Origin of the sequence: Pseudomonas sp. RIT778, assembly GCF_019718735.1 — a bacterium.
GTDB lineage: Bacteria > Pseudomonadota > Gammaproteobacteria > Pseudomonadales > Pseudomonadaceae > Aquipseudomonas > Aquipseudomonas aphyarum.
Window position 1 is genome coordinate 103,807 of the sequence record NZ_JAIHBA010000007.1, and the last position, 57,072, is coordinate 160,878.

The window sequence follows — 57,072 nt, forward strand, 5'->3', positions numbered from 1 at the left end:
ACACCAGGTTCGCGGTGCTGGTATCGCCGTCTGCATCGGTGATGGTGTAGGTGAAGGTTTCAGTGCCGTTGCCGCCGCCGTGCAGGTTTTTGAAGTCTGCATCGTTGGTGTTGAGGGTGTAGGTGTATGTGCCGTTGGCGTTCAATACCAAGGTGCCGTAAGTCCCGGTGAAGGTGCCTGCGGTGATTGGGCCGGCATTCGGCCCGGTCGGTACGCGGTCGGCGCCTTGCACGTCGTTGGTCAGGACGTTGCCGCTCAATGTGAGGTTGGTTTCCGAAGCGGTGCCGGCGTTGCTGTCGTCCACGCCTTTTGGCAGGTCGTCGACGATGTTCACGTCCAGCGTGGCGTTGGCGGTGGTGCCGTTGTCATCGACCACGGTGACGGCGAACTGCTCGTTGAGCACGTTGGCGCCGTTGGCGGTTGGATGCGCTTCGTTGTCGACCAAGGTGTAGCTGTAGCTGACGACGCCGGTTGCCGCGTTGAAGCCGGTGATGGTCAGCGTGCTGCCCAGTGGCGTGGTCACCGATTGCGGGAAGCCTGCCGCCACGCCATTGGTGACCACGGCAATGCCGCCGATGGTCAGGGTGGTGACACCATCGAGAGCAGTGATGGTGAAGGTGCCGCTTTGGGTCAGCGCTGGGGCATCGGGGCTGCTGCCGTCACCGAGGTTTTTTTCGTAAACGGTGAGCTCGCCGCCGTTCACGTCGAGGCCATTGATGATCACCGGATCGTCGTTGTTGTGGATCTGCAGGACGAGGTTGGCGGTGCTGGTATCGCCGTCGGCATCGGTGATGGTGTAGGTGAAGGTCTCGGTGCCGTTGCCGCCGCCGTGCAGCGCTTTGAAATCGGCGTCGCTGGTGTTGAGGGTGTAGGTGTAAGTGCCGTTGGCGTTCAGCACCAATGTCCCGTAAGTCCCGGTGAAAGTGCCGGCGGTGATCGGGCCAGCGTTTTCGCCGACAGGTACGCGGTCGGCGCCTTGCACGTCGTTGGTCAGGACGTTGCCGCTCAATGTGAGGTTGGTTTCCGAAGCGGTGCCGGCGTTGCTGTCGTCCACGCCTTTTGGCAGGTCGTCGACGATGTTCACGTCCAGCGTGGCGTTGGCGGTGGTGCCGTTGTCATCGACCACGGTGACGGCGAACTGCTCGTTGAGCACGTTGGCGCCGTTGGCGGTTGGATGCGCTTCGTTGTCGACCAGGGTGTAGCTGTAGCTGACGACGCCGGTTGCCGCGTTGAAGCCGGTGATGGTCAGCGTGCTGCCCAGTGGCGTGGTCACCGATTGCGGGAAGCCGGCAGCCACACCGTTGGTGACCACGGCGATGCCGCCGATGGTCAGCGTAGTAACGCCATCCAGCGCGGTGATGGTGAAAGTGCCGCTTTGGGTCAGGGCTGGCGCATCGGGGCTGCTGCCGTCACCGAGGTTTTTTTCGTAAACGGTGAGCTCGCCGCCGTTCACGTCGAGGCCATTGATGATCACCGGATCGTCGTTGTTGTGGATCTGCAGCACGAGGTTCGCGGTGCTGGTGTCGCCGTCGGCATCGGTGATGGTGTAGGTGAAGGTCTCGGTGCCATTGCCACCGCCGTGCAGCGCTTTGAAATCGGCGTCGCTGGTGTTGAGGGTGTAGGTGTAAGTGCCATTGGCATTCAGCACCAATGTCCCGTAAGTCCCGGTGAAAGTACCGGCAGTGATCGGGCCGGCGTTTTCGCCGACAGGCACGCGGTCAGCGCCTTGCACGTCGTTGGTCAGGACGTTGCCACTCAAGGTGAGGTTGGATTCCGAGGCAGTCCCGGCGTTGCTGTCGTCCACGCCTTTTGGCAGGTCGTCGACGATGTTCACGTCCAGCGTGGCGTTGGCGGTGGTGCCGTTGTCATCGACCACGGTCACGGCGAATTGCTCGCTCAGCACGTTGGCGCCGTTGGCGGTTGGATGCGCTTCGTTGTCGACCAGGGTGTAGCTATAGCTGACGACGCCGGTGGCGGCGTTGAAGCCGGTGATGGTCAGCGTGCTGCCCAGTGGTGTAGTCACCGATTGTGGGAAGCCTGCGGCTACACCGTTGGTGACGACGGCGATGCCGCCGATGGTCAGCGTGGTGACGCCATCAAGAGCTGTGATGGTGAAGGTGCCGCTCTGGGTCAGGGCTCCCGAATCCGGCGCGCTGCCGTCGCCGAGGTTTTTCTCGTAGACGGTGAGTTCACCGCCCTCGACGTTCAACCCGTTGATGACCACAGGATCGTCGTTGTTGTGGATCTGCAAAACGAGGTTCGCGGTGCTGGTGTCGCCGTCGGCATCGCGCAGGGTGTAGGTGAAGGTCTCGGTGCCGCTGCCACCACCGTGCAAGGCTTTGAAGTCGGCATCGCTGGTGTTCAGCGTGTAGGTGTAAGTGCCGTTGGCATTCAGCACCAGGGTGCCGTAAGTGCCGGTGAAGGTGCCACCGACCACCGGGCCACTGTTGGGGCCGACGGGGATCCGGTCGGCGCCCTGGGTGTCGTTCGGCAGCACGTTGCCGGTCAGGGTCAGCAGGGTTTCCGAGGCGGTGTTCGGATTGGTGTCATCGACAGCCTTGGGCACGTCGTCGGTGATGTTGACGTCCAGCGTGCCGGTGGCGGTGTCGCCATTGCTGTCGCCGGCGATCACGGTGAATTGTTCGCTGAGGTTATTGGCACCGTCGCCCGCCGCGTGGGTTTCGTTGCCGTTGAGGGTGTAGCTGTAGCTGACCGTGCCGGTGGCCGGGTTATAGCCAGTGATGGTCAGGGTGTTGCCCAGTTGCGTGGTGATCGATTGCGGGAAACCGATCGGCACGCCGCCGACAATCACGTTAATGCCGCCGATGCTCAGGCTGCTCAGGCCGTCCGGCGCCGACACCGTGAAGCTGCCGGTCTGGGTCAGCGCGCCAGGGTTGGCGGCGGAACCGTCGGGCAGATTGGCTTCGTTGAGGGTCAGTTCGCCGCCAGGTACGGACAGGCCGCCGAGGGTCACCGGGTTATTGACCGGCGGTGGTGGCGGAACAATCGGGGCGGCCTGGCCGTCACCGTTGTCGATTACAGCGTTATGCCGTTCTTCGGGAAACTCGGGGATGCCGTTGAAACCGGCTGTCGGGAAACCGATGACCGGATCGACCCGGCCCGCCACTTCGGTCAGCAACACAAAACTGTGGCCGCCGCCCAGGCCACCTGGCGCGCCACCGGTTGCTCCGGGGCCGGCCGCTGTCGCTTCGGCGGTTTTGGTCGGGTCATCGCCGGCGGCAATGGCTTTCTGGATCTGTTCGACGTCGGTCAGTTGCGACTCGCTCGGGGTCACCGCTTCCGGAGCATTGACGTGGGCGGCCTGATCGGCGAGCAACTGGCCGGTCATGGTCAGGCTGCTGTCCCGACCGAGGGTCAGCTCCTGGCCATTTTGCAGATGGACGGCAACCGCGCCCTCCGCCCCGGTGATCAATTGATCCCCTGCAAACAGCCGATCGCCTTCGACCAATGGGCGGCGAATGCCGTCTGCCGATTGAGCGAAAACCTGACCAATGACTTTAGTGACGATCCCGATGAGCGTTGCCATGTGCATTCCTCCGCTGCCGACCACCGTCGGCGCTGGTTCGCGAAGCAGCCCATGGCTCAAGCGGGTTGTCGGGGCGACGCTCGCACCTCGACAGTTCGTTTCGCAGGTTGCGCAAATCCAGAAACGCCAGCGCCATCAAGCACTTGGAATCTCTGTTCGATGCAGCAGGCCCACTAACGCTACGTAACGGTGGTGAATCACCCGAGTGACAAAAAAATGTCGCTCATCAGCCGCTACGCGTCCCTCCCCTTTAGCAGTACTTCGCCGTATGTCGCAAAGTGAGTGGAACTTTCCTCAAGCCTTTCTGTGCTCCCTAAAGCTCATAAAACAAAGGCTTTCGAGTGGAACAATGTGCTGGATTTGGCGAACCGCATAAGTTTTTTTTGGCATAACCCATATGAAAATTTTTTCTTAGCTACGCTTCAGGATGTTCTTAGCTCTGTTGTTACAGGCATGAAACGCTTTCTACTAAAAATATCGTCAATAAATTGGCGACAGCGGAACACCATCAGGACTCAGGGAGATGCACCCATGCGCGTACTAACCCCCCTCTGCAGCGCGGTTTTGCTGGCCATGGCTTGCACTTCCCAAGCCCAGGCCATGAACCTCACCGAAGCGATCCAGAGCACCATCGCCACCCACCCGGAACTTGCCTCGCGCGTGGACGCGCGCCTGTCAGCTGATGAACAGGTGAAAGTCGCCAAGGGCGGCTTCTATCCGTCGGTGGATCTGAACGCTGCTTACGGGCGCGGTTACAGCGACAACACCAACACCCGGGCCTTCGGTAATCACCACACCGAAATCCTCAATTACACCCAGTCCGAGTTGCGTCTGCGGCAGATGCTGTTCGACGGTTTCAACACTGCCAACGAAGTCGAGCGCACCAAGGGCGTTTCCAACTCGCGCGCCTATTACGCGCAAGGCACCGCCCAGGACCTGGCCCTGCGCACCATCGAGGTCTACCTCGAAGTGCTCAAGCGCCGTGAACTGGTGACCCTGGCCAGGAACAACCTGCAGGCACACTTGCGCGTCAACGATCAGATCGGCCTGCGCACCGAGCGCGGCGTGGGCAGCACCGCCGACTCCGATCAGTCGGTCGCCCGTAAGGCGCTGGCACAGAACAACCTCGACACCGCCGAAGTCGATCTGGCCGACGCCGAGTCGAACTTCTACAGCGTGGTCGGGCGTATGCCGGATGAACTGGAACCCCCCGCATCGACCCGTGGCGAGTTGCCCGCCACCCTGCCCGAAGCCCAGCAGAGCATGGTCGAGAACAACCCGTACCTGAAATCCGCCCAGGCTGACGTGCAATCGGCCGAGAGCCAGTACGAAGTCGCCAAGTCGCCGTTCTACCCACGCTTCGATGCGGAGGCGGCAGTCGGCGCCAACAACAACGTGCAGGGCGACGAGGGCCACGACAACGAATGGCGGGTCGGTGTGGTGATGAACTACAACCTGTTCCGTGGCGGCAGCGACAAGGCACGACTGGCCTCCGACGCGCACCAGATCAACCAGGCGATGGACATCCGCAACAACGCCCTGCGCCAGCTCAACGAGAACATTCACCTGGCCTGGAACGCCATGGTCAACGCCAAGAAACAGACCCCGACCGCCCGCGAATACGCCGAAACCACCAAGCGTGTGCGCGCCGCGTATCAGGATCAGTTCGGCCTCGGCCAGCGCACCCTGCTCGACCTGCTCGACAGTGAAAACGAGCTGTACAACGCCAACCGTCGCTACACCGAAATCCGCTACACCGAGGAATACTCGATGTACCGCGTGCTGGCGAACATGGGCCAGTTGTTGAACAAGCAGCGGATCGTGCTGCCGGCCGATGCGATTGCCGCGACCGAGGTGAAGAACGAAGCACGCTTGCCCGAGCTGAAATAACCACGCTGCCGGAGCTGTCGAAAGCTGTGATCTGATCGTTCCCACGCTCTGCGTGGGAATGCAGCCCGTGACGCTCCGCGTCACTGGACGCAGAGCGTCCCTAGAGGCATTCCCACGCGGACGGTTCGACGCCTCGACGTGGGAACGATCAACTGAAGTAGTGCCAGGGGAGCGATCAATATGACCAGCATGCAACCCGGTAACACCGGGATCGATCCGCGGCTGAGCTTCGATGACCCGTTGCTCGACGGTCTGTTGATCCTCTGCAAACTACACGGCGCGACAGTCAGTCGCGCCAGCCTGAGCGCCGGGCTGCCCCTGGACAAACAACGCCTGAGCCTGGACCTGCTGCCCCGCGCCGCAGCCCGGGCCGGGTTGCAGGCGCGCTTGCTGCGCCGGGAACTCAAAGACATTTCTCCGCTGAACCTGCCGGTGCTCTTGCTGTTGGGCAACGGGCGTACGGCGGTGCTGCGGCGTTTTGCCGAAGACGGCAAGGCGCTGATCCTGCCCAGTGAAGCCGACGGCGGTGAGCAATGGGTCAGCCGTGAAGAACTCACCGAACACTACAGCGGCCAAGCCTTGTTCGCCCGGCCACGGCATGAACTGGAAGACCTGCGCTCGCCGCTGGTGCCACGGGTGCAGGCGTGGTTTCGCGACACCCTGAAGCTGTCGAAATGGCTGTACAGCGACGCGATCCTCGCCAGTTTCCTGATCAACCTGCTGGGCCTGATGGTGCCGCTGTTCGTCATGCAGACCTACGACCGCGTGGTGCCGAACCAGGCCACCTCAACATTGTGGGTGCTGTCGATCGGGTTGCTGATCGGCACCGGTTTCGAACTGGTGCTGCGAGTGGTGCGTGCGCACCTGCTGGACACTGCCGGCAAGAAGACCGACGTGATCCTTTCCGCGACTTTATTCGAGCGCATCACCGGCATGTCGATGAAGGCCCGGCCGGCGACCATCGGCGGATTCGCCCAGAGCATTCACGACTTTCAGGGCCTGCGGGAATTTCTCACCGCCGTGACCCTGACCAGCCTGATCGACCTGCCTTTCGTGGTGTTGATGCTGGTGGTGATCGGCCTGCTCGGTGGCTGGCTGGTGGTGATTCCGCTGCTGGCGTTTCCGATCACGATCGTGTTCGCGATGATCATTCAGGCCCGCCTGCGCGACACCGTGCAGAAAAGCCTGAGCCTCGGCGCCGAGCGCCAGGCGTTGCTGATCGAAACCCTCGGCGGCCTGGAAACCCTCAAGGCGTGCAGCGCCGAAAGCGAGCGCCAGCACAAATGGGAAAGCACCCATGGCGCCCTCACCCGCCTCGACAGCCACGCCCGTAATCTCTCGGCGCTGGCCACCAACGGCACGCTGTTCATCCAGCAGTTTTCGGGGATGGCGACGATTGTGGCCGGGGTCTACAGCATCATCGCCGGCAACCTAAGTGTCGGCGCGCTGGTGGCCAGTTACATGCTCGGCAGCCGCGTGCTCGCGCCACTGGGCCAGATCGCCGGGCTGATCACCCGCTACCAGCAAGCGCAACTGACCATGAAAAGCACCGACGCGCTGATGTCCCTGCCTCAGGAGCGCGACGGCAAACAACGGCCGCTGGAACGCACGCAACTGCAAGGCGCGCTGGATGCCAACGCGGTGACTTTCCACTACAACGGCCAGAACGCGCCGGCCCTGAGCAACGTCAGCTTCAGCGTCAAACCCGGCGAGCGGATCGGCATCATCGGCCGCAGCGGCTCGGGCAAAAGTACGTTGGCGCGACTGGTGATGGGCTTCTACGAACCGGAAGAAGGCCAGTTGCTGCTCGACGGCCTCGACCTGCGGCAACTGGATGTCGCCGACCTGCGCCAGCAGATCGGTTACGTCGCCCATGACCTGCCGCTGCTGGCCGGCAGCCTGCGTGACAACCTGACCCTCGGCGCCCGCTATATCAGCGATTCACGGATGCTTGAAGTGGCCGAACTGACCGGCGTCACCGAGCTCGCCCGCCAGCACCCGCAAGGCTTCGACCGGCCGGTGGGCGAGCGCGGGCAACTGCTCTCCGGTGGCCAGCGCCAAGCCGTGTTGCTGGCACGGGCGCTGTTGCTCGACCCGCCGATCATGCTGCTCGACGAACCCACCAGCGCCATGGACAACAGCAGCGAAGACGTCCTGCGCCAGAAGCTGCACGGCTGGGTGCAGGGCAAAACCTTGCTGCTGGTCACCCACCGCACCTCGATGCTGAGCCTGGTGGACAGGTTGCTGGTACTGGACAACGGCCGGATCGTCGCCGACGGTCCGAAAGAAGCGGTCATCGATGCACTGCGCAAGGGCCGGGTCGGCTCGGCAGCGGTCTAGGAGTTGCCCCATGTCTGCTTCCTCCTCTTCAAAACCGCGCGGCTACTTCGACAGTTTCGGTAAAAGCGCCGAAGCCGAATTCATGCCGGAAACCGCCGGCGCCTCGTTGCAGGATTCGCCGCGCTGGTCGCGCATCACCGTGTGGCTGGCGGCGGCGCTGCTGATCAGCGCGCTGGTCTGGGCCAAGTTCGCCGTGCTTCAGGAAGTGACCATGGGCGAAGGCAAGGCGATTCCGTCGAGCAAGGTTCAGGTGATCCAGAACCTCGAAGGCGGGATCGTCACCGAGATCTTCGTGCGTGAAGGGCAAATGGTCAGCAAGGGCGACACCTTGCTGCGTCTGGATGACACGCGGTTTCTGTCGAACAAGGGTGAGAGCGAGGCTGATCGTTATGCGCTGACCGCGCAGGTCGAACGCTTGTCCGCCGAAGCCGAAGGCCGGCCGTTCAAGCTCTCGGACGAGGTGATCGCCAAGGCCCCGCAAGTCGCCGAGGACGAGCGCTCGCTGTACGAGCAGCGGCAACGGCGACTGGCCAGCGAGCAACGCACCCTCAGCGAACAGCTGCGGCAGAAGGCACAGGAGCTGGCGGAGTTTCGGTCGAAACAGGGGCAATACAGTTCGAGCCTGGCGCTGCTGCAACAGGAAATGAACATGTCGGAACCGCTGGTGAAAACCGGCGCGGTATCGCCTGTGGAGATCCTCCGTCTACGCCGTAGCGCAGTGGAAATTCGTGGCTCGTTGAATGCCACGACGCTCGCCATTCCCCGGGCCGAATCGGCGATCAACGAGATCAAGAGCAAGATCGACGAATCGGAACAGACCTTCCGCTCCGAAGCGGCCAAAGAGCTGAACGAGAAACGCACCGACCTGTCGAAAATCACCGCGTCGAGCATCGCCATCGACGACCGCGTCAGCCGCACCACTGTGACTTCGCCGGTGCGCGGGGTGATCAAGCAGATGAAGGTCAACACCATCGGCGGCGTGGTGCAGCCGGGCAGCGACATGGTGGAAATCGTGCCGCTGGAAGACAACCTGTTGATCGAAGCCAAGGTCCGGCCGCAGGACGTGGCGTTCCTGCATCCGGGTCAGAAAGCCATGGTCAAGTTCAGCGCCTACGACTACACGATCTACGGCGGACTCAGCGCCAAGCTTGAGCTGATCGGCGCCGACACCATCACCGACGACAAGGGCAACAGCTTCTACCTGATCCAGGTGCGTACCGACAAAAATCATCTGGGCGGGGATGTGAAACCGTTGCTGATCATTCCGGGGATGGTGGCGACGGTGGACATCATTACCGGGGAGAAAAGCGTGCTGGATTACCTGCTCAAACCGGTGCTGAAGGCCCGGACCGAGGCGATGCGCGAGCGCTAGTGATTGATCGCTCTCACGTTGATCGTTCCCACGCTCTGCGTGGGAATGCATCCAGTGACGCTCTGCGTCACCGTCGCGAAGGGACGCGGAGCGTCCCGGGCGGCATTCCCACGCGGAGCGTGGGAACGATCAGGCGATCAGTATCAGTCCGATCAGCCTCCGTGATTCTTCTGGAAAGTCTCTTCCCCCATCGCCGCAATCTGCCCTTCAATCAACGCCTCGAACGGCTTGAGCAACGGCTCGAAAGAGACCGGCGCTTCCAGCGTCTGCAACGCCTGAACAATCGCCTCGATCGTCGACAACGCCCCCGGCCCCGGTGCCTTGCGCAGCCGATACCGGGAAACCCCACCCTCGGCCAAAGTCACTCGTGGCAACGCCGCCAGCAGCGGATTGAGGTGCAGCATCTTGCGCGCCTTGCGCCACGTGCCATCCGGCACCACCAGCAACAGCGGCTCATCCGATGCGGCGTAAGCCTGCATCGGCTGCGCATCCTCCGCCGGAAACAGCAAACGCGCCCGATACCCCGGTCGGTTCAGCAGCGCGGGCAGATCCTCGAACACTTCACCGACGATCAGCTCGGCATTGTTCAAACCGAGCGCCGCCAGCCGTGCCGTGTTGAGCGCATGATTGACCTCGCTCGGGTGCTGCAACAGCAACACCCGGGTGCGGCTGTCGAGGCTGGGGATCAGCGGGCAAAGGCAGTGGGTTTGTGGGCGCAGGCAGCGCGGGCATTGGGGTCTGGACATTGTCTTATGCCTGATTGAGCTGCGCTTTGAGCAGGTCGCGGAAAGTCTGGATCAGCGGCTCGCGGCTGCGGCCACGGCGCATGATCATGGAAAACGGCGCCTGATAACCGAAGGTCGCCGGCAGCAGCACCCGCAAATCGCCCTTGTCGGCCCAGGCCTGGGCGTAGTGCTCCGGCAGGTAACCGATGTAGGCGCCGGACAGCACCAGAATCAGCTGCGCCTCCATACTTTCCACGGTCGCGGCGCTGTGCTTGAAACCGTGGCGTGCGAGTTCGGCCTGGCTCCAGTAACCGCGACCGACCATGCGTTGCTGGGTGATGACCTGCTCGGGAATCCGCCGTTCGTTGAACAACGGGTGACGGCTGCTGCAATAAAGCCAGTGCTGCTCGCGGTACAGCGGCATGTACACCAGACCGCTCATGCGTGTGGAGAACGCACCGATGGCCAGGTCGAGGCGGTTGTCCTGCACGCCGAGTTGCAATTCGTAAGGGCTCATCACCGACAGATGCAAATGCACCGCCGGGTGTTCCTGGCTGTAGGCGCCGATGGCTTCGGCGAACGGCAGGGCCTTGTCGCTGACTGTGGAGTCGATCACCCCAAGGTTGAGCGTGCCACGCAGTTCACCCTTGAGTGCTGCGGCGTATTGCTCGAAGCCTTCGAGCTCGGCCAGCAGGCGCAGGGTTTCCTGATGGAACAGCTCGCCCTTGCTGGTCAGGCTGAAACCACCGCGCCCGCGATGGCACAGCACCAGACCCAGCGCGGCTTCGAGCTGGCTCATGTAGGTGCTGATCGCCGAGGTCGACAGGTTGAGTTCCTGCTGCGCGTTGGCAAACCCCTGATGGCGCACGACGCTGACGAAGATGCGCAAAAGTTTCAGGTCGGGTAAAGCGTTGGCCATGTCTACTCCAAGGATCGTTCCCCATAGATCGTTCCCACGCTCTGCGTGGGAATGCCGCCTTGGACGCTCTGCGTCCGCTTCACGGCTGTGACGCGGAGCGTCACGGGATGCATTCCCACGCGGACGGTTCGACGCCTCGACGTGGGAACGATCAGCGAGAAGTCTATCCATCTCCCTCTCATTAGTTTAGAAATTTCTGAACTAAGTATTTGCCCGTAGCGATTCTTCCGCCGCACTACATTTCGCAGAATCGGCCCACAGCGGTGCCCGTGACCTTGCGAATACGGTGCGCCGACATAAATAAAACAAAGACGATGAGGCCCTACCCGTGGACAAGATTCTTCACCAACCACTGGGCGGCAACGAAATGCCGCGCTTCGGCGGCATCGCCACCATGCTCCGACTCCCCCATGTTCCGACCGCTGCCGGCCTGGACGCTGCCTTTGTTGGCGTGCCACTGGACATCGGTACTTCGCTGCGCCCCGGCACCCGCTTCGGGCCGCGCGACATCCGCACCGAATCGGTGATGATCCGCCCGTACAACATGGCCACCGGCGCTGCGCCGTTCGACTCGCTGTCGGTTGCCGACATCGGTGACGTGGCGATCAACACCTTCAACCTGCTCGACGCCGTGCGCATCATCGAAGAAGCCTACGACAACATCCTCGAGCACAACGTGATCCCGATGACCCTGGGTGGCGACCACACCATCACCCTGCCGATCCTGCGTGCCATCCACAAAAAGCACGGCAAGGTCGGTCTGGTGCACATCGACGCCCACGCTGACGTCAACGATCACATGTTCGGCGAGAAGATCGCCCACGGTACGACCTTCCGCCGCGCCGTCGAAGAAGGTCTTCTGGACTGTGACCGTGTGGTGCAGATTGGTCTGCGTGCGCAGGGTTACACCGCTGACGACTTCAACTGGAGCCGCGATCAGGGCTTCCGCGTTGTTCAAGCCGAAGAGTGCTGGCACAAGTCGCTGGCACCGCTGATGGCCGAAGTGCGCGAGAAAGTCGGTGGCGGCCCGGTGTACCTGAGCTTCGACATCGACGGCATCGACCCGGCCTGGGCGCCTGGCACCGGCACCCCGGAAATCGGTGGTCTGACGACCATTCAGGCGATTGAAATCGTTCGCGGCTGCCAGGGCCTCGACCTGATCGGCTGCGATCTGGTAGAAGTCTCGCCCGCTTATGACACCACCGGCAACACCTCGCTGCTGGCCGCCAATCTGCTGTACGAAATGCTCTGCGTACTGCCAGGCGTGGTCCACCGCTGAGGGTCGGGTCATGAACGAACGTGATGAGGTTCTGAAAGCGGCCGCCGATCTGGTGTCCGCCTTCGCCCGCAACGATCGCGAAGCCTACTTCGGTGCATTCAGCAGCGACGCGAGCTTCGTGTTCTACACCCTCGAACAGCCCCTGCTGTCGCGCGATGCCTATCAGGCGTTGTGGGACAGCTGGCGCGCCGAGGATGGCTTCGAGGTGCTGTCCTGCACCTCGAGCAACGCCTTCGTCAGCCTGCAGGGTGACGTGGCGATTTTCATCCATGACGTGGCCACCGAGCTGCGCATGCAAGGGGAGCAACACTTCAGCCAGGAGCGCGAGACGATTGTTTTCAGAAAACAAGCGTCGAGCCTAGAACAACAAGGCCATTGGCTGGCCTGCCACGAACATTTGTCCGCAATGCCGGAAGGGCTGCCATCCCCTTAGCCAAGACAGGTGACGCTCACGCACGATGAGCGCGCCTTTATGATCGGAGCAGATCATGAATAACAACAACAAAGACCAAAGCCTTACGCAGATTGAAACCCACGGGGTCGAACAGATCCCGGACAACGAACGCACCGCCGGTCCCGTGGATTTGTTCCGCATGATCTTTGGCGGCGCGAACACCTTTGCCACCGCCGTACTCGGCAGTTTCCCGGTGCTGTTCGGCCTGTCCTTTCAGGCGGGCGTCTGGGCGATTGTCTCGGGCGTGCTGCTTGGCTCGCTGATCCTTGCACCGATGGGCCTGTTCGGCCCGCTCAACGGCACCAACAATGCCGTGTCGTCCGGTGCACACTTCGGCGTGCACGGGCGGATCGTCGGTTCGTTCCTGTCGCTGCTGACCGCCATCGCCTTCTTCTCGCTCTCGGTGTGGAGTTCGGGAGATGCGTTGATCGGTGGTGCGAAACGCCTGATCGGCCTGCCGGAAACCGACCTGACCCTGGGCCTGGCCTACGGTCTGTTCGCAATTCTGGTGCTGACCGTGTGCATCTACGGCTTCCGCTTCCTGCTGTGGGTGAACAAGGTCGCGGTGTGGAGCGCAAGCCTGCTGTTCCTGCTGGGCATCTTCGCTTTCGCCGGTCCTTTCGATTCGCACTACGCCGGTACTGTCAGCCTCGGCCAGCCGGGCTTCTGGGCCGCGTTCATCGGCGCCGCGCTGGTGGCCATGAGCAACCCTATTTCCTTCGGCGCGTTCCTCGGCGACTGGGCCCGCTATATCCCGCGTGAAACCTCGCGTCAGCGGATCATGGCGGCGGTGGTGCTCTCGCAGATCGCCACCTTCATCCCGTTCCTGTTCGGCCTGACCACCGCGACCATCGTGGCGATCCAGGCACCGGACTACATCGCAGCCAACAACTACGTCGGCGGTCTGCTGGCGGTGTCGCCGAGCTGGTTCTTCCTGCCGGTGTGCCTGATTGCAGTGATTGGCGGCATGTCCACCGGCACCACCTCGCTGTATGGCACCGGGCTGGACATGTCGAGCGTGTTCCCTCGCCTGCTGTCGCGAGTGAAGGCGACGCTGCTGATCGGCGTGCTGTCGATTGCCTTCATCTTCATCGGGCGCTTCGCGGCGAACCTGGTACAGAGCGTGTCGACCTTCGCCGTGCTGATCATCACCTGCACCACTCCGTGGATGGTGATCATGATCATCGGCCTGGTGGTGCGTCGCGGCTTCTACTGCCCGGACGACCTGCAAGTGTTCACTCGCGGCGAACAAGGCGGACGCTACTGGTTCAGCCACGGCTGGAACTGGCGCGGCCTGGGCGCGTGGATCCCGAGCGCAGCGGTCGGCCTGTGCTTCGTCAACCTGCCGGGGCAGTTCGTTGGTCCACTCGGTGAGTTGGCCGGCGGCATCGACATCAGCCTGCTGGTGACCCTCGGTCTGGCCTCGGTGATGTACCTGATGCTGCTGAGCCTGTTCCCGGAACCGGCGCTGGTCTACGGCCCGAAGGATCCCCGGAGCAAAGGCGCGCATGCGCCGGCTGAAGCGGCGCTGCGTCAGGCCGCCTGATTAACCCTGTGGGAGCGGGCTTGCCCGCGAATGCGATCTGTCAGTCACATCACTTTTGAATGTGCCGACGCCTTCGCGAGCAAGCCCGCTCCCACAAGGGCAGCCTCATAGAACCAATTTTGTTTCACCATAAAAAAGACAATCGGAGACACGCCATCATGGCTTTGGATTTATTCGTCGTCCTCATCTACGCCGCCGGCATGCTCTTGCTCGGCTACTTTGGCATGCGCAAGGCCAAGACCAACGAGGACTTCCTGGTCGCCGGGCGTAACCTCGGCCCGAGCCTGTACATGGGCACCATGGCCGCGACCGTTCTCGGTGGCGCGTCCACCGTCGGCACCGTCCGCCTCGGCTACGTGCACGGCATTTCCGGTTTCTGGCTGTGCGCGGCACTGGGTTGCGGCATCGTCGCGCTGAACCTGTTCCTGGCCAAGCCGCTGCTGAAACTGAAGATCTACACCGTTACCCAGGTCCTGGAAAAACGCTACAACCCGATGGCCCGCTCGGCGAGCGCGGCGATCATGCTGGCCTACGCACTGATGATCGGCGTGACCTCGATCCTCGCCATCGGCACCGTGCTGCAAGTGCTGTTCGGCCTGCCGTTCTGGATCTCGGTACTGCTCGGCGGTGGCGTGGTCGTGGTGTACTCGGCCATCGGCGGCATGTGGTCGCTGACCCTGACCGACATCGTCCAGTTCATCATCAAGACCGTCGGCCTGATGTTCATCCTGTTGCCAATCTGCCTGTACCGCGTTGGCGGCTGGGACGAGCTGGTGCTGAAACTGCCGGCCACCGCCTTCAGCTTCACCACCATCGGCTGGGACACGATCATCACCTACTTCATGATCTACTTCTTCGGCATCCTGATCGGTCAGGACATCTGGCAACGGGTGTTCACCGTCAAGAACGAAAAAGTCGCTCAGTACGCCGGTAGCTTCGCGGGCATCTACTGCATCCTCTACGGCCTGGCCTGCGCCCTGATCGGCATGGCGGCGCACGTACTGATCCCGGATCTGGACAACGTCAACAATGCCTTCGCCGCGATCGTCAAACTGTCGCTGCCGGACGGTATCCGTGGTCTGGTGATCGCCGCTGCCTTGGCCGCGATGATGTCCACCGCCAGCGCCGGCCTGCTCGCCGCCGCCACCACCCTGACCGAAGACCTCCTGCCGAAACTGCGTGGCGGCAAACAGTCGAGCCTGGGTGTGAACCGTCTGTTCACCCTGCTGACCGGCATCGTGGTGCTGGGCATCGCGCTGGTGGTCAACGACGTGATCAGCGCCCTGACCCTCGCTTACAACCTGTTGGTGGGCGGCATGCTGATCCCGCTGATCGGTGCGATCTTCTGGAAACGCGCGACCACTGCCGGCGCCATCGCCAGCATGGGCCTGGGTTTCGCCACCGCCCTGCTGTTCATGTTCAAGGATGGTCTGGATGCCAACACGCCGATCTACTACAGCCTGGCTGTGGGTCTGGTGAGCTTTGTGGTGGTCAGCCTGATTTCCCGTCGCCCAAACGTGGTGGCCAGCGCGATCTAAGCTGAACACAACGACTTGATGCTTTCTTCGGCGGGTGTGGCGTCGGTTGCCACACCCGTTTTTTTCGTCTCAAGGAAAGTGCTTATGAAGATTGTTTCTCGCGATCAGTGGTTCGAAGTGCAAACCCTGAGCGACGGCATTCGGCTGATTCACGAGCCGTTCATCCGCCCGTTCTACCGCTGCAACCTGTGGCACGTTCAGGGGCGGGACAAGGATCTGCTGCTCGACAGCGGTTCCGGGCTGGTGAGTCTGCGCGAGCAACTGCCGTGGCTGACCGAACGGCCGCTGGTGGCGGTGGCCAGTCATTGCCATTTCGACCACATCGCCGGGCATCACGAATTTGCCGAACGGCTGGTCCATCCCGCCGAGGCGGACATTCTGGCAGCGCCGGATGGCGAGAACGATCTGAGCCGGGCCTTCGTCGGCGACGACATGTTCGAAGCGCACCCGGATTGCCCGTTGTGCTACGCCGAATACCGGGTCAAGGCGGCGCCGGCCACCGGGTTTGTCGAGGATGGCGATGTGCTGGACCTGGGCAATCGCACGTTGCAGGTGCTGCACACGCCGGGGCATTCACCGGGCGGGATCAGCCTCTACGAAGCGGCCACGGAGACACTGTTCAGCGGCGACATCATTTACGACGGGCCGTTGATCGAAGACGCCTACCATTCCAACCTCGATGATTACGCCGCCAGCCTGCGCCGTTTGCAGGGGTTGAAGATCCGCACGGTGCATGGCGGGCACTTCGGCAGTTTTTCCGGAGAGCATCTGCGCGGGATGATTGACGAATGGTTGCGCCGGCACGCCTGAGGCCTGCTGTACTTCAGTCAGACTAACAACACAAAGATCTGCCATGAGAAGAGCTGCCGTGCGTGCTGCCGTGCACCGGTTCATCCTGCGCCTGCTGGAAAATCGTGAATTCGACGACAACACCAGCCTCGCGCAACTGGGGCTGGAAAAAGCGGATATCGAGGATCTGATCTTCCATCTGGAAGATGAATTCGGACTGACGGCCTTCACCGCCGAAGAGGACCGGATGCTCAAGACCGCGAAAACCGCGAATGACCTGAGCCGGTTTCTGATGGAAATCGGGCGTCACTGAAAACAAAAGATCGCACCCGGCCGCCACTCCAATGGAGTGACGGCCGGGTGCGATCTTTTGTCGTTTAAATCCTTTGATCCTTCAAAGCGGGGCATTACCGCCGACGTGGCTGACGCCGACGCTGTTCGTCATCGGTGCGAATCGGGACCGGTTGCAGAGGCGGTTCGATCAAGCCGAGGGCAACACCCAAATCGTGCAGCCAGTTTTGAATTTTCTCTTTCATCGTCATGCCCCCTTCAGGGTGGTGCTGAGCGTCCGGAATTCTGAGGCCGCTTCGCACTGATAATAGTCCGAAGTCCTACGCAATGCTCGGCCAAATCCGCAATGATCTGTTACTGAATTGATCCAAATCCCTGACCGTTCGTTCAAGCCGTTTCCCGCACGTCTTCGCCAGCCACGGGATAGAGCGCCTGCTGCTGTTCGATCCACGCATTGAGGTTGGCGCCGACCATGCCCCGGCGCCACATGAGCCATGTTGTCGCACTGGCAAAAGGCTCGGCCAGCGGGTGCACCGCCACGCTTTCGCGCCCCGGCAGGCTGGCGAGCATCGACTCCGACATCAGCGCCACGCCGCTGCCGGCAATCACGCAGGCGAGCATGCCCTGATAGGACTCGATCTCCATCGCCCGACCCATCGCCGCCTGATAATGCGCGAACCACGCTTCCAGCCGCGCGCGATAGGCGCAGCCATGGCGAAAGGTGAATACCGCCCGCCCTTCGACATCCCTGGCGCTGCGTATCGGCGGGTGATCGGCCTCGCTGATCAGCACCAGCCGTTCGTTGCACAGCGGCACACCATCGATCCCGGCCAGTTGCGGCGGGCCGTCCACCAGCGCGGCGTCGAGGCGACCGGTGAGCAGGCCTTCGAGCAATTCACCGCTGGGCCCGGACTGCACCTGAAGATTCACCGCCGGATATTGCTTGTGATAGCGCGCCAGCAGCGCCGGCAAATGGATCGCCGCCGTGCTGTACAGCGTACCGAGCACGAAATCCCCCGCCGGTTGCCCGCCCATCACCGCTGCACTGGCCTGATCGCGCAGGGCGAACAGTTTGCCGGTGTAGTCCAGCAGGACTTTTCCCGCAGGCGACAACTGCAAACGCTGACGCTCACGGACGAACAGTTCGACACCCAGTTGCTCCTCCAGCTGTTTGAGCCGGGTCGACAGGTTCGACGGCACGCGGTGCAAACGTTCGGCGGCGCGGGTAATCGAGCCCTCCTCCGCCACGGCCTGGAAGATCCGCAATTGGCTGAACTCCACAACCTTTCTCCTGAACTGAACAAGTTACTCACTATTATTCAATTTTAAAGAAAGTCAATCAGTCCTAGCCTGACGGTCACTGAACCTCCAACGGAATCCAGACCATGTCGCCGCTGATTCGCTTATCCGCCTGTTTCATTGCCCTGATGATGGCCATGGGCATCGGGCGTTTCGCCCTCACCCCGCAACTGCCGCACCTGCTCAGCGAAGGGCAGATCGACCTGACGGCCGCCGGTCTGATTGCGGCAGCCAACTACCTCGGTTACCTGCTCGGCGCGGTGGATGCGATGTTTTCCCGTCGGCCCAATCAGGTGCAGCGGCGCCTGCATGGCGGTCTGTGGTTGTGTGTGTTGCTGACGCTGGCGTCGTTCTGGGCCAACGGGTTCTGGTCGCACCTGTTGCTGCGTTTCGGCACCGGTGTGGCGAGTGCCTGGGTGCTGGTGATGATTACTGCGCTGAGTCAGCCGCTGGCTGCGGCGGCGGGTCGTCCACGTCTGGGAGCGCTGGTGTTTGCCGGGCCGGGGCTGGGGATTTTTCTGACTGGGCTGTTGGCGCTGTTCTCACATCTGGCGCAGCAGACTTCCGCCACCCTGTGGCTGATTTACGCCGCCGTGGCGCTGGTGATGTTGCTGGGAATCGTGCGGATCCTGCCGCAACCGGGCGTCGGTGTGCCGGCCGCACCGACTGCGGCAAGTTCATCGAATCGTGGCATTGGGCGTTTGGCGGTGGTGTATGCCTTGTATGGCGTGGGCTACATCATCCCGGCCACGTTCCTGTCGCAGATGGCCAACGCGCAGTTTCACGGGCAATGGCAGGCCGATCTGTTCTGGCCGTGCTTCGGCCTCGGCGCAGCGATTGGCGTGTTGCTGGTGAGTTTGCGACGGCACGATCCGGAAACCACCCGGCACTGGTTGATGGCGACGCTATGGTTGCAGGCTGCCGGGGTGTTCGCTTGCCTGTTGGGCAGCGGCCTCGGCCTGGCATTGGGCGTGATCCTGTGCGGCACGCCGTTCCTGGCCTGCATGCAATTGGTGATGCAACGCTCCCGGGAACTGGCGCCCCACGCCACCCAGCGCAACGCCGGCCTGCTCACCGCATGCTTCGCCGTCGGTCAGCTCAGCGGGCCGTTGCTGGCGGCGGTCAGCAGCCACTTCAGCGGCGGCCTGCAACCGGCGCTGGTGATCGCCGGCAGCGGCCTGCTGATTGCCGGCGGTCTGGCGTGCAAATCGGTTACGGCTGGCCGAGGGCTTTGCGCAGGCGCCGACGCACCCACTGTTCCGCGCTGACGAAAGTGATGCCGAGCAACACCAGCACCGCGCCGATGATGAAGTTCAGGCTCAGTTCTTCGCCGAGCAGCACCACGCCGAACGTGACGCCGAACAACGGCGTCATGAAGGAAAACACCGCGAGGTTGGCCGCCAGATAACGACGCAGCAGCCAGAACCAGGTCAGGTAACTGAAGAACGACACCACCAGCCCCTGGAACAACACGCTGCCCACGGCCACGACGGTCAGACTGACGTGGGTGATCTGGCCGCTGAGCAGCGCGATCAGCAACAGGCCGATGAAACCGACGATCAGCTGATAGAACAGGGTCAGGGTCACCGGCGCTTCCGACAGACGCGAGGCGCGCACCACCACGGTGGTCGCGCCCCAACTGGCACCGGCCAGCACGCCGAGGGCATCGCCCATCAACATCCGGCGGTCGAGGTTGTCCCACGACACGCCGCCGGCAAACGCCACGGCAATCCCGACGAACGCGAGGAAAATCCCCAGCCATTGCACCGGCCGCAGACGCTCGCTCGGCAACAGAAAATGCACGCCCAGCGCGGTGAAGATCGGCGCGGTGTAGAGGAACACCGACATGTGCGCCGCCGTGGTCAACTGCAAGCCTTCGGAGATGAACAGGAACTCGAGCCCGAACAAGGCACCGGCCAGCAAGCCGCCGCGCCAAGTGTTGCCGACCTGATCCCAGCCGCCCTTCCAGCAGATCAGCAGTCCTACCAGCAACGCGGAAATCCCCGACCGCCCCGCCGCCTGCATAACCGGCGCAATGTCGGTCGCCGCCCACTTGATCATCACCTGCTGCACGCCCCAGATCAGGCACAGGCCGATCATCACTTGCAGGGCAAACCCGTCGGCACTGCGCCGACTGACGCTCACCTCGACACCTCTAACACACACAACATGGCAGTTTTTCCAATGGTCAAACAAAGCCCCGGCTCTTTGTCCGGGGCGAAAAAGGATGGCAGGGATTATCAACCAGTCGGACAGAAATTGCCGCCCGGCAAAGACATGCAATTGCCCTGTTGCGTCATGCCTGCCGTCAGCTTCGGCGAGCGGCCCAAAACCCGACCGTACAGGCCAGCGCCGTGGCAAATGTCCCCCAGGCCCAATCCATCAGCGACACCTGCGCCGACCAGCCACGCAATGTCGCCCAATTGGTCAGGTCATAAGTGCCATAAGCGACCAGCCCGAGCAGTGCGCCCATGCGGGCGGCGCGTTGCCAGGTCAGCGACGGCAGCACCACAAACACCACGCAGCCGAAAACGTACAGGCAATAAAAAACCGCTGCTGGCACCAGCAACGGTTTTTCGAGCATCAGCGAACCGAGCAGTTCGCGATAGGTCGGCGCCATCAGCACGCCGAGCCAGAGCCCGTCGAGCAGAAGAAACGTCAGCAGCGTAGCGACGTAGGCAATCAGTGCTTTTTTCATCTGCCCGACCTCGAGTGAGCCCATGCAACATGGGCCACGTCAGGCTCAGGTTAGTTCAATGCGATCGGCGTGAATGACGATCTTGCCTTCCTTGTACAACGAACCGATGGCCTTCTTGAAGTTGCCCTTGCTGACACCGAACAGGCTGCTGATCAGTGCCGGATCGCTCTTGTCGCTGACCGCCAGAGTGCCATCGTTTTCGCGCAACTTGGCGAGGATCTTCGAGTTCAGGCTGCTGGCCGCTTCCTGCCCCACCGGTTGCAGGCTCAGGCTGATCTTGCCGTCGGCGCGCACTTCCTTGATGAAGCCTTTCTCGCGCATGCCGGAACGCATGAACTTGAAGATTTCATTCTTGTGAATCAGACCCCAGTGCTTGTTGTTGATGACGGCCTTGAAACCCATGTCGGTGGATTCGGCCACCAGCAGATCAACTTCCTGGCCCACGCTGTAGTTGGCCGGGGTCTTGTCCAGATAACGATCCAGGCGCGCGGTCGCGGTGATGCGGCGGGTGTGCTTGTCGAGGTAGACGTGCACCACGCAGTACTCGCCGGCGGTCATCTGGCGCTTTTCTTCGGAGTAAGGCAGCAGCAGATCCTTCGGCAGGCCCCAGTCGAGGAACACGCCGATGCTGTTGACTTCAACAACTTTCAAACTGGCAAATTCACCGACCTGAACTTTTGGTTTTTCAGTGGTGGCAATAAGTTTGTCGTCACTGTCCAGATAAATGAAAACATTGAGCCAGTCTTCATCTTCGCTGGGAATATCTTTAGGGATATAACGGTTGGGCAAAAGAATTTCGCCGTCGGCACCGCCGTCCAGATATAAACCGAAGTTAGTGTGTTTAACCACTTGCAAACTGTTGTAACGCCCGACTAAAGCCATTTCCAATACCCTCATTGCGTGGGCGGCATTCTACCCGGTTTTGCCGGATTCGTCGGTCGCCAGATCGGACGGCTGACCGAAAATCTGCGGGAGGCCTTGATTTTCCTGGATTTCGCGCCGCACGCGCGCCACTCGTCAGGCCAGCGTGACGGCTTTCGTCTGATCCCGACGCCGGCTGGCAGCCTCAAATCCAATAAATGTTGTTATTTAAAACAGCAGGTTAGCGGGATATTTCGAATAATTAATCGAGAATAATCCACCAGCGCGCTGGGTTATTCCGGGGGATATTTACCAAGCAATTGTCAAGTTATTCCTGTACGATGCCTGGCCGAGTTACTTTTCTACAGGTTAATGGCCGCCATGCGTGTAAAAGCATCCACCAGCAAAGCAAAGCCAGCTCCAGCCGTTGAAACCAGCGAATCGATCAACGATCAAATCGCGGCATTCCTCAAGTCCGGCGGCGAGATCCAGCAAATTGCCAAGGGCGTCAGCGGCCAGACGTTCGGCCCGTCCAAGCAGATCAGCCTGGGCAAGAAGTAACACCCCCGCAGCACACCTGTCCAAAGGCGCTTTGAGCTTCGAAGCGTCTGGACCGGATCCCTCGCAAGTCCTCTCTTACGTTTAATCAAACATTCAAAACAGCAGAAATCGACGAACGGCCCTCAATGCCGATCATTCGCCGGTATCCTTGCACGCGTCTGGATCAAGCGTTTCAGCAGGTTTGTCGCACCTGCGCTCGCTGCTCAAGGAGTGACGCATGCTCAAATCTTCCTGTTTATTGCTTGTAGGCCTGCTGGCGAGCCCGGCGGCGCACGCGCAGATTTTTCAGCGTGAACTCGGCGACTTCGACCTCAAGCTCGGCACCACGCCCAGCCGCAGCATGGCCCAGGGGCTGGTCAAACCTTCGGCGGTCGGCTCGTTCCACGGCGGGCTGGACCTGAGTCACGACAGCGGCCTCTATGTCGGTCAGTACGCACCGAGCATGGGCCTCACGCCGGGGAAGAATCTCGAAATCGATTCCTACGTCGGCTTTAAACAACCTTTCGATCAAACCCTCGGCTACGAAGTCGGGATGATCCATTACAGCTATCCCAAGGTCGACACCCTCGACAGCCAGGAACTGTTTGGTGGCCTGACCCTGCTCGGCAGCCGGATCGGCATCGCCCTGAGCAACGATCCGGATAAACAGAACAACACCCTGTTTGCCGACCTGGGCGGCAATCAGCCGTTCGGCATCGGGATCAGCATGAAATACACCACCCATCAGCTCAACACGCCGGTCTCGGTGGACGGGGGTTATGTCAGCAGTTTTACCGATTGGTCGGTGAAATTTTCCCGGCCGTTCATGGGCATCGACCTCGACCTGATCTACAGCAATTCAAGCCTCAGCGGCAGCGATTGCTCGGCCTATTCCGGGCATAACAGTCAGTGCGACGGGCTGGTCACGCTCAAGGCCGAACGCGCGTTCTATTGATTGGCTGAACTGCCGGGGCCATCCTGCGTTCACATGAGCATCAGACCCTCAAGGCTGGCTTTCGCAAGGACTCGCCCATGTCTAGCTGGTTCAAACGCCTCGCCGTTCTACTGATCCTGACCCTCGCCCTCGGCGCCTGCAGCCGTGTCGGCTTGGCCTATCGCAATCTCGACGTGATCATTCCGTGGACGCTCAGCGACTACCTGGACATGAACGGCGAGCAGAAAGGCTGGTTCAACGAACGCCTCAGGGAACACCTGAGCTGGCACTGCACCACGCAACTGCCGGGTTATCTCGACTGGCTGGATCGCCTGCAAACCATGGTCGAGACCAATCAGGTCACCGACGCCGCGCTCCAGGCCCGCACCGAAGAAGCCAAGCAGGCGATCGCCGAAACCGCGCGGGAAATCACTCCGTCCGCGATTGAGTTGCTGCAAGGGCTGGACGACAAACAGGTCGCCGAAATGAACGACGCCTTTGCCAAAGACCTGCAAAAGCGCCAGCAGGAATACCTTAAGCCACCGCTGTCGCAGCAGATTGCCGAACGTGGCGCGCGCATGGACAAGCGTCTCAACGACTGGCTCGGCCCGTTGAGCGCCAAGCAGGAACAGCGGGTGATGGCCTGGTCGACCGCCCTGGGCGATCAGAACACCCAGTGGATCGCCAACCGCGCCCACTGGCAGAAGCAATTCAGCGCGGCGGTGGCGCAACGCAACAGTCCTGAATTCCCACAACGGATCGAGACGCTTCTGGTCAATCGCGAGCGGTTATGGACAGCGGATTACCAAAAGGCCTACGCCAATACCGAGGCGCAGGCCCGTTCGCTGTTCGTCGATCTGATGGCCGACAGTACGCCGCAGCAGCGCCAGCGCCTGTTGAAAAAGATCGAGGGAGTGCGCAAGGACTTCAATGATTTGAAGTGCCTGAAGGCCGCACAAAAAAGCTGAGATCACTGCAAAACCCATGTGGGAGCGAGCACGTTCGCTCCCACATTTTGTGCAAAGCCTCAGGCGATCTGCGCCTTGGAGGCCACCTCATCGAACGTCAGCTCATCCAGCGCGTCTTCCTGATCATCCAGCACTTCGCGCGGATGATCATTGCCGGGAATGCTGCTGTCGATCAGGCTCAACAGGCTGGATCCGCGCGGGGTCAGGCTGAAGTTGTTGCCGGTGCTGCCCTCGTCTTCGCCACGGGGCTGGATGTAACCGCGCAACAGCAGCAGTTGCTCATAGTCGCAGGCAAGCGTTTTCAGGTGATCCAGATTCTCGATCGGCTGGCCCGCCGCCGCTTTTTCCGCCGCATAGTCTTCGGCGAAAGACCGTGGCGCAAAGCTGTGGCCCGCGCCGTTCTGCACTTCATGCAGCAGGCGTTCAATCAAATCCCAGTTATAAGTCGTCATCCTGATTCAACCTCCGGTGCGCGTGATTTTTTGGCGCGTTCACAGGTTGTGACCGGAGCGCTGCGCTACCGTTCAGGATTATTCGGCGCCCCGACCGACCGGCGGTCTGTCGATTTCCCGGGTGGTTGAACGACTAGTCTGAGACAGACGGTTTCAACCCCCGCAGGAGAAATCATCATGAACGTTGAGAATCATCCGGTGGTGTCGCGCGAAGAATGGCTCACCGCCCGTAAGCAGCATCTGGCCGATGAAAAGGCCTTCACCAAGGAACGCGACCGCCTCAGCGCCAAACGCCGCGCCCTGCCCTGGGTGAAGGTCGACAAGGATTACCGCTTCATGGGGCCGAACGGCGAGTTGAAACTTGCCGATCTTTTCGGCAAACACAGCCAACTCGTCGTTTACCACTTCATGTTCGCCAAGGGCTGGGAAGAGGGCTGCCCGGGCTGTTCATTCCTCAGCGATCACATTGATGGTGCTAACCAGCATCTGGCCCATCACGACATTGCGCTGGTGGCGGTGTCCCACGCACCGTTCGCCGAATTCCAGGCGTTCAAGCGGCGGATGGGCTGGACATTCGACTGGGTATCGTCGGACGGCTGCGATTTCAACTACGACTTCGGCGTGTGCGCCCGTGCAGAGGATGTCGAAGCAGGCAAGGCTACGTACAACTACGAAAAGACCGACAGCGGCGAGGAAGAAATGCCCGGGCTCAGCGTGTTTTATCGCGCCGACAACGGCGACATTTTCCACACCTACTCAACCTATGCTCGCGGCCTCGACCTGCTGGTCGGCGCCTACAACTACCTCGACCTCACGCCCAAGGGCCGGAACGAGGATGAGATCATGGAATGGGTGCGGCACCATGACCGCTACGAAGGCGCCGCAAAATCCAGTTGCTGCCATGATGGGTAGCCCGTCAGCGTGAACGGGTTCAATGGTGCCGCAGGATGTGCGATGCTAGGTCGAACGAGCCGTCACGGCTTCGTTCGACTATAATTGGCACATTCCCGCATCAAGAGGCCGATATGGAAAAGCTGAGTCTGCAAACCAAGAAAGCCTGGTTCGCGAAGCAACGCAGAGCCAATTTCGCGGCCAGCCTGCGCCTGGAAGGCTTTGTTCCATCTCCGACTGATGGCGATATCAAACTTCCCACCAGGGCCGCTGCCTTGAGAGCGGTCCAGCTCTTGAAAGCTTGAGCAACGATAAATACGGTTCTGACCAAGCCCCGGATTGTTATCCGGGCACTGACGTTCTTGTCAATTTGCTCGACTTGCGCAATGCCGAAGACCTGGATGAGGCAGAACGCTACATCAACGAAGTCGCCTCTGCGCGTTTGGAATTCATTCCTCCTCCCTACAGTCTTGCAACTTTAAAACGGGTGCACCGCACCTTGTTTGAAGCGATCTATCCATGGGCCGGCGAAATCCGGACACTGGCGATCAGTAAAGGCAGTACGCGATTTTGCAGCCCGGAATACATTGAGCGTGAAGTCGCTAGAGAACTTTCGAAAATGGCGGACGCTGGGTGGTTTGAAGGGTTTTCCCGTCAACAGCTGGTTTCAGCAGTCGCCGCTTCGTATGGCACCCTCAATGTGGCTCATCCGTTCAGGGAGGGAAATGGCCGAACCCAGCGCATCCTGTTCGAATACATCATTTTCAACGCCGGCTATCTCATCGACTGGGGGATGGTCGATCAAGTGGAATGGATCAAGGCATGTATTCACTCCTACCACGGTGATGACGATCCTCTTGTCGATGTATTCAACCGATGCATAGGCATTTCAATTGCCGAGGTCGACTTTTGAACAAGGCATCCCCCTAACGCCAGTCGCAGTGAACTTTTCGCTAGCCAGAACCCTCAACCGGTTAACCCGCCTTAACCGGAACTGAGGCCTGCCCCCATGAAAACCCTGCTCAAGCTCACCCTCGCCGCCACGCTCGCCTGCGCCCTGCCCGTTTGGGCCTGTACGCCGGAGGAAGCCACCGCCAAACGTGAGCAACTGGCCAAGGAAGTCGCGAAGCTCACCGAGCAAAACCCGACCAAGGCCAAAGAGATCAACGCCGAGTTGCAGAAAATGGACCTGGGCACTGCCTCCGCCGATCTGCCGGACAAATGTCAGTTGATCGATCAGCGCTTGAAAGAGCTGGGGTCGGCGGAGAAAAAAACCGAGGGATAGCACCCGCTCAGACAACGGCAGGCTTTGGCATCGATCAGGCTGGATCGATACCAAAGCCTGCTTCCTTTTATCCGGAAATTTGCATTAGTGCATTTTGTTATTTGCACAAATGCATATTCACACCTAGGGTTACCCCGAGCCTGATCGGAACCGGCCATCGGAGATGGCAACCCTTGAACACCGATCGCTCGGTAATACCGTTATCCCGCAAACGCGGAACGTTTGTTTTCATTCATGGAGGATTGAAAAATGTTAACCACTGAAACAACGGCATTCACCGGCAACACCCTGCCCGAATGTCTGATCGGACATCTGCTCGACCCGCAACTGGTCGAGGTCGAGGCAGCTGTTCAACAGCGCGCCCTGGCTGCTGCCAGCCTGAACTTCACGATGCAGCAACAGACCCAGACCAACTGGTGCTGGGCCGCCGCTTCCGCCTCGGTCGGCAATTATTACGGCACCGGGTCCTGGACCCAATGCGCCGTTGCCAGCGCCGCGCTGGATCGCAACTGCTGCAATCAACCGGGGCCGTGCAACGTGTACGGCTATCTGGACGTTGCGCTGAAGATCACCCGCAGTTTCAACGGCATGAATTCGGGCTCGCTGCAGATGTCGGCCATCCAGAACCAGATCAACATGGGCCGCCCGATCGGCCTGCGTTGCGCCTGGTACGGCGGCGGTGCGCACTTTCTGGCGATCTACGGCACCAACGGCAATTACGTGCTGGTTGCGGACTCGATTTACGGCTATTCGACCCGCGCGCTGAGTTCCTTCCCCGGTTCCTACAACGGCGGCGGCAACTGGACCCACACTTACTTCACGGCGAAAAACCAGGGGGCGACATCATGCAACTGACTTATCCAAAGGCGCCTTCCAACGGCGTACAGACTTTGCGTCCGGCCCTGCAGGCCGCGTTGCAAACCCAGGGTTTTGGCGTCAATCGCCAGTTCGCCAGTGCTGCGCCCGCCGGGATCAGCCTCAGCGAAGCCTATCGTGGCTACTCGCTCAGTCTGGACGACCTGAGCCAGGGCAAAGGCCTGAAAAACGCCCGAGTGGGCGATTGGCATTACCTGGTGTTCTCAGGCGGGGTGTCGATTGCCGATGCGCAATTGGCCGAAGTACGCGGTCACGTCGAGTTCGCCTCGTTGAACCATGGCAATCTGGCGGCCGCCACGGTCGATGCGCTGAGGCTGGCGGAGCAATCGCCGCAACTGAAGGGTAAAACCGTTGAGCTGCGGATGCTGTTTGTGTCGGCGCTGCACCTTGTAGCGATCTGGCTGCATGCGGCCGGCGAAGACGTACTGATCCCGATCGAGCCAACCCCAAAAGAACTGGCGCTGACCGGGCTGTACAGCGAGGCCGCCCTGCTCGCACAGCTCAAACCGGCAGCCGATCAGGCCAAGCGGCGCTTTGATGCCGACACCACTGGCCTGCTGGGCAGTTGATAAACCCTGGCGATAAAAAAACCCGGACCATGTCCGGGTTTTTCTTTGCCTGCCTGAAACGACTTATTCAGCCGCTGGTGCTGCCGGCTTGCGGCGTTTCAGCGGGGCCATGCCATCGCTGCTCACCAGAGCGTCCGGCTTCGGACGGTTGGCGCTCTTGCGCTTGGTCGGGGTCTTGGCGGCGGTTTTCTTCTTGTCGCCCTTGGCGTCGGTCTTTTTCTTCTTCACGCCGACGGCTTTGCCCGAGGCCTTGACCTTTTTCGGTCCGCCGTAGGTGCCTTTGACTTCCTTGATGGTGCGGCGCTCGAAGCTCTGCTTCAGATAACGCTCGATGCTCGACATCAGGTTCCAGTCGCCGTGGCAGATCAGCGAGATCGCCAGACCGTCGTTGCCGGCACGGCCGGTACGACCGATGCGGTGTACGTATTCGTCGCCGCTGCGTGGCATGTCGAAGTTGATCACCAGATCCAGGCCGTCAACGTCCAGACCACGGGCCGCCACATCGGTGGCCACCAGGATCTTCACGCCGCCCTGCTTCAGACGGTCGATCGCCAGTTTGCGATCCTTCTGGTCTTTTTCGCCGTGCAGCACGAACGCCTTGTATTCCTGGGCAACGAGGCGACCGTAGATGCGGTCGGCCATGGCCCGGGTGTTGGTGAAGACGATGGCCTTCTGGTAGGTCTCGTTGGCCAGCAGCCAGTTCACGATCTGTTCTTTGTGCTGGTTGTGGTCGGCGGTGATGATCTGCTGACGGGTGGTGTCGTTCAGCTGGCTGACCGCGTTGAGCTGCAAGTGCTCAGGGTTGTTCAGCACCTTGGCGATCATCTCGCGCAGGCCGGAACCGCCGGTGGTGGCGGAGAACAGCATGGTCTGCTGACGGTTCGGGCATTCGTCGACCAGACGCTGCACGTCTTCGGCAAAACCCATGTCGAGCATGCGGTCGGCTTCGTCGAGCACCAGCACTTCGACTTCTTTCAAATCGAGGTTGCCGGCGTTCAGTTGCTCGATCATCCGGCCCGGAGTACCGATCAGGATGTCCGGCACCTTGCGCAACATGGCGGCCTGGACCTTGAAGTCTTCACCGCCGGTGATAAGGCCAGACTTGATGAAAGTGAACTGCGAAAAGCGCTCGACTTCCTTCAGGGTCTGCTGGGCCAGCTCGCGGGTCGGCAGCAGGATCAGGGTCTTGATGCTGACGCGGATCTTGGCCGGGCCGATCAGGCGGTTGAGGATCGGCAGGACGAAAGCGGCGGTCTTGCCGCTACCGGTTTGCGCCGTCACCCGCAGGTCACGCCCCTGAAGCGCCAGCGGAATGGCCGCGGCTTGCACAGGCGTTGGCTCGACAAATTTCAGCTCGGCCACGGCTTTGAGCAGGCGTTCGTGCAGGGCGAATTGGGAAAACACGGGTGCTACCTCGAAGATATGCAAAAAATCAGCTGCATAGGTTACCGGTTTCGAGCGCTCAGGCCGAGTTTCTTTATGAAATACGCCGTAATCAGTGGCTTTTTTGTTGCTCGATTTGTCTTCAACGGTAATACACAGCGTCTTAAATGCTCTAATCGCCCGTCGCGTCTTACAGAAGAATCGTCTCTCTTATGGATTTCAAACAGCTCTGGCTCAACGCCCAAGACCTCTGGGGTGCCCTCGAACAGCACCCGCTCCTGCACGCCGGCCTGGCTTTGGTGCTGCTGCTGGTGATCGCGCTGGTCCTCGGACGAGTGGCACGCTACCTGATCCTGCATGCCAGCCGCATGCTCGGTCGCCAGCCCGCGCTGCACTGGATCAACGACTTTCGCCATAACAAGGTGTTTCAGCGTCTGGCGCAGATGACGCCTTCGCTGGTGATCCAGTTCGGCCTGCATCTGGTGCCGGAGCTGAGCAAGACCGCCACGGTGTTCCTCGGCAACGTCGCACTGGCATTCACCATTCTGTTCCTGCTGCTGTCGGTCAGCGCCCTGCTCAATGCGCTTCTGGACATCTACGCCCGCACCGAACACGCCCGCACCCGCTCGATCAAGGGTTATGTGCAGCTGGCGAAAATGGTTCTGTACGTGTTCGGCGCGATCATCATCGTCGCCACCCTGATCGACCGTTCGCCGCTGTTGCTGCTGTCCGGTCTGGGTGCGATGTCGGCGGTGATCCTGTTGGTCTACAAGGACACCCTGCTGTCGTTCGTCGCCAGCGTGCAACTGACCAGCAACGACATGCTGCGGGTCGGCGACTGGATCGAAATGCCACAAGTCGGCGCCGATGGCGACGTGGTCGACATCACCCTGCACACGGTCAAGGTGCAGAACTTCGACAAGACCATCGTCTCGATCCCGACCTGGCGCCTGATGTCCGAGTCGTTCAGAAACTGGCGCGGTATGCAGCAATCCGGCGGGCGACGGATCAAGCGCAGCCTGTTCATCGACGCCAGCGGTGTGCGGTTCATCCGCGACGATGAAGAAGAAAAACTCTCCCAGGTGCACCTGCTGACCGCCTACATGGGCCGCAAGAAAGCCGAGCTCAAGGCCTGGAACGAGGCGCAAGGCAATGTCGCGGCGATGTCGGCCAACCGCCGGCGCATGACCAACATCGGTACGTTCCGCGCTTATGCCTTGGCTTACTTGAAGAGTCACCCGGAGATCCAGCCGAACATGACCTGCATGGTCCGCCAGATGCAGACCACCGCCCAAGGCATTCCGCTGGAAATCTACTGCTTTACCACGACCACGGTGTGGGCCGATTACGAGCGGATCCAGGGGGATATTTTCGATTACCTGCTGGCGGTACTGCCGGAGTTTGGCCTGAGCCTGTATCAGCAGCCGAGTGGTGGGGATTTGCGCTCCGGGATATTGCCGGCAGTCCTTGGCGCGAGCCATATTCCGGCAGCCGAAAAACATCTGATGTAACGCTTTCTTCAAACGCAAAAAAAAGACGCAACCCCGGTTGCGTCTTTTTTTGTCCGGCCGATTTATCAGGCCTGCCGCTGCGGTGCCTTGTGCACCATGGTGTAGGCGTAATCGACGCCCATGCCATACGCGCCGCTGTGTTCCAGCACTAGGTCCATTACCGCCTGATACGTGTTTTTGTGCGCCCAGTCACGCTGGTATTCGAGCAGCACTTGCTGCCAGGTCACCGGCACTGCGCCGGCCTGAATCATCCGCTGCACCGACATGTCGTGGGCTTCCTTGGTAGTGCCGCCGGACGCGTCGGTAACGATGTACACCTCGTAGCCTTCAGCCAGGGCTTCCAGCGCCGGGAAGGTCAGGCAGACCTCGGTCCAGAGCGCGGCGATGATCAGTTTCTTGCGGCCGGTGGCCTTCACGGCGTCAACCAGCGCCTTGTCTTCCCAGGAGTTCATCGAGGTGCGCTCGATCGGCTTCTGCTCCGGGTGCACCGCCAGCAGCTCCGGCCAGATGTAGCCGCTGAAGCTTTCGGTTTCGACCGAGGTGTAGATGGTCGGTACGTTGAAGATCTTGGCAGCCTTGGCCAGGCCGACGGTGTTGTTCTTCAGGGTCTGACGGTCGATCGACTGCACGCCGAAAGCCATTTGCGGCTGGTGGTCGATCAGGATCAGGGCGGAGTTGGTTGGGTTCAGCAGTTCACGGATAGACATGGCGCGTTCCTTTTGATGTCGTTTCAGAGTTTCGATTGGGTAATGGGTGAGTCGAGTGGCGTGCCGTCTGCGGCGTTGTTGTCTCGGCTTGGATGTCACTTTAGGGGCTAGCCGATAAAGGGACAATTCCCTAAAATCGAGAATCATTGATTCTAAAAAAGGGACAATCATGGATCGCATCGAATGCATGCGCGCCTTCGTGGTGACGGTCGGCGAAAACGGCTTCGCAGCTGCTGCCCGGGCGATGGACGTGCCCCGCTCGAAAGTCAGCAAACAGATTCAGGCGCTGGAAGAAGCCATCGGCGTACAGCTGCTGCAACGCACCACCCGCAGCCTGCACCTGACCGAGGCCGGTGCCGAGTATTTCGAAGCGGCGCGGGAAGTGATTGCGGCACTGGACGAGGCCGAGCAGCGAGCGCGGGACGGGGTGGGCGAATTGCGCGGAGTGTTGCGGGTCAACGCACCGATGTCGTTCGGCCTGCGGCGCTTGGGCAAGCTGATCCCGCTGTTCCACGAGCAGCACCCGAACATCGAGCTGCAACTGGTGCTCAGCGACCAGCAGGTCGATCCGGTGCGCGGCGGGTTCGACGTGACGATCCGCATCGCCAGCCTGCCCGACTCGACCATGATCGCCCGGCAACTGGCGCCGGCGCCAAGAATCATGGTTGCCTCCCCTGCTTACCTCGAACGCGCGGGCACACCGCAAACCCCGCAGGATCTGCGCTCACATCAATGCTTGAACTACGGCTATCTGCAGAGCGGGGTCAGCCTGCAACTGTGCAACGGCAAGGAGACCCAGCGCGTCAACGTCACCGGGCCGTTGCACGCCAACAACGGCGACCTGCTGGCGCAAGCGGCCGAGGCCGGCATGGGCATTGCGCTGCTGCCGGACTTCATCGTCGAAGAAGCGTTGGCCGCCGGGCGACTGGTGCCGGTGCTGTGCGAATGGCAAGCCCCGGCAATCACCATCAACGCGGTGTATTCGTCAGCGCGGCGGGTGCCGCAGAAGACCCGGGCGTTTATCGAGTTTCTGGTGGGGCAACTGGCGCCGGCCTGCGAATCCCCAACCGGCTGATCCACACCGCCGCCAGGATCACGCTGCCACCGAGGAACAACCGCCCGAGCTCTTCATGCTGATTCCAGATCAGCAGGTTCAGCAGCAAGCCCACCGGCACGTGCAGGTTGTTCATCACCGCCAGGGTGCCGCCGTTGACCAGGCACGCGCCCTTGTTCCACCAGTACAAACCGAGTGCGGTCGAGACCAAACCGAGGAACACCAGCACGCCCCATTGCAGCGGTGCTTCGGGCAGGAAGTTGGATTTGCCGAACAGCAGGAACGCCGGCAACGCCACCGCCAATGCGCCGAGGTAGAAGAAACCGAAACGCCGGTAGTGCGGCAGATCGCTCGGGTGTTTCGCCACTAGGTGTTTGTACAGAACCTGCCCGGCGGCGTAGGTGAAGTTGGCCAGTTGCAGCAGCAAAAAGCCCATGAAGAAGTCCGGGTTGATCCGGTCGTAGCGGATCACCGCCGCGCCTGCGACCGCCACCAGTGCGGCGATCAGCGCCCACGGATTGAAGCGTCGGTTGAGCGCGTCTTCGATCAGCGTCACATGCAGCGGCGTGAGGATGGTGAACAGCAGCACTTCCGGCACCGTCAGCACGCGGAAGCTCAAATACAGGCAGACGTAGGTCACGCCGAACTGCAACGCGCCGATCAGCAGCATGCCGCGCATGAACGCCGGTTCCACCGAACGCCAGCGGGTCAGCGGGATAAACACCAGCCCGGCCAGCACCACCCGCACCAGCACCGCGAAGTAGCTGTCGACATGACCGGCCAGGTATTCGCCGATCAGACTGAAGGAAAACGCCTGGATCAGCGTGACAAAAAGTAGATAGCCCATGCTCGCCTCGATTTCGAATGGCGGCGACGATAGCGTTTTTTGCTTCTGATCGCGAACCCTCCAACAACACAGATCCATGTGGGAGCGGGCTTGCTCGCGAAGGCGGTGTGTCAGGCGATATCAATCTTGATTGAAACATCGCTTTCGCGAGCAAGCCCGCTCCCACAGGGGAGGTGCTGCGTTGCAAAAATCGCAGGCAAAAAAAAGCCCGATCTCGCTAAAGCGTTCAATCGGGCTACAGCACTCAGGAGCAACAAGTGCAAAGGGAGGTTCGATGCGCGTAGAGCCTTGAAGGGGTTGCGCCAGGTCACTAGAACAATCGGCGATTATCTGGCGATTAACATATCAAGCGACCTGGGACAGTTTGGCGTTGGCCTGGTTGAGGCCTTTCTCCTGGAAGTCGCCGCCCAGGTTCATGCCTTCGGCGTGGATGAAGGTCACGTCGTGGATACCGATGAAACCCATCACCTGACGCAGGTACGGTTCCTGATGATCCGCCGGGCCGCCGGCGTAGATCCCGCCGCGAGCGGTCAGCACGTAGGCACGCTTGCCGCTGAGCAGGCCTTGCGGGCCGGTTTCGGTGTACTTGAAGGTCACGCCGGCACGCAGTACGTGGTCGAGCCAGGCTTTCAGGGTGCTCGGGATCGCGAAGTTGTACATCGGCGCAGCCATCACCAGCACGTCGGCCGCCAGCAACTCATCGGTCAATTCGTTGGAACGGTCCAGCGAGGACTGCTCGCTGTCGTTGCGCTGCTCGGCGGATTTCATCCAGCCGCCCAGCAGGTTGATGTCCAGGTGCGGCACCGGGTTCACGGCGAGGTCACGTACGGTGATCTGATCGGCCGGATGCGCCGCTTTCCACTGACTGATAAAGGTCTGGGTCAGTTGACGGGAAACCGAGTCTTGCTGGCGGGCGCTGCTTTCGATGATCAGAACGCGGGACATGTTGTGTAGCCTCCATCCGAGAATGTTGTAAGTCGATGGAGTGAAGGTTAAACAGAGTCGTATCGATGAGAAAGCGCAAATAATTGCTGCAAAGCATCGAAAAATTCGTTTAGATGCAAGCCATACCCTGTGGGAGCCCACCCCCACAGGGCCGTGACGCTATTTCGGGGTGCAGCTCAGCTTGATGCGCAGCTTGATGATGGTCCGGGTGAACTTGGCCGTGGCGTTCTTATGCTTGCCCGCGGCCACTTCGATGTTGCGGGTGCGCGGCGCTTCCGGGCCGTTGGTGAACACCACCTTGCAGGTCGCGTCGACGTCGCCGTAGTTGTTGACCTGGATGGAGCCGATGTCGTTATCGGTGTCGAACGCGTTGTAGTCGATCTTCAGGCCGTTGAGGTCCTTTTCCACATCGATCGGGTACGCAAACGCAGTCAGCGGAAGCAGCGCCAGCAACACACAACAGAATTTTTTCATTCGGCAGTCTCCATGAGGGATCGCCAGCTTAGGACAAGAGGAGCTATTGATGAAAGCGCCCCGCGTGACCCTTGATCAATGGCGAACGTTGCAGGCCGTGGTCGACCACGGCGGATTCGCCCAGGCCGCCGAGGCCCTGCATCGCTCGCAATCGTCGGTGAGCTACACCGTCGCCCGCATGCAGGATCAGCTCGGCGTGCCGCTGTTGCGCATCGACGGCCGCAAGGCTGTGCTGACCGAAGCCGGCGGCGTGTTGCTGCGCCGCTCGCGACAACTGGTGAAACAGGCCAGCCAGCTGGAAGACCTCGCCCATCACATGGAGCAGGGTTGGGAAGCCGAAGTGCGGCTGGTGGTCGACGCCGCCTACCCCAGCGCCCGCCTCGTCCGCGCCCTGACCGCGTTCATGCCGCAAAGCCGTGGCTGCCGCGTGCGTCTGCGTGAGGAAGTGCTGTCGGGCGTCGAAGAAGTGCTGCTCGAAGGCGTGGCCGACCTGGCCATCACCGGCCTGAGCATTCCCGGTTACCTCGGCGCGGAATTGAGCGACGTGGAATTCGTCGCCGTCGCCCACCCCGAACACGCGCTGCACCGGTTGAACCGCGAGCTGAATTTCCAGGATCTGGAAACCCAGATGCAAGTGGTGATCCGCGACTCCGGCCGCCAGCAACCCCGGGACGTCGGCTGGCTCGGCGCCGAACAGCGCTGGACTGTCGGCAGCCTCGCCACCGCCGCCAACTTTGTCTCCAGCGGCCTGGGCTTCGCCTGGCTGCCACGGCACATGATCGAACGGGAATTGAAAGAAGGCCTGCTCAAGCTGCTACCGTTGGATCAGGGCGGCAGCCGCAATCCGAGCTTCTATCTGTACTCGAACAAGGACAAACCCCTGGGCCCGGCTTCGCAGATCCTCGTCGAACTGCTGCGCACCTTCGACACTCTGCCGCTGGACGCACCGTTCGCCGCCCCCGAACAAGCCTGACACGGAGTTCACCGATGGCGTATTTCGAGCATGAAGGTTGCAACCTGCACTACGAGGAATATGGCCACGGCGATCCGTTGCTGCTGGTTCACGGTCTGGGCTCCAGCACCCTGGACTGGGAAATGCAGATTCCCGCGCTGGCCGCGCATTACCGGGTGATCGTCCCGGATGTGCGCGGTCACGGCCGCTCCGACAAGCCCCGCGAGCGCTACAGCATCGCCGGGTTCAGCGCCGACATCGTTGCCCTGATCGAGCATTTGAAGCTCGGCCCGGTGCACTACGCCGGGCTGTCCATGGGCGGCATGATCGGCTTCCAGTTCGCCGTCGATCAGCCGCAGATGCTCAAGAGCCTGACCATCGTCAACAGCGCACCCGAGGTCAAAGTGCGCAGCCGCGACGATTACTGGCAGTGGTTCAAGCGCTGGAGCCTGATGCGCCTGCTCAGCCTTGCCACCATCGGCAAAGCCCTTGGCGCCAAGCTGTTCCCCAAACCGGAGCAGGCCGATTTGCGTCAGAAAATGGCGGAGCGCTGGGCAAAAAACGACAAACGTGCTTATCTCGCCAGCTTCGATGCGATTGTTGGCTGGGGGGTTCAGGAACGACTTTCCCGGGTCACCTGTCCAACCCTCGTCGTCAGCGCCGACCGGGACTACACCCCGGTTTCGCTGAAAGAAACCTATGTCAGACTGCTGCCCGATGCGCGGCTGGTGGTGATCGCCGATTCGCGCCACGCCACCCCGCTCGATCAGCCCGAACGCTTCAATCAAACGCTGCTGGAGTTCCTCGCCACAGCCGATAATCACCCTCAGGATCACTGACCCATGCTGAAAAAACTCGCCCTCGCCGCCGGCACCGTGCTGTTCGCTGCCAACCTGATGGCTGCCACGCCGGCAAAAGCGCCGCACGTGCTGCTGGACACCACCAACGGCCAGATCGAAATCGAACTGGACCCGGTCAAGGCGCCGATCAGTACCAAGAACTTCCTCGAGTACGTCGACAGCGGTTTCTACACCAACACCATTTTCCACCGCGTGATCCCGGGCTTCATGGCCCAGGGCGGCGGCTTCACCCAGCAGATGCAACAGAAAGAAACCAAGGCGCCGATCAAGAACGAAGCCAGCAACGGTCTGCATAACGTTCGTGGCACCCTGTCGATGGCTCGTACTTCCAACCCGGATTCGGCCACCAGCCAGTTCTTTATCAACGTCGCCGACAACGCCTTCCTCGACCCGGGCCGTGACGCCGGTTACGCGGTGTTCGCCAAAGTGGTCAAGGGCATGGACGTGGTCGACATCATCGTCAACTCCCAGACCACCACCAAACAGGGCATGCAAAACGTGCCGGTCGACCCTGTGATCATCAAGTCGGCCAAGCGCATCGACTAAGCTTTACAGGGCATATCGAGCGGTGCTGACTGACGTCACGCCGCTCACACTGATAAAAGGAGAGCCCGTGCTCCGGGCGGTTATCTGATGCTCTATCGCCGTTTCGAACAACTGATCGACATATTCCGCGATGCCCCGACGGCATCCCCGCCGGACCGCGTTCTGCCCTTCTATACCTATTACCTGAAGCAGGTCTGGCCGAGTTTCGCCGCCCTGTTGATCGTCGGCCTGTTCGGTGCACTGATCGAAGTGGCGCTGTTCAGTTACCTGAGCCGCATCATCGACCTCGCCCAGGGCACGCCGAACGCAGACTTCTTCAAAGTGCATGGCGTCGAACTGGCGTGGATGGCGGTGGTGGCATTGCTGCTGCGCCCCCTGTTCCTGGCCCTGCACGACATGCTGGTGCACCAGACCCTGAGCCCGAGCATGACCAGCATGATTCGCTGGCAGAACCACAGTTACGTGCTCAAGCAGAGCCTGAATTTCTTCCAGAACGACTTCGCCGGACGCATTGCCCAGCGCATCATGCAGACCGGCAACTCGCTGCGCGATTCCGCGGTGCAAGCGGTGGATGCGTTGTGGCATGTGCTGATCTACGCGATCAGTTCGCTGGTGCTGTTCGCCGAGGCCGACTGGCGCCTGATGATCCCGCTGCTGACGTGGATCGCGGCCTACGTCGGCGCGCTCTATTACTTCGTGCCTCGGGTCAAGGATCGCTCGGTGGAGGCCTCCGACGCGCGCTCGAAGCTGATGGGCCGGATCGTCGATGGCTACACCAACATCGCCACCCTGAAGCTGTTCGCCCACACCAACTTCGAACAGCACTACGCCCGCGAAGCGATCCAGGAACAGACCGAAAAAGCCCAGCTGGCCGGCCGCGTGGTCACCAGCATGGACGTGGCCATCACCACCATGAACGGCCTGCTGATCGTCGGCACCACGGCGCTGGCCCTGTGGCTATGGACGCAATCGCTGATCAGTGTCGGCGCGATTGCCTTGGCCACCGGCCTGGTGATCCGCATCGTCAACATGTCCGGCTGGATCATGTGGGTGGTCACCGGCATCTTCGAAAACATCGGCATGGTCCAGGACGGTCTGCAGACCATCTCGCAACCGGTCAGCGTCACCGATCACGAACAGGCCAAACCGCTGGCCGTGGCCCGTGGCGAAGTGCGTTTCGAGCACGTGGATTTTCACTACGGCAAGAAGAAAGGCATCATCGGCGACCTCAACCTGACCATCAAACCGGGCGAGAAAATCGGTCTGATCGGCCCGTCCGGCGCCGGCAAATCGACCCTGGTCAACCTGCTGCTGCGCCTGTACGACGTCGAGGGCGGGCGGATCCTGATCGACGGCCAGAACATCGCCGAAGTCGGCCAGGAAAGCCTGCGCGCGCGGATCGGCATGATCACTCAGGACACCTCGCTGCTGCACCGTTCGATCCGCGACAACTTGCTGTACGGCAAGCCCGACGCCACTGACGCCGAGCTCTGGGAAGCGGTGCGCAAGGCCCGCGCCGATGAGTTCATTCCGCTGCTGTCGGACGCCGAGGGGCGCACCGGATTCGACGCGCATGTCGGCGAACGCGGGGTGAAGCTATCCGGTGGTCAGCGTCAGCGGATCGCGATTGCGCGGGTGCTCCTCAAGGACGCACCGATCCTGATCATGGACGAAGCGACCTCGGCGCTGGACTCGGAAGTCGAAGCGGCGATTCAGGAAAGCCTGGAAACCCTGATGCAGGGCAAGACCGTGATCGCCATCGCTCACCGCCTCTCGACCATTGCCCGCATGGACCGGCTGGTGGTGCTGGAAAACGGCAAGATTGCTGAAAGCGGCAACCATGCCGAACTGCTGGCCCATGGCGGATTGTATGCGCGGCTGTGGGCGCACCAGACCGGAGGGTTTGTCGGCATCGACTGATCCTGCGTAAAGCACAAAAACCGCCAGAGCCCTTCAACCACGGGCTCTGGCGGTTTTTTATCGCCTGCTGGAAATCCACAAAACCCCTGCTGTACTGAGCCAAGGCTCCGGAACGGAACCTGTCGTAAGTCTGCAGGGACGCACCACTCGATGCAGTCTCGATAGCACGTCTATCAAGGACTCTCTCATGTCTCTGTTCAAACGTTCAGTTACTGAGTTGCTGGGTACGTTCTGGTTGGTGTTGGGCGGTTGCGGCAGTGCGGTCATCGCCGCGTCTTCACCTTTGGGTATCGGCGTGCTGGGGGTCGCCCTGGCGTTTGGTCTGACGGTGCTGACCATGGCGTTTGCCATCGGCCACATCAGCGGCTGTCACCTCAACCCGGCCGTGTCGGTCGGTCTGGTCGTCGGCGGTCGGTTCCCGGCCAAAGAACTGCCTGCCTACGTCATCGCCCAGGTGATCGGCGGGATTCTGGCAGCGGCACTGCTCTACCACATCGCCAGCGGCAAGGAAGGTTTCGACATCGCTGCCGGCCTGGCCTCCAACGGTTACGGCGAGCACTCGCCGGGCAAATACTCGATGGCATCCGGCTTCGTCACCGAACTGGTGATGACCGCCATGTTCGTGGTGATCATCCTCGGCTCCACCGACAAGCGCGCCCCGGCAGGACTGGCACCGATCGCCATCGGCCTGGCCCTGACGCTGATCCACCTGATCTCGATCCCGGTCACCAACACCTCGGTCAACCCGGCCCGCAGCACCGGCCCGGCGCTGATGGTCGGCGGCTGGGCCATCGCCCAGTTGTGGATGTTCTGGGTCGCGCCGCTGCTCGGTGCGGTGGTCGGCGGCGTGCTCTATCGCTGGCTGGGCAAGGAAGACACCTAACATCCTGTGGGAGCGAGCTTGCTCGCGAAAAGCGGTGTGTCAATGCAGCAAATATTGACTGATACCAACCTTTCGCGAGCAAGCTCGCTCCCACATTGGAATCTAGGCCTGGCGGTAGGGCAAGGCTGCTCTTGCCTCTTCGGCATAGGCCAGTACACCGGCGCGCTCCTGGTGCAGGAAGTCTTTGACCGCGGCTTTCAAACCGGGATGGCGCAGGTAATGCCAGGAATGGGTGATCACCGGTTCGAAGCCGCGAATCAGCTTGTGCTCGCCCTGGGCACCGGCATCGAAACGTTGAAATCCATTGGCAATCGCATAGTCCATGCCCTGATAGAAACAGGTCTCGAAGTGCAGCCGGTCGAACTCGGCCAGGCATCCCCAATAGCGTCCGTAAAAACTGTCGCCGCCCACCAGGCTGAACGCCATCGCCACCGGCCGTGAGCCCTGCCGGGCCAGCACCACGCGAATCGATTCCGGCATGCGCTCGGCCAGCAGGCTGAAGAATTCCCGGGTCAGGTACGGTGCCTGCCGGCGTACCGCGTAGGTGTTGGCGTAACAGGCGTAGACAAAATCCCACTGGGCCTCGTCCAGCTCCCGCCCTTCCAGCCATTCGAACTCGAAGCCCTGCCCCGCCACTTGCTCGCGCTCCTTGCGCATCTGTTTGCGCTTGCGCGAGGCAAGCACGTCGAGGAAATCCTGAAAGTCGCGGTAACCGCGATTCTGCCAGTGGTACTGACAGCCGATGCGTTGCAGCCAGCCCGGCTGCTCGGCCATGGCGGCATCGGTAAACGCGTCGGTGAAATTGATGTGGGCGCTGGAGAGTTCTTCGATTTCCAGATACCCCGGCAGGCTCTTGAGCAGTTCGAATCCGTCTTCGACATTCGCTGCCAGCAACCGAGGGCCGCTGACCGGGCTGAACGGCACCGCGCTCAGAAACTTGGGGTAGTAATCGATTCCGGCCCGGGCGCAGGCATCGGCCCAGCCGTGATCGAACACGTATTCACCGTAGGAATGCCACTTGCGATAACCGGGCAGCGCCGCAATCACTCGCCCCGCTTCGACGTGCAGCAAATGCTCCGCTTGCCAGCCGGTGTGCGGGCCGACGCTGCCGCTGTCCTCCAGCGAAGCCAGGAAGGCGTGGCGCAGAAACGGCTGGTTTTGCGGGACCAGAACATCCCAGTCGGACGCTGGAATTTCCGACAGTTTATGCAGACGTTGCAGCGGCATTTTCCTCTCCACTTTCGGGCGTGAACGCCCGGCGAGTATCGCTGATCGGCCGTGCGTTGCCCACGCCCGATTGCGCGACAGCGCTCTAGATCAATAGTTCACGGCAGTTTTGTATCGTCATCAACCTGCCATCATCGTGCCACTGCTCTGTCATAAACCATCGCGATACTGGCGCCTGTTTTTAGAGCGCCGGGTTCTACCCCGGACACTGTTTTCCGACCGTCAAACCGTCGGTTGTGCCCAGGATGGTTCAGCCATCCCCTTCATCTTCGGAGATTGCTATGCGTCTTGCTTCCACGAAAACTGCGGCGGCCCTGTGCGGTGGCCTGTTGCTGGCCATGAGTGTTCCGGCCAGTGCCGCAGTCGACGCCAAACTGCTCGACATGCTCAAGGCTAACGGTTCGATTTCCCAGGCGCAGTACGTTGAACTGCAAACTGAACTGGCCAAGGATCAGAAGGCCCAGCAAATCGCGCAGCAGGCGCAGCAAGAGACCAACGAGCAAATCGCGGCGACCGCGAAGAAAACCAACGAGCTCAGCAGTTTCGACCAGAAACTGGCCTGGGCCGCCAAGACCCAGTTCAAGGGTGACGTGCGTATCCGTCAGGAAACCATCAAGATCGATGGCGAGCCGAACAACGGCGGCCGCGACAAGGATCGCCAGCGCATCCGTGCCCGTCTGGGTGCGTACACCGAGATCAACCCGCAAGTCGACACCGGCATCCGTATCGCCACCGGCGGCGGCGATGACGCCCGTTCGACCAACCAGGATCAGGACAACTACTTCGACAAGAAGCAGATCTGGCTCGACCTGGGCTACATCGACTACCACCCGGATCAGATCAAGAACCTGCACATCATCGGCGGCAAGATGCTGCAACCGTGGGTGAGCATGGGCGACGTGATCTGGGACAGCGACATCAACCCGGAAGGTCTGGCCGTTACCTACAAGTATCCACTGGGCAGCAGCGTCGAACTGTTCGGCAGCCTGGGTAACTACAACCTCAAGGACAACGTCGACGGCGACGGCGTGCAATTCCGTCACGACCTGCGCCTGACCGCCGGCCAGCTGGGCAGCCGCTTCACCATCACCGACAACCTGAAACTGACCCTGGGCGGCAGCGTCTACGCCTACCAGAACGACGAAGACAGCCGTTGCACCGGCACCTCCACGCCGTGCGCCCTGGCCGTCAACGGCAACTCGGCAGACAACGAATTCCGTCTGTACGAAGGCTTCAGCCAGGTCGACATCGGCGGCCTGCCAATGCCGCTGTCGTTCTACGGTCAGTACGTGAAGAACAACGATGCAGTGACCGATCAGGACACCGCCTGGCTGGTGGGTGCCAAGTCGAAAGTCTTCGGCCTGAACCTCGACTACAACTATCGTGACGTGCAGCGCAACGCGGTGGTCGGCGCCTTCACCGATTCGGACTTCGCCAACGGCACCACCGGTTCCCGTGGCCACAAGTTCAAGGTCGGTTACGACATCGACAAGAACTTCGCCATCGGTGCGACTTACTTCCTGACCAAGGCCGACTTCTCCAGCCGTACCCAGCGTGATGCAGACACCAACACCCTGCAGCTGGACGCGGAAGCGAAGTTCTAAGCAACCCGGCAACAGACTTCAAACGATGGGTTGTACATCCGGTTCCATCGTTTGAAGAGGCTTCAACAGACTGGCGCGACCGCAGCGATCCCCATCATCCGTTCGCTGCGGCCGCGCCAGTCTGTGTTTTCAGGATCGATCATTGCGCCGCAGCTGTGCCAACTGCTCGGCCAACGCGTCCACGCCCTCTTCAGGCTTTTGCGGCATCGCCCGCAACGTCGCCTGCATCAAACGCATCTGGCGAATGAAACGCCGGCAATTGCGGCAGAACATCAGGTGATGACGCACCATCAGTTTCTCGCGAAAACTCAACTGGCCATCGAGATAATCGCTGGATCGCGCCACTTGCTCCTTGCAGGTCAACATTCTCCCGTCTCCTCAAAATGCTCCACGGTCGCGAAGACCTTCAAACGTGCCCGATGCAGCAGCACGCGGACATTGGAGAGCGAGATCTCCAGAAGATTACAGATCTCCTCCAGCTCCAGACCCTGGCGCTCGCGCAGCAACAGAACGCTGCTTTGCAGTTCCGACAGGCTCAACAACGTGTGTTCGAGGCATTCACGCAGCTCGCCTTCTGTCAGCAACGCTTCGGGCGTGTCCTGGTGCCAGGCGAAGGGTGCGACCAGCCAGTGGCCGTCGCCGGGAGAAAAACGATCGTCGTCGATGGTGCCGTGCGGTGACGGCAGATCATCCAGCAACACTTCGCGACGATTGAGTTTATAGCGGCTCTTGGCCGAGTTGGCGGTGATGGTCAGCAGCCAGGTCTTGAGGCTGGAGCGCCCCTCAAAACGGTCGATATTGCGCACCACCGACAGCCAGGCGTCCTGCACCACTTCTTCGACATGGCGCTGGCCGACAATCGCGTAGGCCACCGCGCGCATGGGGCTTTGATAGGTGCTGACCAGTTCCTTGAAGGCTTTCTGTTCGCCTGCCAACAACCGCTCGAGCAGTTGTGTGTCGTCAACCGCCATCCATCAATCCCCTTTTCCTGACTCCGAAAATGATAGCGGCAGGATCTCTCCTGCCGCCAGTTTCGAAAATTACAGCGTTCGCGCCGATTCGGATGTAGGAAACGTCAGCGCGATTAAGAGGAAATGAACTCGCACTTAGCGTTTACGCAGAATCACGCTACCAATCGAGTAACCGGCACCGAACGAACTCAACACCGCCAGCGAACCGGCCGCCAGATCGTCCTGATATTTGTGGAACGCGATCACCGAACCTGCGGAGCTGGTGTTGGCGTAGGTGTCGAGAATCACCGGGGCTTCTTCTTCGGTGGCTTCGCGGCCCAGCAGCTTGCGCACGATCAGGTGGTTCATGCTCAGGTTGGCCTGGTGCAGCCAGAAGCGCTTCACGTCGCCGACGTTGAGCTTGTTCTCTTCCAGATGTTCGCCGATCAGCTCGGCGACCATTGGGCAGACATCCTTGAACACCTTGCGGCCTTCCTGCACGAACAGTTTGTCGCGGGCGCCGATGCCCTCTTCCGCTGCGCGGTTGAGGAAGCCGAAGTTGTTGCGGATGTTGTTGGAGAACTTGGTCAGCAGTTTGGTGCTGACCACGTCGAACTGGTGCTTCGACGTCGCCGTATCGGCACGCTCGATGATCACCGCAGTAGCCGCGTCACCGAAAATGAAGTGGCTGTCACGGTCACGGAAGTTCAAGTGACCGGTGCAGACTTCCGGGTTGACCATCAGGATCGCCCGGGCCTGGCCCAGTTGCACGGTGTTGGCCGCTTGCTGGATGCCGAAGGTCGCCGACGAGCAGGCAACGTTCATGTCGAAACCGAAACCCTGGATGCCCAGTGCTTCCTGGACTTCGATGGCGATGGCCGGATAGGCGCGCTGCAGGTTGGAGCAGGCGACGATCACGCCGTCGATGTCAGCGGCAGTCTTGCCGGCACGCTGCAGGGCTTGTTCGGCAGCACCGATGGCCATCTGGCAGAGCACCGACCATTCGTCGTTGGAACGCTCTGGCAGACGTGGTGCCATGCGTTGCGGATCGAGGATGCCGTCCTTGTCCATGACAAAGCGGCTCTTGATGCCGGAGGCTTTTTCGATGAACGCGGCGCTGGACTCGGTCAGGGCCTGCACTTCGCCGCTGGCGATGGCTTCGGCGTTGTCCGCATTGAACTGGGCGACGTAGGTATTGAAAGACTGCACCAGCTCTTCGTTGGAGATGCTGTTGGCCGGGGTGTACAGGCCGGTGCCGCTGATGACGACGTTATGCATGGTCGTTTCTCTAATCTGTTCAGGCAGAAAGTGCTGGCACCGACGTGCCAACACGCAAAGGGTCCATTCCCGTATAAGGGACGCAAAAACCTGGCATCGCTTTATTCCGTTGCGCGGCCCGGCAAAGGCTCTGGGACGCGAAAACGGCATTTATGGTGGCGAAGTTTGCCATAACCGTGGCCATTTGGCGTCTTTCTCAAGATCGACGCGCAATGATCGTTCCCACGCTCCTGCGTGGGAATGCAGCCCGTGACGCTCTGCGTCACTGGACGCGGAGCGCCCCCGGAGGCATTCCCACGCGGAGTGTGGGAACGATCAGCGTCACTGTTCTACCTGGCTCCACTGCTTGTTCAGGCGCTTGTCGGAGATCGGCACTTTCGTCCCCAACTGCTGGGCGAACAGCGAAACCCGATACTCCTCCAGCCACCAGCGATACAGCTCGAGCTGCGGGTCGCGTTTGCCTTCCTGCGCATGTTTGGCGGCGCGGGTCTGGTATTGCGTCCAGAGCCCGGCGAGTTCGCCGCTCCACACCCGATCCTTCTGCACCTGCGCGCCCAGTTTCTCGAAACGCTGCTCGACCGCTTTCAGGTAGCGCGGCAACTCCTTGAGCCAGAGCATCGGCGTTTCCCGGACGAAGCCCGGATACACCAGATGACTGAGCTGCTGCTTGATGTCGTTGAGCGCCACCGCCTGAGCCAGGTCGATCTTGCCCTTGAAGCGTTTTTGCAGGCCGTGCCAGAGCTTGAGGATCTCAAGAGTCAGACGCGCCACTCGCTCGGCGTGCTCGGTCCAGCTGCCACGCTTGCGCTCGGCCAGTGCCGCCAGCCCTGCGCCGTCACGCGGCAACGGGTCTTCGCCCTCGAGAATGCAGCTGTCGAGGCTGGCCAGCAGAATGTCTTCGACCAGTGCATCGACCCGACCCAGTTCGCGATACAGCAGGCCCAGTTCGGTCACGCCCGGCAACTTGCCGCGCAGGAACTTCGCCGGCTCGGCCAGTTGCTGCATCAACAAACGTTGCAAGGCGCGGCGATGCTGAAACTCGGCTTCGGCCGGTGTCGAGAAGCGCCCTTCCTTGACCGTGCCGCCCTCCTCCACCAGCGCCGGATAGACCGTCATCGACAGCCCGGCGATCTTCTGCTGCGTCTTTTCCGCCACCGGCGCGAAGACCTTGGCCTCCACCGGCTGCTGGCTTTTCGCGCTCTGCGGCACGGCCAAAGCAGCCTGGCTGGCTTCGGCGAAACGTGCGGTCAGCTCGGCCAGATCCCGTCCTTCGCCGAGGAACTTGCCCTGACCGTCGACGATTTCCAGGTTCATCCGCAGGTGACTTTCAACCTGCTGCGCCGCTTCCGCCCACGCCTCATCGCTGACCCGCGCTCCGGTCATGCGCAGCAGTTCCCGGCCCAGCGCTTGCGGCAACGAACCTTCGGCAAAGGTCATGCGCTGCAGCGCGGCCTTGATGAAGTCCGGCACCGGCACGAAGTTCTTGCGCAGGGCCTTGGGCAGGTTGCGCACCAGCGCAATGCACTTGGCCTCGATCAGCCCCGGCACCAGCCACTCCAGGCGCTCCGGCGGCAGCATCGGCAACAGCGGCGCCGGCACACGCAGGGTCACGCCGTCGCGCGGGTGATTCGGTTCGAAGTGATAACTCAGCGCCAGTTCCAGATCGCCGATGTGCAGCGTGTCCGGGTAATGCTGGGCGGTGACTTCACTGGCCTCGCGAGCCAGTACGTCTTCCTCGCGCATGATCAGCAATTGCGGATCTTTCTGGCTGTTGACGCGGTACCAGCTGTCGAACGTCGCGGTCTGGTGGATCTCCGCCGGCAGTCGCGCATCGTAGAACGCGTAGAGCGTTTCCTCGTCGGCCAGAATGTCCCGGCGACGGGCCTTGGCCTCCAGTTCGTCGAGCTGTTCGAGCAATTGCTTGTTGGCGGTCAGGCACTTGGCCCGGGACTGAATCTCGCCACGCACCAGGCCTTCGCGGATAAACAGCTCGCGCGAAACCACCGGATCCACCGGGCCGTAGTGCACCGGTCGACGACCGACCACGATCAGGCCGAACAGGGTGATCTGTTCGAACGCGACGACCTGGCCGCGCTTCTTCTCCCAGTGCGGTTCGAAGTGGTTCTTCTTGATCAGGTGCCCGGCCAGCGGTTCGATCCAGTCGGCGTCGATCTTGGCCACCATCCGCGCGTAGAGCTTGGTGGTTTCCACCAGTTCGGCGGTCATCACCCACTGCGGGCGCTTCTTGCCGATGCCCGACGATGGATGAATCCAGAACCGCCGCTGACGGGCGCCAAGGTAATCGCCGTCCTCGGTTTTCTGGCCGATCTGGCTGAGCAGGCCGACCAGCACCGCTTTGTGCAGCTTCGGATAATCCGCCGGTTCTTTGTTAAGGCTCAGCTGCAAGTCGCGGCAGATCAGGCTCAACTGACGGTGGGAATCACGCCACTCGCGCAGACGCAGATAGTTGAGGAAATTCTTGCGGCACCAGTTGCGCAGCGGGCTCGCCGTCAGCGCCTGGCGCTGCTCTTCAAAACCGCGCCACAGATTGACCAGCCCGGCGAAGTCGGAGTCAGCGTCCTTCCATTGTGCGTGCGCCTGGTCAGCGGCTTGCTGACGCTCCGGCGGACGCTCGCGCGGGTCCTGAATCGACATGGCGCTGGCGACGATCAGCACTTCCTGAAGGCTGCCGAGTTTGGCCGCTTCCAGCAGCATGCGGCCCATGCGCGGGTCCACCGGCAGGCGCGCCAGCTGGCGGCCGAGCGGGGTCAGCTGACTGTTGCGATCCACCGCCGAGAGTTCTTGCAGCAGGTTGAAACCGTCGCTGATCGCCTTGCCGTCCGGCGGCTCGATGAACGGGAAATCGGTGATCTCGCCGAGGCGCAGATGGAGCATCTGCAGGATTACCGCCGCAAGGTTGGTGCGCAGGATTTCCGGATCGGTGAATTCCGGGCGACCGAGGAAATCCTCTTCGCTGTACAAGCGCACGCAGATACCCGGCTCGACCCGGCCGCAGCGACCTTTACGCTGGTTGGCGCTGGCCTGGGAAATCGCTTCGATCGGCAACCGCTGGACCTTGGCGCGGTAGCTGTAGCGGCTGATGCGCGCAGTGCCGCTGTCGATCACGTAACGGATGCCCGGCACGGTCAGCGAGGTTTCGGCGACGTTGGTCGCCAGCACCACACGACGGCCCGGATGCGACTGGAAAATCCGCTGCTGCTCGGCCGGCGAAAGGCGCGCGTACAACGGCAGGATCTCGGTGTGTTTGAGCTGGGCCTTGCGCAGCATGTCGGCGGCGTCGCGGATCTCGCGCTCGCCCGGCAGGAACACCAGCACATCGCCGGGGCTGCGGCGTTCGCTACGCTCGTACGCGGCGATTTCATCGAGGGTGGCGAGGATCGCCTGATCGACGGTCAGGTCGTCCTCGACGCGGTTGCCCTCTTCGTCCTGCTCAAGCGTCAGCGGGCGATACCAGGTTTCCACCGGAAAGGTACGCCCGGACACTTCGACAATCGGCGCATCGTCAAAGTGTTTGGAGAAACGCTCCAGATCGATGGTCGCCGAAGTGATGATGACTTTCAGGTCCGGACGACGCGGCAGCAGGGTTTTCAGGTAACCGAGCAGGAAGTCGATGTTGAGGCTGCGTTCGTGGGCTTCGTCGACGATGATCGTGTCGTAGCGTTCGAGGTAGCGGTCGTTCTGGGTTTCCGCCAGCAGGATACCGTCGGTCATCAGTTTGATCAGGGTGTTCGAATCGCTCTGATCCTCGAACCGCACCTGATAACCGACCAGCGCGCCCAGCGGCGTGCCGAGTTCTTCGGCAACCCGACTGGCCACGCTGCGCGCTGCGATCCGACGAGGCTGGGTGTGGCCAATCAGACCATGCTGGCCGCGACCGATCTCCAGGCAGATTTTCGGCAACTGGGTGGTTTTACCCGAGCCGGTTTCACCGGCGATGATCAGCACCTGGTGCTTTTCCAGGGCCTTCTTGATTTCGTCACGCTTGGCCGCAATCGGCAGGCTGTCGTCGTAACGGATCACCGGCAGGCTGGCCTTGCGCGCCAGCACCTGATCGCAGGACGCCTGCATGCGCGCCACCCACTGGGCCAGCTTGGCCTCGTCGGGTTTCTTGCGCAGCTCAAGCAACTGCCGCCGCAGCCGGTGGCGGTCAGCGAGCATGGCGTGATCGAGGTTTTTCAGCAGTTTGTCGATGGAGGGCGATTCGTCGGTCATCGGGTACGCAATTCGGTCGTCTAGTGGCGCAAGGACGCGATTGTCGCAGATTTTACGACCGCTGCGCGGCCGATCGCGAGCAGGCTCGCTCCCACCCTGAATCTCCAGCGGCCATAAAACCGCTGCACAGCGCGATCAAATGTGGGAGCGAGCCTGCTCGCGATGAATTGCGCAGCAATTCCAGAAAGTCACTCGTTATCGAGGCCCTTTCGCCGATACGGAAAGACGTCGATGACTTTCCCCGCCCGAATCGCCTCTTGCAATCCCTTCCAGTAATCAGCGTTGTACAACTCGCCATGCAGCTGATCGAACAGTTTGCGCTGCGCCGAATCGGCAAACAGAAACGGCGGAAATTCCTCGGGGAACACGTCCAGCGGCCCGATCGAATACCACGGTTCGGAGGCCATTTCGTCCTCCGGCGTGCGCGGTGCCGGGATGTGGCGGAAATTCGCTTCAGTGAGGAAGCAGATCTCGTCGTAATCGTAGAACACCACCCGGCCATGGCGGGTGACGCCGAAGTTCTTCAGCAGCATGTCGCCGGGGAAAATGTTGGCCGCCGCCAGTTGCTTGATCGCCAGCCCGTAATCCTCCAGCGCTTCACGCACCTGGGCCTCATTGGCGTTGTCCAGGTAAAGGTTGAGCGGCGTCATCCGGCGTTCGGTCCAGCAGTGGCGGATCAGCACGGTTTCGCCTTCCAGCGACACCGTGGACGGCGCAACTTCCAGCAGTTCCGCCAGGCACGCCGGCTCGAACTTGCTCAACGGAAAACGGAAGTCGGCGAATTCCTGGGTATCGGCCATGCGTCCGACGCGGTCGACGCTTTTCACCAATCGATACTTCTCGATCACCGTGGCGCGGTCGACGTTTTTCGACGGGGAGAATCGGTCCTTGATGATCTTGAACACGGTGTTGAAACCCGGCAGCGTGAACACGCTCATGACCATGCCGCGCACGCCCGGCGCCATGATGAACTGGTCGTCGGTGTTGGCCAGATGATTGATCAGGGCGCGGTAGAACTCGGACTTGCCGTGCTTGTAGAAACCGATCGAGGTGTACAGCTCGGCGATGTGCTTGCCCGGCAAAATGCGTTTGAGAAAGCCGATGAATTCCGCCGGCACCGGCACATCCACCATGAAATACGAACGGGTGAACGAGAAGATGATCGACACATCGGCTTCGTCGGTGATCAGCGCATCGATCTGAATCCCCCGCCCTTCGCGGTGCAGCAGTGGAATCACCAGCGGCCATTGATCGTCGTTGGTGTAGATGCGCCCGACCAGGTACGCGCCCTTGTTGCGGTACAGCACCGAGGAGAACAGCTCGACGCTCAGCTCCGGGTCCTTGCACACCCAGTCCGGCAGGTTCTCGCGCAGCTGTGCTTCCAGGCGATGCAAGTCACCGGGCAGATCGGCGTAGGCCTCGTTGAACCGGTAATCGGCAAAGATACTCGCGAGCATGGCCGAGATCTGCCCTTGCGGTTTATAGGTGCGGGTTTGCGCGGCGCGGGCCCGACGCAGGCTCGGGCGGGTGGTGTGGATGAACATGCAGCCGTCGCTGATCAGGTCGTGGCTGAACAGGCCGCAGAAAATCGAGTTGTACCAGGTTTCGGACAGCTCATCGTCAAAGCGCAGGTCGATGATGCTGATGTAGGCGCTTTTCACCAGCGGCCAACAGGTGACGTCCATCAAGGTGTCCGGCTCGAAATACTCGCGCAGGCGGGCGACGGTTTCACCGACCTTTTCTTCGTAGAGGTTGATCCGCGCCGCCGACGCGGTTTGCGTGTCCTGCCAGCGGGCCTGCTCGAAGCGCTCCCGGGCGCCGTCGGTGATCCGCCGGAAATGCTCGCGGTAATCGTCAAAGCCATCGAGGATCAGGCGGGCGATGTCGGTGGCTGGCCATTGCTGCGGCATAGATGAGACCTCTGCGGGAATTGGAGAATCTGTGCTCGAAGGCCTGAGCTTAGCCACGGAAGCGGGCGCAGGAGAAGCGCAATTTCTGCCAAATCCTCTTGCGGCTTGTACAGCGACACAGTTTTTATCAAAGTTTTTTTAATCGACCGTTCGGTCAATAAACGTCCACTTCGGTTCTCCCCACCACTGGGCGCCAGCCCGCGTTTTCTGTGGGTTTCGGATCCAATTCAGCGGCGACATCTCTAGCCTGCGCTTTTGCCCGAGTTGTTCATGCCTGTCCATTCCCTGCAGCGACTGGCCTTACCAAGATAATGGCACTTTGATATACAGCCCGCCATCACCCGCCTCACAACAAGATCCTCGGCTCACGAGGACGACCTCTCCCCAAACGCCCAAGGAGCACATTGATGTCTATCCGGAATCTGCGCATCGGTTTGCGCGCCAGTTTGTGTTTTGCCGTTCTGGCCAGTCTGCTGGTGGTGGTCGGCCTGTTCGGTCTGGGCCAGATGAAAACCCTGCGCGAGAGCGCGGCGGTGATCGAGGAATCGTGGATGCCCAGCATCGAAAGCATCCATGACGCGGCGGCCAACATCGCCAGCATTCGTCTCGAATCCCTGCGTCTGATCACCAGTACTCAGGCTGCCGTTCGCGAGCGCAGCAAAGGCCTTCTCACCGCGCAACGCCAGGAATTGCTCAAGCGCCTCGACGATCATAAGGCCCTGATTGCCAACGATCAGGAACGGACGATGCTGGAAGGCCTGAGTTCCGACACCGCCAAGTACCTGAGCATCCTCGACCAGATCATCAAACAGATCGACGCCGGACAAAACGACCAAGCCTACGCACGCCTGACCAACGAACTGGCGCCCCAGGGCACGGTGCTCGACAAAACCCTGGAGCAAATGATCAGCCTCAATCAGCAAGGCGCGGATGTCGCGGCCAAGTCCGCGGCGGCGATGTACCAGCAGGCGCTGTGGATCGTCGCCACGATCATCGTCATCGCCCTGATTGCCACGTTGTTGCTGGCCTGGTTGCTGACCCGCAGCATCACCGCGCCGATCAATCAGGCGCTGAATGTGGCACGGCGGATTGCTTTGGGAGACCTCAGCGGTCGCATCGACAGCGACGGCAAGGACGAAGCGGCGCAGTTGCTCACGGCTCTGGCCGAGATGCAGGGCAATCTGCGCTCGACCATTCGCGGCATCAGCGAGTCGGCCCAGCAACTGGCCTCCGCTGCCGAGGAAATGAGTTCGGTGATGGAACAGAGCACCCGCGGGTTGCAACAGCAGAATGACCAGATCGAGCAGGCCGCCACCGCGGTCACCGAGATGAGCACGGCGGTCGATGAAGTGGCCGCCAATGCGGTGTCCAGTGCTGAAGCGTCCGAAGCATCGAACGAGGACAGCAAGCACGGGCATGTGCAGGTCAGCGAGACCATCAGTTCGATTCAGGAACTGGTCAGTGCGGTGCTCGGTGCATCCGAACAGGCCGAGGGCCTTGCGACCCAGGCCCAGGACATCAGCAAGGTGCTGGAAGTGATTCGCGGCATCGCCGGGCAGACCAACCTGCTCGCCCTGAACGCTGCGATTGAAGCCGCGCGCGCCGGTGAGGCCGGGCGTGGGTTTGCAGTGGTTGCCGACGAGGTCCGCTCGCTGGCCCAGCGCACGCAGAACTCCACCGAAGAAATCGAGCTGATGATCAGCAGCATTCAGCAAGGCACCAGTGCCACCGTCGGTGCCTTGCAAAACAGCGCCGAGCAGGCCAGCCATACCCTGCGCCGGGCCAACAGCGCCGGCCAGGCTCTGGAGAAAATCACCGCGTCGATTTCGCAGATCAACCAGCGCAACCTGGTGATCGCCAGCGCCGCCGAACAACAGGCGCTGGTGGCCCGGGAAGTCGACGAAAACCTGGTGACCATCCGCGATCTGTCGACCCAGACCGCTGCCGGCGCGACCCAGACGTCTGCTGCCAGCCAGGAACTGTCGCGGCTGGCCGTCGACCTGAACGGGCTGGTGACGCGCTTCGTGATCTGATCAGAAAATTAAACGCCCGATTAACGGTTGCCATCGCCGGGGCCCTCGGCAACACTCTCGTCCCGATCAAGGAAGGAGTGGCCCGTGAGCCCTGTCGATATTTTCCGCATGTTGTCGCTGGCCGCCATCTGGGGCGCGAGCTTCCTGTTCATGCGCATCATCGCTCCCGCGATCGGTACGGTTCCGACCGGATTCTTCCGCGTTTCGATTGCCGCCGTCGGCCTGCTGGTGATCCTCGGACTGATGCGCATCAGCTGGGATTTCAAAGGCAAGCTCAAGACTGTGATGATGCTCGGCGTGATCAACTCCGGCGTTCCGGCCACCTTGTATTCAGTCGCCGCCCAAGTGCTGCCGGCCGGTTATTCGGCAATCTTCAACGCCACCACGCCGTTGATGGGCGTGTTGATCGGCGGTTTGTTCTTCAGTGAAAAACTGACGTTGGCCAAACTCGCCGGGGTGTTCCTCGGCCTGCTCGGGGTGGGTGTGCTGACCCGCGCCGGCCCGGTCGCGTTCGATCTGCACTTGCTGATGGGCGCGGTGGCCTGCCTGCTCGCAACCACTTGCTATGGCTTCGCCGGGTTTCTTGCACGACGCTGGCTGGATCAGGCCGGCGGGCTCGACAGCCGTCTTTCGGCGTTGGGCAGCATGCTCGGTGCGACCCTTTTTCTGTTGCCGTTGTTCGGTTACAGCGTCATCACTCAGCCGCCCGTGAGCTGGGGTGGCTGGAATGTCTGGCTGTCGCTGCTGGGCCTGGGTCTGGGCTGCACCGCGTTCGCTTACATCATTTACTTCCGCCTGCTGAGCTCCATCGGGCCGGTGAAGTCGATGACCGTGACCTTCATGATTCCGCCGTTCGGCGTGTTGTGGGGGGCGCTGCTTCTCGATGAGCCGCTGTCGATGGCGCACGTGTATGGCGGGGTGTTGATCGCGATTGCGCTGTGGCTGGTGCTGAAACCCGCAGTGGTGAAGCCGGCAGAAATCGCCACCCGCTGAAAGGCAGATGCACAAAGGCCCGGGAGTTTCCTCCCGGGCCTTTTTTCATGCGCGGCGGTTACGCCGATTTACGGAACACGAACACCAGACCGACGATGATCAACAGCATCCCCAGCACGCTCAACGCCGCCAGGCGATTGCCGAAGATCAGGTAGTCCATCACCGCCGTCACGGCCGGCACCAGATAGAACAGACTGGTGACATTCACCAGATTGCCCCGGGCGATCAGTCGATACAGCAGCAACGTCGCCAGCACGGAAACCACCAGCCCCATCCACAACACCGGCACGATGAAACCGGCGCTGTGCTCGAAGTGAAACGGCTGGAACGGCACGAAAATCCCGCACAGCAACAGGCCGGCCAAGTACTGCACCGGCAGCGTGCCGAGGGGATTGTCGGTGATGCGCTTCTGCATGATCGAGCCGAAGGTCATGCTCGCCAACGCCAGCAGACCGAACAGCATCCCCGCCAGCGACATCCCGGCCAGACCGATGCCTTGGTAAACCACCATGATCAACCCGGCCAATCCCAGCGCCAGACCAAACATCCGGCTCGCCGAGCGCTGCCGCTCCATGATCACCACCGTGAGGATCGGCTGCACGCCCATGATGGTCGCCATCACGCCGGGCGTGACCTTCAGGTCCAGCGCCAGTAGATAAAAAATCTGATAGGCCCCCAACAGCACCACGCCAGTGGCCATCGCATACAGCATCGGCCTGCCGCCCTTGGGCAGTTTCAACTTGAGCAACGGCACCAGCAGCACCAGCCCGCACAAGGCAATCACAAAACGGATCAGCAGAAAGGCAAAGGGCGAAGCGTGGGCCAGCCCCCACTTGGAGAAGATCGCCCCGCTGCTCCACAGCAGAACGAACAGGCTCGTGGACGCCGCCGCGAGCGCGGACTTTTTCGAAAGGACAAACATGAATACCACCTGTAGTCAGGCAAATAGCCAACTCAGCCGAAGCTGAAATTCAGTAGGTTTTTTCAGGCGGGCAAAGGGGTCAGCAGAAAACGCCGATCAGCCCGAAACACCAACGCCCGGCGGTGATACGACTGCGCACACCGGCGTGCTACTGACAGGTGGAGGGTAATGACTGATCTGCACAGGCTGCTGATTCCCGCACGGCACGACGCCAGCGTTGACCGCTGAATCGACTACCGCGTTGATGAGGGATGCAGGCATCTGGGCTGATCTTTTTTGAAGGGTTGAAAGGTGAGTCATGCGACTCACGAGCGCCGACTATAACCAGCCCGCGACATGGATTGCAACGACTTGGACAAAGGGCCAGTAGCGACAGGCAGGAGGCAGGCGCATAGGCTCGTTTGCAATTGCAACGACCATTGATGGGGATATGGAATGCGCGAGATCACATGCCAAGGGAACGGAATCATCTGCGGTATCAGTTGTACAAATCGCAAGCCAGGAAGCTTGCCCGCCTTGCCACGACTCAACTCCAGATTGACCTGGAGATGGCTGGCCCCACAACGCTTGACCTTTCGAAAGTACGTTTCGAACCCATCGACTCGTTGGCACTGAGTGCTTTTGAGTGTTGGGAGAGCCCGCATTTTTCATGGGAAGAAGTCATTGGATGGAAAGCGCGCGAACCTCTCGCACTCGATATCGCAATCTGGTTTGAATCTGAACTGTGCGGACTTTGCTTTGCCAACCCGAATAAAAGTCGACAACGCATCCGAATCGTACGACTGGAGGGGCGGCCAAGAGAAACACATCCATTGAAGAACCGTGTTGCACCGCTATCCGTTCTGGCAATTGAGCAATACGCCCGCATCATTGGCAGTAGCTTGATCGAGGCTCAAGAACCATTCCAGGGAGCAATACCAATTTACGAACAACTCGGCTTCGGTTTGGATAACGAGGGTCGCCTTGTCAAAACAGTAGGGAGCCTAGTATTGTGAAAAACGCTCAAATATTGATCAACCAAGGTGGGAATATGCGCAAAGAAATAAAAAAATCCCCCAGAAAGAAAAAAGCGCATGCAATAAGGGGTGAATCTGATCCAACGGTTCTGACAGCCAGTCAACGACGGCTCTTACAGATCATTGCAACCGGCACCGCTATCGATGAACCAAGCTTACTGGCTGGCCGTCCCTGATTCTGAAAACAAAAAACCGCTCAAACGAGCGGTTTTTTTTACTTCGAAATCCAGCCTCAACCAAACAGCCAATACCCCAGCAACGTCAGCACCACCACCGCCAGCACCGGCCGCATTACGCGATAGGCCTTTGGATTGCGGCGTTTCCACTGCTTGACCCCACCGCTGAACTTGTCGCTGAAGTTCTTGCTCCACGCGTAAGCCTGGTTGATCCCGCCGACGCGCTCGTCGTCGAGGTTCTGCGGTGCCGTGGCACGGCCCAGCCAGGCGCTGATGAAGCGGTTGATGCGAGTCATCAGGCGATTGCTCAGCGGACGCTCGATGTCGCAGAACAAGATGACGCGGGTCTTGTCGGTTTCGTTCTTGACCCAGTGCACGTAGGTTTCGTCGAACATCACGTCTTCACCGTCGCGCCAGGCGTAGACCTGACCGTCGACGAAGATTCGGCAATCGTCGGAGTTCGGCGTCGACAGACCGAGGTGATAACGCAGGGAACCGGCGAACGGATCGCGGTGCGGGTTCAAATGGCTGCCGCCCGGCAACAACGCGAACATCGCGCCTTTGACATTGGGGATGGCACTGACC

Annotated in this window: 53 protein-coding genes (1 of these 53 only partly in view); 31 read left to right on the forward strand and 22 right to left on the reverse strand. The window is 61.0% G+C overall.

The annotated features are described in order from the left end of the window. A partial coding sequence (locus K5E37_RS05930) for a retention module-containing protein (protein WP_221533368.1) occupies positions 1–3,547 on the reverse strand: 3,547 nt, incomplete at its 3' end. 531 nt (positions 3,548–4,078) lie between these two features. Here K5E37_RS05930 and K5E37_RS05935 point away from each other — a divergent pair. From K5E37_RS05935 to K5E37_RS05945, 3 genes are all read left to right on the forward strand, one after another. Continuing rightward, positions 4,079–5,437: a TolC family outer membrane protein gene (locus K5E37_RS05935; protein ID WP_221533369.1), complete on the forward strand. Its 1,359-nt coding sequence runs from the start codon at positions 4,079–4,081 to the stop codon at positions 5,435–5,437. A 180-nt stretch (positions 5,438–5,617) separates the two neighbouring features. Continuing rightward, a complete protein-coding gene (locus K5E37_RS05940; RefSeq protein ID WP_007956599.1) occupies positions 5,618–7,777 on the forward strand; it encodes a type I secretion system permease/ATPase in 2,160 nt (719 codons plus the stop codon). Between the two features lie 10 nt (positions 7,778–7,787). After that, positions 7,788–9,149 carry an HlyD family type I secretion periplasmic adaptor subunit gene (locus tag K5E37_RS05945; RefSeq protein ID WP_085605682.1) on the forward strand — a complete coding sequence of 454 codons (1,362 nt, stop codon included), beginning with the start codon at positions 7,788–7,790 and terminating at the stop codon, positions 9,147–9,149. 152 nt (positions 9,150–9,301) lie between these two features. Here the strand turns inward: K5E37_RS05945 and K5E37_RS05950 are convergent, their stop codons facing one another. Further along, complete coding sequence (locus K5E37_RS05950) at positions 9,302–9,895, reverse strand: tRNA-uridine aminocarboxypropyltransferase (RefSeq protein WP_127797250.1); 594 nt, start codon at positions 9,893–9,895, stop codon at positions 9,302–9,304. A gap of 4 nt (positions 9,896–9,899) precedes the next feature. Next, positions 9,900–10,793, reverse strand: coding sequence for a LysR family transcriptional regulator (locus tag K5E37_RS05955; protein WP_007956593.1), 894 nt, complete (start codon positions 10,791–10,793; stop codon positions 9,900–9,902). A gap of 328 nt (positions 10,794–11,121) precedes the next feature. Here K5E37_RS05955 and speB point away from each other — a divergent pair, with 328 nt between their 5' ends. The 6 genes from speB (at position 11,122) to K5E37_RS05985 (ending at position 16,712) form a co-directional block, all read left to right on the forward strand. Next, on the forward strand, positions 11,122–12,072 hold the full coding sequence (gene speB, locus K5E37_RS05960) for an agmatinase (RefSeq protein WP_003222717.1): 951 nt from the start codon (positions 11,122–11,124) through the stop codon (positions 12,070–12,072). Between the two features lie 10 nt (positions 12,073–12,082). Continuing rightward, positions 12,083–12,505 (forward strand): nuclear transport factor 2 family protein, encoded by a 423-nt coding sequence (locus tag K5E37_RS05965; RefSeq protein ID WP_221533370.1) that lies wholly within the window; start codon positions 12,083–12,085, stop codon positions 12,503–12,505. Between the two features lie 55 nt (positions 12,506–12,560). Next, on the forward strand, positions 12,561–14,072 hold the full coding sequence (locus tag K5E37_RS05970) for a cytosine permease (RefSeq protein ID WP_007956582.1): 1,512 nt from the start codon (positions 12,561–12,563) through the stop codon (positions 14,070–14,072). 158 nt (positions 14,073–14,230) lie between these two features. Continuing rightward, positions 14,231–15,610 (forward strand): sodium:solute symporter, encoded by a 1,380-nt coding sequence (locus K5E37_RS05975; protein ID WP_221533371.1) that lies wholly within the window; start codon positions 14,231–14,233, stop codon positions 15,608–15,610. An 84-nt stretch (positions 15,611–15,694) separates the two neighbouring features. Continuing rightward, entirely contained in the window at positions 15,695–16,420 is a 726-nt protein-coding gene (locus K5E37_RS05980; RefSeq protein WP_221533372.1) for an MBL fold metallo-hydrolase, read from the forward strand. Positions 16,421–16,463: 43 nt separating this feature from the next. Further along, positions 16,464–16,712 (forward strand): hypothetical protein, encoded by a 249-nt coding sequence (locus tag K5E37_RS05985; RefSeq protein WP_007956577.1) that lies wholly within the window; start codon positions 16,464–16,466, stop codon positions 16,710–16,712. Positions 16,713–16,806: 94 nt separating this feature from the next. Here K5E37_RS05985 and K5E37_RS29570 read toward each other — a convergent pair whose 3' ends face one another. Together K5E37_RS29570 and ptrR are read right to left on the reverse strand one after the other, a co-directional pair. Further along, entirely contained in the window at positions 16,807–16,935 is a 129-nt protein-coding gene (locus tag K5E37_RS29570) for a PA1414 family protein (protein WP_003184145.1), read from the reverse strand. A 142-nt stretch (positions 16,936–17,077) separates the two neighbouring features. Continuing rightward, on the reverse strand, positions 17,078–17,971 hold the full coding sequence (gene ptrR, locus K5E37_RS05990) for a putrescine utilization regulator PtrR (RefSeq protein ID WP_007956575.1): 894 nt from the start codon (positions 17,969–17,971) through the stop codon (positions 17,078–17,080). 104 nt (positions 17,972–18,075) lie between these two features. Here ptrR and K5E37_RS05995 point away from each other — a divergent pair, with 104 nt between their 5' ends. Continuing rightward, on the forward strand, positions 18,076–19,257 hold the full coding sequence (locus K5E37_RS05995; RefSeq protein WP_221533373.1) for an MFS transporter: 1,182 nt from the start codon (positions 18,076–18,078) through the stop codon (positions 19,255–19,257). Here the strand turns inward: K5E37_RS05995 and K5E37_RS06000 are convergent. The 3 genes from K5E37_RS06000 to K5E37_RS06010 form a co-directional block, all read right to left on the reverse strand. After that, positions 19,202–20,134 (reverse strand): DMT family transporter, encoded by a 933-nt coding sequence (locus K5E37_RS06000; protein ID WP_221533374.1) that lies wholly within the window; start codon positions 20,132–20,134, stop codon positions 19,202–19,204. The genes K5E37_RS05995 and K5E37_RS06000 overlap by 56 nt on opposite strands. 163 nt (positions 20,135–20,297) lie before the next feature. Next, positions 20,298–20,687: a DUF2177 family protein gene (locus K5E37_RS06005; RefSeq protein WP_085605668.1), complete on the reverse strand. Its 390-nt coding sequence runs from the start codon at positions 20,685–20,687 to the stop codon at positions 20,298–20,300. Positions 20,688–20,732: 45 nt separating this feature from the next. Continuing rightward, entirely contained in the window at positions 20,733–21,569 is an 837-nt protein-coding gene (locus tag K5E37_RS06010) for a S1 RNA-binding domain-containing protein (protein WP_127797242.1), read from the reverse strand. A gap of 351 nt (positions 21,570–21,920) precedes the next feature. Here K5E37_RS06010 and K5E37_RS06015 point away from each other — a divergent pair, with 351 nt between their 5' ends. The 3 genes from K5E37_RS06015 (at position 21,921) to K5E37_RS06025 (ending at position 23,990) form a co-directional block, all read left to right on the forward strand. Further along, complete coding sequence (locus tag K5E37_RS06015; RefSeq protein WP_016985943.1) at positions 21,921–22,109, forward strand: hypothetical protein; 189 nt, start codon at positions 21,921–21,923, stop codon at positions 22,107–22,109. A gap of 217 nt (positions 22,110–22,326) precedes the next feature. Next, the gene (locus K5E37_RS06020; RefSeq protein ID WP_007956569.1) at positions 22,327–23,043 is read left to right on the forward strand and encodes a TorF family putative porin; all 717 of its coding nucleotides are present in this window, start codon (positions 22,327–22,329) and stop codon (positions 23,041–23,043) included. A gap of 77 nt (positions 23,044–23,120) precedes the next feature. Further along, on the forward strand, positions 23,121–23,990 hold the full coding sequence (locus K5E37_RS06025; RefSeq protein ID WP_221533375.1) for a DUF6279 family lipoprotein: 870 nt from the start codon (positions 23,121–23,123) through the stop codon (positions 23,988–23,990). A 59-nt stretch (positions 23,991–24,049) separates the two neighbouring features. Here the strand turns inward: K5E37_RS06025 and K5E37_RS06030 are convergent, their stop codons facing one another. Beyond that, positions 24,050–24,442 (reverse strand): transcriptional regulator, encoded by a 393-nt coding sequence (locus K5E37_RS06030; RefSeq protein ID WP_102686001.1) that lies wholly within the window; start codon positions 24,440–24,442, stop codon positions 24,050–24,052. Positions 24,443–24,619: 177 nt separating this feature from the next. Between K5E37_RS06030 and K5E37_RS06035 the strand changes: the two genes are divergently transcribed. The 6 genes from K5E37_RS06035 (at position 24,620) to K5E37_RS06060 (ending at position 28,063) form a co-directional block, all read left to right on the forward strand. After that, a complete protein-coding gene (locus K5E37_RS06035) occupies positions 24,620–25,354 on the forward strand; it encodes a thioredoxin family protein (protein WP_221533376.1) in 735 nt (244 codons plus the stop codon). 113 nt (positions 25,355–25,467) lie between these two features. Beyond that, positions 25,468–25,638 (forward strand): YhfG family protein, encoded by a 171-nt coding sequence (locus K5E37_RS06040; protein WP_007956564.1) that lies wholly within the window; start codon positions 25,468–25,470, stop codon positions 25,636–25,638. Beyond that, on the forward strand, positions 25,635–26,246 hold the full coding sequence (locus K5E37_RS06045; protein WP_221533377.1) for a Fic family protein: 612 nt from the start codon (positions 25,635–25,637) through the stop codon (positions 26,244–26,246). The genes K5E37_RS06040 and K5E37_RS06045 overlap by 4 nt, the downstream gene beginning before the upstream one ends. A gap of 96 nt (positions 26,247–26,342) precedes the next feature. Next, a complete protein-coding gene (locus tag K5E37_RS06050) occupies positions 26,343–26,618 on the forward strand; it encodes a hypothetical protein (RefSeq protein WP_007956561.1) in 276 nt (91 codons plus the stop codon). 249 nt (positions 26,619–26,867) lie between these two features. Continuing rightward, positions 26,868–27,473 carry a papain-like cysteine protease family protein gene (locus tag K5E37_RS06055; RefSeq protein WP_179692320.1) on the forward strand — a complete coding sequence of 202 codons (606 nt, stop codon included), beginning with the start codon at positions 26,868–26,870 and terminating at the stop codon, positions 27,471–27,473. Beyond that, positions 27,464–28,063, forward strand: coding sequence for a hypothetical protein (locus K5E37_RS06060; protein ID WP_221533378.1), 600 nt, complete (start codon positions 27,464–27,466; stop codon positions 28,061–28,063). Before K5E37_RS06055 ends, K5E37_RS06060 begins: the two co-directional genes overlap by 10 nt. Positions 28,064–28,126: 63 nt before the next feature. On the opposite strand, the gene K5E37_RS06065 is transcribed toward K5E37_RS06060, so the two are convergent. Next, on the reverse strand, positions 28,127–29,467 hold the full coding sequence (locus K5E37_RS06065; RefSeq protein ID WP_085605653.1) for a DEAD/DEAH box helicase: 1,341 nt from the start codon (positions 29,465–29,467) through the stop codon (positions 28,127–28,129). A gap of 191 nt (positions 29,468–29,658) precedes the next feature. Here K5E37_RS06065 and K5E37_RS06070 point away from each other — a divergent pair, with 191 nt between their 5' ends. Next, the gene (locus K5E37_RS06070) at positions 29,659–30,957 is read left to right on the forward strand and encodes a mechanosensitive ion channel family protein (RefSeq protein WP_221533379.1); all 1,299 of its coding nucleotides are present in this window, start codon (positions 29,659–29,661) and stop codon (positions 30,955–30,957) included. 65 nt (positions 30,958–31,022) lie between these two features. On the opposite strand, the gene K5E37_RS06075 is transcribed toward K5E37_RS06070, so the two are convergent. After that, a complete protein-coding gene (locus K5E37_RS06075) occupies positions 31,023–31,664 on the reverse strand; it encodes a hydrolase (protein ID WP_221533380.1) in 642 nt (213 codons plus the stop codon). A 169-nt stretch (positions 31,665–31,833) separates the two neighbouring features. On the opposite strand from K5E37_RS06075, the gene K5E37_RS06080 reads away from it, so the two are divergent. Beyond that, positions 31,834–32,739 (forward strand): LysR family transcriptional regulator, encoded by a 906-nt coding sequence (locus tag K5E37_RS06080; protein ID WP_085605645.1) that lies wholly within the window; start codon positions 31,834–31,836, stop codon positions 32,737–32,739. On the opposite strand, the gene K5E37_RS06085 is transcribed toward K5E37_RS06080, so the two are convergent. The 3 genes from K5E37_RS06085 to K5E37_RS06095 all read right to left on the reverse strand — a co-directional run bounded on the left by K5E37_RS06085 (position 32,684) and on the right by K5E37_RS06095 (position 34,984). Next, positions 32,684–33,565 carry a carboxylate/amino acid/amine transporter gene (locus K5E37_RS06085; protein WP_085605643.1) on the reverse strand — a complete coding sequence of 294 codons (882 nt, stop codon included), beginning with the start codon at positions 33,563–33,565 and terminating at the stop codon, positions 32,684–32,686. The genes K5E37_RS06080 and K5E37_RS06085 overlap by 56 nt on opposite strands. A gap of 345 nt (positions 33,566–33,910) precedes the next feature. Then, a complete protein-coding gene (locus K5E37_RS06090) occupies positions 33,911–34,510 on the reverse strand; it encodes an FMN-dependent NADH-azoreductase (protein WP_007956545.1) in 600 nt (199 codons plus the stop codon). Positions 34,511–34,669: 159 nt separating this feature from the next. Continuing rightward, on the reverse strand, positions 34,670–34,984 hold the full coding sequence (locus K5E37_RS06095; protein ID WP_011332961.1) for a hypothetical protein: 315 nt from the start codon (positions 34,982–34,984) through the stop codon (positions 34,670–34,672). A 49-nt stretch (positions 34,985–35,033) separates the two neighbouring features. On the opposite strand from K5E37_RS06095, the gene K5E37_RS06100 reads away from it, so the two are divergent. The 5 genes from K5E37_RS06100 to aqpZ all read left to right on the forward strand — a co-directional run bounded on the left by K5E37_RS06100 (position 35,034) and on the right by aqpZ (position 40,145). Beyond that, complete coding sequence (locus K5E37_RS06100; protein ID WP_007956543.1) at positions 35,034–35,957, forward strand: LysR family transcriptional regulator; 924 nt, start codon at positions 35,034–35,036, stop codon at positions 35,955–35,957. 14 nt (positions 35,958–35,971) lie between these two features. Beyond that, entirely contained in the window at positions 35,972–36,775 is an 804-nt protein-coding gene (locus K5E37_RS06105) for an alpha/beta fold hydrolase (protein ID WP_007956542.1), read from the forward strand. Positions 36,776–36,778: 3 nt separating this feature from the next. Further along, the gene (locus tag K5E37_RS06110) at positions 36,779–37,342 is read left to right on the forward strand and encodes a peptidylprolyl isomerase A (protein ID WP_007956541.1); all 564 of its coding nucleotides are present in this window, start codon (positions 36,779–36,781) and stop codon (positions 37,340–37,342) included. A gap of 87 nt (positions 37,343–37,429) precedes the next feature. Next, complete coding sequence (locus K5E37_RS06115; protein WP_221533381.1) at positions 37,430–39,262, forward strand: ABC transporter ATP-binding protein; 1,833 nt, start codon at positions 37,430–37,432, stop codon at positions 39,260–39,262. 187 nt (positions 39,263–39,449) lie between these two features. Beyond that, the gene (gene aqpZ, locus K5E37_RS06120) at positions 39,450–40,145 is read left to right on the forward strand and encodes an aquaporin Z (protein ID WP_221533382.1); all 696 of its coding nucleotides are present in this window, start codon (positions 39,450–39,452) and stop codon (positions 40,143–40,145) included. Between the two features lie 102 nt (positions 40,146–40,247). Here aqpZ and K5E37_RS06125 read toward each other — a convergent pair whose 3' ends face one another. After that, positions 40,248–41,372, reverse strand: coding sequence for a GNAT family N-acetyltransferase (locus tag K5E37_RS06125; RefSeq protein WP_007956538.1), 1,125 nt, complete (start codon positions 41,370–41,372; stop codon positions 40,248–40,250). Between the two features lie 281 nt (positions 41,373–41,653). Here K5E37_RS06125 and K5E37_RS06130 point away from each other — a divergent pair, with 281 nt between their 5' ends. Beyond that, on the forward strand, positions 41,654–42,976 hold the full coding sequence (locus K5E37_RS06130) for a putative porin (RefSeq protein ID WP_007956537.1): 1,323 nt from the start codon (positions 41,654–41,656) through the stop codon (positions 42,974–42,976). Between the two features lie 129 nt (positions 42,977–43,105). On the opposite strand, the gene K5E37_RS06135 is transcribed toward K5E37_RS06130, so the two are convergent. The 5 genes from K5E37_RS06135 to aceK form a co-directional block, all read right to left on the reverse strand. Next, entirely contained in the window at positions 43,106–43,342 is a 237-nt protein-coding gene (locus tag K5E37_RS06135; protein ID WP_127797229.1) for an anti-sigma factor, read from the reverse strand. Continuing rightward, positions 43,336–43,947, reverse strand: coding sequence for an RNA polymerase sigma factor (locus K5E37_RS06140; protein ID WP_221533383.1), 612 nt, complete (start codon positions 43,945–43,947; stop codon positions 43,336–43,338). Before K5E37_RS06140 ends, K5E37_RS06135 begins: the two co-directional genes overlap by 7 nt. 135 nt (positions 43,948–44,082) lie before the next feature. Continuing rightward, positions 44,083–45,204, reverse strand: coding sequence for a beta-ketoacyl-ACP synthase III (locus tag K5E37_RS06145; protein WP_007956533.1), 1,122 nt, complete (start codon positions 45,202–45,204; stop codon positions 44,083–44,085). A gap of 321 nt (positions 45,205–45,525) precedes the next feature. Next, positions 45,526–49,437, reverse strand: coding sequence for an ATP-dependent RNA helicase HrpA (hrpA, locus tag K5E37_RS06150; protein ID WP_221533384.1), 3,912 nt, complete (start codon positions 49,435–49,437; stop codon positions 45,526–45,528). 188 nt (positions 49,438–49,625) lie between these two features. After that, a complete protein-coding gene (gene aceK, locus K5E37_RS06155) occupies positions 49,626–51,347 on the reverse strand; it encodes a bifunctional isocitrate dehydrogenase kinase/phosphatase (protein WP_085605627.1) in 1,722 nt (573 codons plus the stop codon). Positions 51,348–51,754: 407 nt separating this feature from the next. Here aceK and K5E37_RS06160 point away from each other — a divergent pair, with 407 nt between their 5' ends. Continuing rightward, positions 51,755–53,380 carry a methyl-accepting chemotaxis protein gene (locus tag K5E37_RS06160; protein ID WP_221533385.1) on the forward strand — a complete coding sequence of 542 codons (1,626 nt, stop codon included), beginning with the start codon at positions 51,755–51,757 and terminating at the stop codon, positions 53,378–53,380. Positions 53,381–53,464: 84 nt separating this feature from the next. After that, the gene (locus K5E37_RS06165) at positions 53,465–54,373 is read left to right on the forward strand and encodes a DMT family transporter (protein ID WP_221533386.1); all 909 of its coding nucleotides are present in this window, start codon (positions 53,465–53,467) and stop codon (positions 54,371–54,373) included. Positions 54,374–54,431: 58 nt separating this feature from the next. Here the strand turns inward: K5E37_RS06165 and K5E37_RS06170 are convergent, their stop codons facing one another. Beyond that, positions 54,432–55,295: a DMT family transporter gene (locus tag K5E37_RS06170; protein ID WP_221533387.1), complete on the reverse strand. Its 864-nt coding sequence runs from the start codon at positions 55,293–55,295 to the stop codon at positions 54,432–54,434. Positions 55,296–55,744: 449 nt separating this feature from the next. On the opposite strand from K5E37_RS06170, the gene K5E37_RS06175 reads away from it, so the two are divergent. Both K5E37_RS06175 and K5E37_RS06180 read left to right on the forward strand, forming a co-directional pair. Further along, positions 55,745–56,290 carry a hypothetical protein gene (locus K5E37_RS06175; RefSeq protein WP_039772608.1) on the forward strand — a complete coding sequence of 182 codons (546 nt, stop codon included), beginning with the start codon at positions 55,745–55,747 and terminating at the stop codon, positions 56,288–56,290. After that, on the forward strand, positions 56,287–56,487 hold the full coding sequence (locus tag K5E37_RS06180) for a hypothetical protein (RefSeq protein ID WP_085605617.1): 201 nt from the start codon (positions 56,287–56,289) through the stop codon (positions 56,485–56,487). The genes K5E37_RS06175 and K5E37_RS06180 overlap by 4 nt, the downstream gene beginning before the upstream one ends. A gap of 56 nt (positions 56,488–56,543) precedes the next feature. Here K5E37_RS06180 and K5E37_RS06185 read toward each other — a convergent pair whose 3' ends face one another. Beyond that, positions 56,544–57,072, reverse strand: the 3' portion of a protein-coding gene (locus K5E37_RS06185) for an aspartyl/asparaginyl beta-hydroxylase domain-containing protein (RefSeq protein WP_085605615.1). 410 nt of this gene lie beyond the right edge of the window; only the last 529 of its 939 coding nucleotides appear in the window; the start codon falls outside the window, past its right edge; it ends in the stop codon at positions 56,544–56,546.

Coding starts and splice junctions, on each gene's coding strand:
- K5E37_RS05935 (WP_221533369.1), top strand. CDS start 4,079: ATGCGCGTACTAACCCCCCTCTGCAGCGCGGTTTTGCTGGCCATGGCT.
- K5E37_RS05940 (WP_007956599.1), top strand. CDS start 5,618: ATGACCAGCATGCAACCCGGTAACACCGGGATCGATCCGCGGCTGAGC.
- K5E37_RS05945 (WP_085605682.1), top strand. CDS start 7,788: ATGTCTGCTTCCTCCTCTTCAAAACCGCGCGGCTACTTCGACAGTTTC.
- K5E37_RS05950 (WP_127797250.1), bottom strand. CDS start 9,895: ATGTCCAGACCCCAATGCCCGCGCTGCCTGCGCCCACAAACCCACTGC.
- K5E37_RS05955 (WP_007956593.1), bottom strand. CDS start 10,793: ATGGCCAACGCTTTACCCGACCTGAAACTTTTGCGCATCTTCGTCAGC.
- K5E37_RS05965 (WP_221533370.1), top strand. CDS start 12,083: ATGAACGAACGTGATGAGGTTCTGAAAGCGGCCGCCGATCTGGTGTCC.
- K5E37_RS05970 (WP_007956582.1), top strand. CDS start 12,561: ATGAATAACAACAACAAAGACCAAAGCCTTACGCAGATTGAAACCCAC.
- K5E37_RS05975 (WP_221533371.1), top strand. CDS start 14,231: ATGGCTTTGGATTTATTCGTCGTCCTCATCTACGCCGCCGGCATGCTC.
- K5E37_RS05980 (WP_221533372.1), top strand. CDS start 15,695: ATGAAGATTGTTTCTCGCGATCAGTGGTTCGAAGTGCAAACCCTGAGC.
- K5E37_RS05985 (WP_007956577.1), top strand. CDS start 16,464: ATGAGAAGAGCTGCCGTGCGTGCTGCCGTGCACCGGTTCATCCTGCGC.
- K5E37_RS29570 (WP_003184145.1), bottom strand. CDS start 16,935: ATGAAAGAGAAAATTCAAAACTGGCTGCACGATTTGGGTGTTGCCCTC.
- K5E37_RS05995 (WP_221533373.1), top strand. CDS start 18,076: ATGTCGCCGCTGATTCGCTTATCCGCCTGTTTCATTGCCCTGATGATG.
- K5E37_RS06005 (WP_085605668.1), bottom strand. CDS start 20,687: ATGAAAAAAGCACTGATTGCCTACGTCGCTACGCTGCTGACGTTTCTT.
- K5E37_RS06010 (WP_127797242.1), bottom strand. CDS start 21,569: ATGGCTTTAGTCGGGCGTTACAACAGTTTGCAAGTGGTTAAACACACT.
- K5E37_RS06015 (WP_016985943.1), top strand. CDS start 21,921: ATGGCCGCCATGCGTGTAAAAGCATCCACCAGCAAAGCAAAGCCAGCT.
- K5E37_RS06020 (WP_007956569.1), top strand. CDS start 22,327: ATGCTCAAATCTTCCTGTTTATTGCTTGTAGGCCTGCTGGCGAGCCCG.
- K5E37_RS06025 (WP_221533375.1), top strand. CDS start 23,121: ATGTCTAGCTGGTTCAAACGCCTCGCCGTTCTACTGATCCTGACCCTC.
- K5E37_RS06030 (WP_102686001.1), bottom strand. CDS start 24,442: ATGACGACTTATAACTGGGATTTGATTGAACGCCTGCTGCATGAAGTG.
- K5E37_RS06035 (WP_221533376.1), top strand. CDS start 24,620: ATGAACGTTGAGAATCATCCGGTGGTGTCGCGCGAAGAATGGCTCACC.
- K5E37_RS06040 (WP_007956564.1), top strand. CDS start 25,468: ATGGAAAAGCTGAGTCTGCAAACCAAGAAAGCCTGGTTCGCGAAGCAA.
- K5E37_RS06050 (WP_007956561.1), top strand. CDS start 26,343: ATGAAAACCCTGCTCAAGCTCACCCTCGCCGCCACGCTCGCCTGCGCC.
- K5E37_RS06055 (WP_179692320.1), top strand. CDS start 26,868: ATGTTAACCACTGAAACAACGGCATTCACCGGCAACACCCTGCCCGAA.
- K5E37_RS06060 (WP_221533378.1), top strand. CDS start 27,464: ATGCAACTGACTTATCCAAAGGCGCCTTCCAACGGCGTACAGACTTTG.
- K5E37_RS06070 (WP_221533379.1), top strand. CDS start 29,659: ATGGATTTCAAACAGCTCTGGCTCAACGCCCAAGACCTCTGGGGTGCC.
- K5E37_RS06075 (WP_221533380.1), bottom strand. CDS start 31,664: ATGTCTATCCGTGAACTGCTGAACCCAACCAACTCCGCCCTGATCCTG.
- K5E37_RS06080 (WP_085605645.1), top strand. CDS start 31,834: ATGGATCGCATCGAATGCATGCGCGCCTTCGTGGTGACGGTCGGCGAA.
- K5E37_RS06085 (WP_085605643.1), bottom strand. CDS start 33,565: ATGGGCTATCTACTTTTTGTCACGCTGATCCAGGCGTTTTCCTTCAGT.
- K5E37_RS06090 (WP_007956545.1), bottom strand. CDS start 34,510: ATGTCCCGCGTTCTGATCATCGAAAGCAGCGCCCGCCAGCAAGACTCG.
- K5E37_RS06095 (WP_011332961.1), bottom strand. CDS start 34,984: ATGAAAAAATTCTGTTGTGTGTTGCTGGCGCTGCTTCCGCTGACTGCG.
- K5E37_RS06100 (WP_007956543.1), top strand. CDS start 35,034: ATGAAAGCGCCCCGCGTGACCCTTGATCAATGGCGAACGTTGCAGGCC.
- K5E37_RS06105 (WP_007956542.1), top strand. CDS start 35,972: ATGGCGTATTTCGAGCATGAAGGTTGCAACCTGCACTACGAGGAATAT.
- K5E37_RS06110 (WP_007956541.1), top strand. CDS start 36,779: ATGCTGAAAAAACTCGCCCTCGCCGCCGGCACCGTGCTGTTCGCTGCC.
- K5E37_RS06115 (WP_221533381.1), top strand. CDS start 37,430: ATGCTCTATCGCCGTTTCGAACAACTGATCGACATATTCCGCGATGCC.
- aqpZ (WP_221533382.1), top strand. CDS start 39,450: ATGTCTCTGTTCAAACGTTCAGTTACTGAGTTGCTGGGTACGTTCTGG.
- K5E37_RS06125 (WP_007956538.1), bottom strand. CDS start 41,372: ATGCCGCTGCAACGTCTGCATAAACTGTCGGAAATTCCAGCGTCCGAC.
- K5E37_RS06130 (WP_007956537.1), top strand. CDS start 41,654: ATGCGTCTTGCTTCCACGAAAACTGCGGCGGCCCTGTGCGGTGGCCTG.
- K5E37_RS06135 (WP_127797229.1), bottom strand. CDS start 43,342: ATGTTGACCTGCAAGGAGCAAGTGGCGCGATCCAGCGATTATCTCGAT.
- K5E37_RS06140 (WP_221533383.1), bottom strand. CDS start 43,947: ATGGCGGTTGACGACACACAACTGCTCGAGCGGTTGTTGGCAGGCGAA.
- K5E37_RS06145 (WP_007956533.1), bottom strand. CDS start 45,204: ATGCATAACGTCGTCATCAGCGGCACCGGCCTGTACACCCCGGCCAAC.
- hrpA (WP_221533384.1), bottom strand. CDS start 49,437: ATGACCGACGAATCGCCCTCCATCGACAAACTGCTGAAAAACCTCGAT.
- aceK (WP_085605627.1), bottom strand. CDS start 51,347: ATGCCGCAGCAATGGCCAGCCACCGACATCGCCCGCCTGATCCTCGAT.
- K5E37_RS06160 (WP_221533385.1), top strand. CDS start 51,755: ATGTCTATCCGGAATCTGCGCATCGGTTTGCGCGCCAGTTTGTGTTTT.
- K5E37_RS06170 (WP_221533387.1), bottom strand. CDS start 55,295: ATGTTTGTCCTTTCGAAAAAGTCCGCGCTCGCGGCGGCGTCCACGAGC.
- K5E37_RS06175 (WP_039772608.1), top strand. CDS start 55,745: ATGCCAAGGGAACGGAATCATCTGCGGTATCAGTTGTACAAATCGCAA.